The organism is Coprococcus sp. ART55/1 (assembly GCF_000210595.1).
Taxonomy (GTDB): domain Bacteria; phylum Bacillota; class Clostridia; order Lachnospirales; family Lachnospiraceae; genus Coprococcus; species Coprococcus aceti.
The window spans coordinates 2,134,877-2,192,547 of record NC_021018.1; the positions used below are offsets into that span (position 1 = coordinate 2,134,877).

A 57,671-nucleotide genomic window follows, 5' to 3' on the forward strand; every position below is an offset into this window, starting at 1 on the left:
ACGAAGATAATCGTTGATCACATCGGTGTTTCACAGGCGAGATTTGTACCTGTGCTTGCAGAGGATTTCAGCGACATAGACAGTGCTATGGACAGAGTTGAGGCTGAGCTTGATTACCCTGTATTTGTAAAGCCTTCAAAGGCCGGATCATCAAAGGGTGTAAATAAGGCGACTGACAGAGCAAGCCTTCTGTATGCGCTGAATGAGGCCGTAAAGCACGACAACAAGATCCTCGTTGAGGAGACGATAGTTGGACGTGAGCTTGAGTGCGGAGTCCTCGGTTACAAGGACAATACCAAGGCTTCGGGAGTTGGCGAGATACTTGCCGCTGCTGAGTTCTACGATTTCGATGCAAAGTACAACAATGCTGAGTCGAGAACGGTTATCGGCGCCGACATCCCTAAGGAAGCAGAGAACGAGATAAGGGAAGACGCTGTGAAGATATTCAAAGCACTTGACGGCTTCGGACTCTCCAGAGTGGATTTCTTCCTTGAGAATGGAACAAACAGAGTTGTATTCAATGAGATCAACACACTTCCTGGATTTACAGGAATAAGCATGTATCCAATGCTGTGGAATGCTCAGGGATACGATATAAAGACTCTCGTCACAACGCTTATTGAGATGGCAAAAGAGAGATAATTTTATAAAATTACATAGATTGGAAGTTTATATGGTAAAGAATGTTACTGTGACAGTAGTTGGAGAGCAGAGGACGAGCAGGGAAGAGAACAATGTTGAACCCATAGAGCTTGTTACCAGGGGAAGCCTTCATGAGAAGGACGGGGTATTTTACCTGAAATACGATGAGTATTATGAGGATCTTGAGAAACCGGCGAGAAATCTGCTGAAGTTTGACAAATTAGGACTTGACCTGACAAAGAAGGGCGAAGTCAGTGCTGCCATGTCGTTCAGATCGGGAGAGACCAGAGAGGCATTTTATTCTACTCCGGTTGGTATGATGAATATAAGCATACTCACTGAAGGCTATCAGCTCGTGGAGACGGAAAAGGGGCTTGGTCTGGTCGTGGTGTATGTGATGGATTATGGCAATGAATGTGTATCGTTTAACGTACTCAGGATAACCGTGGAGTGAGGATAGCTATATGGATGACGAGAAGGCGTTTGATGATTTTTTGTCTATAGATACGACGCTGTGTATAGGTGCGGAGCAGCCCACCGAGGAGAATAATATATATCAGGCGACTTACTACAGGGATCTTGTGACCCTGTTCAATGCCGTGTCCATGGAGCCGGAGGATACACTTGTTGATTTTGGCTGCGGACTGGGGCGTGTGTTGTTTTATGGCAACTCAAGGCATTACTGCCGCGCCACGGGTATAGAGGCAGATGCTGACATATACGAGAAGCTTCTGGAAAATGCCGCGGGTTATCAGAGCAGATTTTATGATCAGGAAGACAGGATGAACTTCTATAACATTCCGGCGCAGGAGTATGAGGTTGCAGATGAAGATAATTATTTCTATTTCTTCAATCCATTTTCCCCGGAGGTGTTCAAGAAGGTCATAGACAATATAATAGATTCCGTGCGCAGGGCACCGAGAAATATATATCTGATGCTGTACTACCCGACATTTGAATATCAGAGAGTCATGAGGGACAGCAGGTATTTTGTGTTGAAGAATATCATCAAGTTGTCAGGATACGAAGAGGATCCCGATGAAAAAGTGTATGTGTATCACATGTCAAGATACTTTGTGTGATTTGCCACTTCGGCGCAGCAGCAGATATAGGGCGATGAAACCTGCGGTTGACGTGATACCAGTTGCAAGTATACAGCCTGTATGTGGCAGTGCAAATGGCAGCATCCCGGTGAAATAAGAAGATACGTTGATCGTTATGTGAAGAAGGATCGATGGCAGCAGGGAAGACGTCCATGTGGCGAGCAGCGCGAGAAGGATTCCCATGGGAAGGGCGTAGCAGAACTGGACTAAATTGCCGTGATAAAGGGCGAACAGCAGCGCTGACAGCAGGATGGCGATGGCATCTGAATGTCTGCATGTAAATGCACGTCTGGAAGAACTCAGAGAGATCCCTCTGAACACAAGCTCCTCACAGACCGGTGCAAGCAGCATGACTGTTGTAACTCTGAAGATACCGTTGTTTAGAGAGAATGATGAACGAACCATGTCTCTGTAACTGCCGAGAAGCTCTGGACGATGGAGCTCAATGGCGTTCAGTATTCCGGTCGAAAATAACTGCAGGCTGAGGCCTGTTATGACAATAAGTATAAAAATACAAAAATAGAACAGGAATGAGAGTGATCTCGTTCCTGTTCTGTTTTTATTGTTACGGTTATCTCCTGTGGTGAATACCCAAGGATATACATGGTGTATACATCCGCAGAGAATAATTATTATAACACATGATACCAGAGATGATGGAATAAGCCCATGGACAAAAGTTATGCATATCGGTGCGAGTAAAGCTATTCCAAGTTCGCGGAGGTTAATATGACATTTCTTCATATTGGGAATCTCCTTTCAAGCTGTTACATCTTCTGGATCTTTTTAGCTCTCTCTTTTTCTTCCTTGGCCTTAGCCTTGGCTGCGGCCTTCTGCTCCTTGCTGAGCTTTGACTCGGCTACATCCTTATCGTACATATCCTGATACTTTCTCTGCTTTGCACGAAGCTTCTCACCAAAGGTCTTCTTGCCCTTCTTCTCCTCGATCTTACCACGAACATTCTTGACGCTCATGATATAGATACCGCTGACCATAGCCTTTACCTCTCCGCGGACAGGCATCTGATCATATATACCGTCATCACAGATAAGATTCATGATCTGAGGTCCGATCTTGGCCTTTACTATAGGCATCTTGGCCTTCTGGTAACGCTTTGGTGTCTGTTCCATTACCATCTTAGGCAATCCGGCATCCTTCATAGGGAGCATCTTCTTGTCGATGACAAGCATCGTCACAGGCTGTGCCTGTTCCTTCATCATTTCCTTCTGTGCAGACTGCTTTTTCTGAAGCTTATTGCCCACTATGTATAATGCAATAAGACCTCCGATAAGTATAACTGCAACTATTATCAACCATACCCACCATGCCATGTTTAGTTCCTCCTGATTATATTTAGTTATTGGTGTTTTGTCTTGTCGTGATCAGATTATTATAGTCTGATCACTTTTTTGTTGCAAGGGGAAGATTCTTAACCCTTGCTTTCTGAATGAGTGCCGGAATGGTTTCAAGAACCTCCTTGCGCTCCTTTGGCTTCAAGCCATTTATGTCGATAGGGTCAAGAAATTCGATGACCACCTTGTGACTTCTGATAAAGTTGTGCTTGTTGGCCTCCATGATATTGTCTGTTCCGCATATGGATACAGGTACGATAGGACATCCGGCCTTCTGTGCGATCTTGTATGCTCCGTCCTTGAAAGGAAGAAGTTCTTCGCCGTCATTTCTGTGTCCTTCAGGAAATACCATCATGGAATGTCCGGATTTTACGATATCAGCCGACTGCATGATAGTCTCCAGTCCCTTCTTCAGGTCGGACCTGTCAAGGAATGTACATCCTATGTCCTTCATATACCATGGAAGGATAGGAACCTTCAGGATTCCGTCCTTGGACATAAATCCCAGAGGCCTGTCCAGTGCGTTGTGACAGCACAGTATATCGAAGAAGCTTCTGTGGTTGCCGACAAACAGAATAGGCTGATCTTTGGGCACCCGTTCCAGACCTATGACAGTGCACTTGGCACCGCATATGAACATGACTATTCCAAAGAAGCCTTTGACCAGCTTCTGGGCATGGCGGTACGCCTTTTCCTGATCCTTCTTAGCCAGAAGGTACAGATACAGGTGATACGGAGTACACAGGATGATGCCCAGAAAGGCAAATAAATATGCAAATATTGTTCTCAATATTATAATTCTCCTTATGCTATTTTAAATGTTCCAGCATTGATTTGACTCGTCGTATGATTACTTCTCCTCAGAATCCTTCTTCTCCGGTATTGGAGTATATCTTCCATAGAGCTTTGATGTCTCAAGAAGCCTGTCTGACAACTGCTTGCCCAGGTCTGAGGCTTTGAATCTCCATGCCCAGTTGCCCTCTCCAACGCCTGGCGTGTTCATACGTGCCCATGAGTCGAGCTTTAGCACGTCCTGCATAGGAACGATGGCCATGTTGGCAACAGAAGAGAAGCATGCTCTTATCATAACCCAGCAGATATCACTTGCATCAGTGCTGTAGTATCTTCTGAGCTTATCCTTTGAAGCCTCATAAGCCTGCGTATACCATCCAAGGGTGGTGTCGTTGTCGTGTGTTCCTGTATAGCATACACAATTAGGTGTATAGTTATGTGGAAGGAAGTCGTTCTCGTTTGGATTTTCAAATGCAAACTGAAGGATCTTCATTCCAGGAAGTCCGAATTTGTCTCTGAGTTCTATGACTGAATCATCTATCTCGCCGAGATCCTCGGCGATGATAGGAAGATGGTAGCCGAGATTAGCTTCGAGCTGTGTGAAGAAGTTCAGCCCTGGAGCTGGCTTCCACTCGCCGTTGATGGCGGTCTCCTCACCGTAAGGCACTGCCCAGTAACGGTCAAATCCTCTGAAGTGATCTATCCTGAGGAAATCTGTTACTGTGAGCTGATATTTGATTCTCTCTATCCACCATGCATAGCCTGTCTCGGTATGCTTTTTCCAGTTGTACAGAGGGTTGCCCCAGAGCTGACCGGTAGCTGAGAAATAATCTGGTGGAACACCTGCAACCTCGATAGGGTATCCCTTTGAATCCAGCAGAAACAGTTCCTGATTGGACCATACGTCTGCGCTGTCCCATGCGAGGAATATAGGTGTGTCACCTACTATACTGATTCCGAGATCATTTGCATATGTCTTGAGGGCCTGCCACTGCTCTGTAAAAAGGAACTGGAGGAAGTTGTAGTAGCCGATGCCGTCTGCAAGCTTCTTCTTCCATGCGGTCTTCTGCCTTGCGGTCGGCTTCTTCAGTGAATCATCCCACATGTACCAAGGCATTCCCTCGTGCGCATCCTTGCCTGCCATGAACAGAGAGTAGTCAGCAAGCCATGATGTATTCTTGACAAATGCATCGAACTTTGCCATGAGATCCTCGTCTCCTGACATATCATCTGCATAGTCAGCGTCGATAAATCTCTCGTACGCTTTCTTCAGAAGGCCAGTCTTGAATTCTATAAGTGTTCCATAGTCGATCTTCTCAGGATCCCAGTCAGGCATAGCTGAGAAGTCCTCGTCCAGAAGTAACTTCTTCTTTCTGAGGTAGTCGATATCGATGATAAGTGGTTGTCCTGCAAATGCTGAAAATGGCTGATAAGGTGAATCGCCAAAGCCCGTGTGACCGAGTGGAAGCACCTGCCACAGATTTAATCCTGAAGCTGCAAGAAAGTCGATAAACTGATAAGCGCCCGGACCCAGATCTCCGATTCCATAAGGACTTGGGAATGATGTCGGGTGAGCCAGAATACCAGCGTACTTCTTAGGCTTTTTTCCGTTGTTCTGCTCTAACATAATCTATCCTCTTTTCATAATGTATACACAGAGCCATGCCACCTCACAGTCTCTTCGAGCCTGTTCAAAGTGTACGACTCTGCCGTGTTCAGAGCCATGCCACCTCACAGTCTCTTACGAGCCTGTTCGGCTGGTGTACGACTCTGCCGTGTTCAGAACCATGCCACCTCACAGTCTCTTACGAGCCTGTTCGGTGCGGCGTATCCGCCGTATAGCACAATATAAGAAACGCCTTGTTCATGCAAGCATGACAAGCCACTTCTTATATTGTGCTGCATGGCTCTGAACGGTAACATTATACAATACTATGTGTGATAGTTGCAAGGTAATAGTGCTTGACAGCGGGCTGTGTGCTAACTTATTATAAGTGGAAGTATTTGAACTTGCGTATACTTCCGTATTTCCGTGATATATGGCGGTTAAGTCGTATGTGTGGAGCGGATAAAAAGAGAAAGAAGAGTATAAAAATGGAAAGAATAATCACAAGCCTGCTTGAAACGGATATGTACAAGTTTAGTATGGGACAGGCGATTTACCATCAGTTCAGTGACTATAAGACAACATGGTCATTCAAGTGCAGGAATACTGACGTGTTCTTCACAAAGGAGATGGTTGATGAGATCAAGAGACAGATACAGCTCTACTGTGATCTGAGATTTACAGAGGAGGAGCTTGAGTATCTGCACAATATCAAGTGGATAAAGGGTTCTTATGTTGATTTTCTGAGACTCTGGAAGGCAAGATATGAGGACTTTGAGATATCAGATGACGCTGAGTGTGGACTGAAGATAGAGGCGAGAGGCACTTGGCTCAATACTTCCATGTATGAGATACCTACTCTGGCTATAGTGAATGAGGTCTACTTCAGAATGAACGATGACTATGATAAGCTGCTTGCATCATTCAGGGAGAAGCTTGATGAGAAGGTCCGAAAAGTCGAGACTGGAGAGTATAACCTTGGAGCTTTCAGTGAGTTTGGACTCAGAAGAAGACTTTCGGCTGAAGCTCAGGAGCTTGCAGTCAAGGAACTCAGCAAGCGCAAGTATCCGGGTTCAACATTTGTCGGAACAAGTAATGTATATCTGGCAAGGAAGTATAATCTGGTTCCGGTTGGAACTATGGCGCATGAGTGGATCATGTGTGTTGGACAGGGTAATCATAAGCACAATCCTGCATATTCCAACTGGTATGCATTGGATGCATGGGTTAAGGAGTATGGAGTGCTGAACGGAACAGCTCTCACTGATGCCATCACAACAGATTGCTTCCTAAAGGATTTCCAGCTCACATATGCGACACTTTTCAGTGGGGTGAGACACGACAGTGGCGATCCTTATGAGTGGGGCGACAAGATGGTTCATCATTATGAGAAGCTTGGACTTGATCCAAAGACCAAGACACTTCTGTTCAGCGACAGCCTTGATTTCGAGAAAGCGGACAAACTCAACAGCTATTTTAAGGACAAGATCAAGGTTGCATTTGGAATAGGAACATATATATCCAACGATACGTGCGATGAACCGCTCAACATAGTTATGAAGACTACAGCATGTAACGGCATGGATGTTGCCAAGATATCTGATGATAAGGGCAAGGGTATGTGCAAGAACCCTGATTATGTTCATTATCTCAACAGATGTATCAAGTGGCGTATGGAGAATGATAAGTAAATTTTCGTAAGGAGGTGGCGCACTGGGTGCGCCGTCACTAAGCTGGGCTTAGTGACATCTTATGAAGCACGCAGACGCCGCGCGCAGCGCATTTTCATGCGTCTGCTCATTAGCAAAAAATGGAGTTTTGTGAATTATGGGAAAAATAATTATAATGACAGATTCTGCCAGTGATATTTCGGAGAAGGAGGAGAAGGAGCTTGGAATCAGGATCCTTCCTTTCCCGGTCGTGATAGGCGGCAAATCTTATCTGAGCAGGGTTGATTTTGACAATGAGGGCTTCTACAAGCTCATGGCAGAGAATGATGATCTTCCAAAGACATCACAGATCACAGCGTACCAGTTCGGCGAGGTGTATAAGGAGCTGGTGGAGCAGGGTTACACGGATATTATATATGTAAGCATCAACAAGGATGGTTCTGCCTCATATGCAAATGCGCAGATGGCCGCAGATCAGTTCGAGGAGGAATATCCTGAGTGCGCCGGAAAGTGCAATATATATATATTTGACGGAATAGGCTACAGTGGACAGTATGGCTATCCGGTGGTTGTGGCAGCTAGAATGGTTCAGGAGGGCAGGGATGCCAAGGATATCGTGTGGTATCTGAAGGAAGAGCTTCCAAAGAGAAGGATATACTTCGGAATATATGGCCTCAAGTATGCAGCCAAGTCAGGAAGAATCCCAAGTGCGGCAGCTCTGGTTGGTGACGCACTCGGCGTGAAGCCTATCATGAAGATCTGGGCAAATGAGATCGTGACAGCAATCAAGTGCCGCGGCGAGAAGAAGCTCATGGCAAAGATGGTGGATGTCACAGTGGAAGAGATGGAGCCGGGTTCAGAGTACCAGATAGTATATGGAAACGATGAGACCGTAAGAGACGAGCTGACAGCCCGTATGACGGAGAAGGTTGGCTATGGCCCTTCAGATTACTTCCAGATCGGGGCAGCAGTTGCATCAAATGCGGGCCCGAAGGTCGTTGGAACTATCTTCAATGTGAAGAAAGAGCTTATGTAAGGATTCGTGTAGGAATTATTTCTTATGGCACGATGGCGGATAAAAGTCTTCGTGCTGTTTATCGTGGAATTTAATAATATGTGCATAAAATTATCCCTTTTCAAGGAAATTTAGTTGAAAAGATACAAAATCTCAGATTTTGTGCCTTTTTCAAGATCTTTTCCTCAAAAAGGGATAATTTAGTGTCGTAAAATAAATATAATTGCCATTTAGAGAAAATATTTCCAAACCATTCAAGAAATCAAATCATCAAGCTCGTGATACACCCTTGCGAGTGGCAGCCCGACAACATTGTTGTAGTCGCCCTCAATTCCCTTGACGAACAGACCGCCCTTGCCCTGAATTCCATAGCTTCCGGCTTTGTCAAACGGCTCATTTGTGGCGAGGTACTGGATTATCTCGTCGTGGGATACAGGATAGAAGGTGACATCCGTCTTCTCATAGAATGAGCTGGATGACTTGGCTCTTCCGTTCACATATATCAGACACACGCCGGTGTACACCTGATGCGTCTGGTCGGACAGACTGTTCAAGGTGTTGTATGCATCGTCGTAGTCGTAAGGCTTACCAAGAATCCTTCCGTTCAGCGATACAACAGTGTCTGCGCCGAGGACAACGAAGCGTTCAGGAAGCTTTTTAACCCGTCTTACAACATCCTGGGCGATGATCCTGTTGCACACTTCATCTGCCTTCTTCTTAGCCAGAAGCATTACATATTCAGATGGAGCCATCGGTTCAAGATCTTCATCAGAAAGACTTGGACACACATCGAAGTCGTATCCCGCCTGGGCCAGAAGTTCCTTTCTTCTAGGCGATCCCGAGGCGAGAATTATCTTTATGTTAGTCATATGCTATATCTCTATACTTTCCTAAAATAATTTTGTACAAACAAGATCTGTTATTGTCGTACACACAGATCATTATTTACACATCTTAATAGCCTTCTCAAACAGTGGCAGAGAGCGCTCAACCATATCTGTTGTAGTACAGTAAGCCAGTCTCATATGTCCCGGACACATAAAGCTGTCGCCAGGAACAAGGATCAGATCAAGCTCATGGGCAGTCATGTTACAGAACTCATTTGCATCTGCGATAGGAGTCTTAGGGAACATATAGAAGGTTCCGCCTGGCTCAACACACTCATATCCCATAGCTGTGAGCTCCTTGTACAGGATGTTCTTGTTCTTCTCGTAGATAGACAGATCAGAGGTCTCGTCAAGAACCCTTGCAACTCCGAGCTGTATCAGAGATGAAGGACAGTTGTGTCCTGTGAAACGTGATACCTGTCCGCACATGTTGATGATGAGTTCAGCGTCCTTGCACTTAGGATTTACAGCCACATATCCGATACGCTCTCCAGGCAGTGACAGTGACTTGCTGAATGAGTAGCAGCAGATGGTGTTGTCGTAGAACTTAGAGATGAACGGCGAATCAGTTCCCTCAAATACGATCTCTCTGTAAGGCTCATCTGATATAAGGTAAATGTCATGTCCGTACTCCTCCTGTTTCTCTGTGAGGATCTGGGCAAGACGTGTTATGGTTTCTGTTGAGTAGACGATTCCGGATGGGTTGTTAGGCGAGTTGATGAGGATTGCCTGAACATTTGGGTTCATCATCTCGAGGAATGCGTCAAAGTTGATCTGGAATGAAGTTATGTCCGCGGGAACGACCTTGAGAACAGCACCGGTTCCGTCAACGTATGGTACATACTCAGGGAAGTAAGGCGCAAATGTGATGACCTCGTCACCCGGTTCTGTGACACATCTGATGGCGTGAGCCAGGGCTCCGGCAGCACCTGATGTCATGAAAATGTCCTCAGGAACATACTCCATGCCGAAACGGCGGTTCAGAGAATCTGCGACAGCCTTTCTTACAGAATAAATAGTGAGTGTTGGGCTGTAACCATGGAGTGTCAGTGAATCCTCATTCTGGATAAGGTCGATAAGTCCTTTGTTGAAGTCGTCTGTGGTAGGCACAGATGGATTGCCTATAGTATAGTTGAACACATTCTCAGCACCGATCTCAGCGGCACGCTTTGAAGCATACTGTGCAAATTCCCTGATGATGGAAGTGTTGTTTAACATTGATGAATATTTCTTTGAAATCATGAAAGTCCTCCTGTTATGTAAAATGTTATGATAAATATACATATAAAATCAATGCAATATGACACATGTAATGTGGACACATATTATACGTTGATGTAATCTATGTGTACATATATACATCTATACATCACAATAAATATACAGTTTTGGACACAAAAAAACAAGAGGTAACAGAACGGGGAAGATCTGCTGCCTCTTGCAAAAAAATGAGGGGAGAGAGGATTCAAATAAATGAAAAACTCTTTACGATTGTTAGTATATCCAGGATTTGTGAAAAAAATGTGTTTAAAGATTAATCTATTTATAAAGATTAATAACTAATCATAAACAAATAATTAAACGTTCACAAAGTGCGGGTATTTCTGTATAATACAGCGTGACGGATACGATATTGCGGTACTATAAACAATGCATTAGTACCATAAGAGAGGTTTGAGATATGATATTTGAGACACATGGTCATTATGACGATACTCAGTTTGATGAGGACAGAGAACAGTTAATTGCAGAATTCCTTGAGAAGGATATAGACAAGGTCATGAACGTCGGAGCGGATATGCAGTCGTCGAGGAATTCGGTGGAGCTTGCCGCAAAATATCCGCAATTTTATGCGGCAGTCGGCGTACATCCGAGTGAGGTCGGTGAGCTGACGGAGACGGATATACAGGAGCTTAAGAGCATGGTGCTGGATAATCCAAAGGTGAGAGCCATAGGAGAGATAGGTCTTGATTATCATTTCGACGATGATCCTCCGAGGGATGTGCAGAAGAAATGGTTTATCAGACAATTGGAACTTGCGCAAGAACTAGGCATGCCTATAATCATACACAGTAGGGACGCTGCGTCAGACACCATGGAGATACTGAAAGATATGGATGGCGGCAGAAATGGCGGTGTGATACACTGTTATTCATACAACGTAGAACAGGCAAGAGAATATATTAAGATGGGATTTAACATAGGGGTTGGCGGAGTAGTCACCTTCAAGAACAGCCGGAAGCTTCAGGAGGTCGTGGAGGATATCCCTCTTGAGAAGATCGTCCTTGAGACCGATTCCCCATACATGGCCCCGGTTCCGTTCAGAGGAACAAGGAACTCTGCCCTCAACATACCTTATATAGCTGAGAAGATAGCCGAGATCAAGGGTGTTCCGGTTCAGAAAGTGTATTACCAGACATACGCGAATGCCCTGAAAATGTACAAGATGTAATAAAAACGTAGATTACAGGCAATGGAGGTTTCGTAATGTGAATTGAGACCAGGACTTTGTGGTATTCCCCAGACAGGCATACCACAAAGTCCTGGTCGTGACACAAATCTTGATGAAACCGCCATTGTCTGGACGCAGGAAAGGACAAAGCATGGAGAAGTTAAGCAATCCACAGGTCACGATAGAGACGATAAAGAAATACGAATTTGCATTTCAGAAGAAGTTCGGTCAGAATTTCCTCATAGATGCCCATGTCATAAATAAGATAATCAGCGCAGCGGACATCACGAAGGACGACTGCGTGCTGGAGATAGGTCCGGGAATAGGAACCATGACCCAGTATCTTGCGGAGAGTGCCGGACAGGTTGTGGCGGTGGAGATAGACAAGAATCTTCTCCCTATTCTGGACGAGACCCTTGCGGAGTACGACAATGTGACCATCATCAACGACGACATACTGAAGGTAGACATCAATAAGATAGTTGAAGAGAGAAATGGCGGCAGGCCTATCAAGGTGGTTGCGAATCTTCCATACTATATAACCACACCGATCATCATGGGACTTTTCGAGAAGCATGTGCCGCTTCTCTCGGTGACGGTCATGGTGCAGAAGGAGGTTGCGGACCGCATGCAGGTGGGCCCGGGAACCAAGGATTACGGAGCACTGTCCCTGGCAGTTCAGTATTATGCCGAGCCGTATATAGTGGCAAATGTTCCGCCAAACTGTTTTATACCGAGGCCGGGAGTGGGCTCAGCGGTCATCAGACTGAACAGATACCAGGAGCCGCCGGTCAAGGTGAAGGACGAGCAGCTCATGTTCCGGCTGATAAGAGCATCATTTAACCAGAGAAGAAAGACTCTCCAGAATGGTATAGCCAACAGCGGAGAACTGTCATTTACCAAGGAGCAGATCGCAAAGGCTTTGGAATCCCTTGGAATATCAGCAAATATCCGTGGAGAAAGTTTGAGCCTGGCGGAATTTGCAGCTTTGAGCGACATTCTCACGGACAAATAATGTCATAGGTGGTGAGACAGAATCATAGATAATTGATAAAGCCCCCGGAAAAGGACGCAGAATTCCGGAAGGGAGAGGAGGATTATCTATGGTGTACTGGAACCGATTTATATCGTATATTTACAGGTATCACGACGGGCACAAATGTGAAAATTCAGGATTTGCCAAGGTGGCAAAGGTGGGGAGAACGGGAAGACTCACGGTTGGACTGAGAAACGGAATGAACAGCAGAGAGGAAATCTATGGCGTGTTCATTTACAGGGAGACGCTGGCCGACGAAGGCGCAGTGGGCGGTGAACAGACAAATGAACCCGTGATGATCCCTCTGCCGATGCTCGTCGGTAAGATGAGACTCAGAAATGGACACGGTGAGGAGTGCTTCTCATTCTGCTGGGATGATGTCATGGAGAGCGGACGGCCTGTGACTGCATTTGCCGGTATCGTCATAAGGCGTATACAGCCGGATGGAAATATGGGGCAGGAGTATTACGACAGCGATATATTCTGTTCGTCCTGGACGGACAGTGTGATAGATTATTCCAGAATGTGGGATGCGAAACGTGCGGTCCGCGATGCTGAGGAACTGAGCGAGGCGGTGAGAGAGGCCTCCATAACAGATACGGTCACGGCAGAGTTGGAGCTTGAGAGCTGTGCTGCACCGGCGGAGCCTGTATGTTCTGATGAGGTCGAGACCTCCGAGACCGGAACGGCGATAGACAAAATGTTTGAGAACTATGAACGTCTGCCACTTCTTCCGGGAAGCTCCCCTGGATGACGGGCTGGACAGCGTCAATAGAGAGCGTGAAGATATCCCCGAATGACATAGGTCTGCTGGACATGTGCAACTGGAAGCTCGGGGTGAACAGCTTCCTGACACACGGGTATTACAGCTACAAATACCTGATGTTTGGCAAAGTCATATTTTCCCCAGATGATGACCGCGTCAGTTACATACTTGGAGTTCCGGGGGTGTATTCCTCGAGGGAGAAATACCTTGCCGGGATATTTGGATTTGACAGATTCGTGCCGGAGAAGGAGACACATATCAAGACCGGCAGCTTCGGCTACTGGATAGTGGATATAAGATAGGAAGAAGAGGATAAAGAGAATGGAAGATACCAATATAGATGAGCTGACGCCGGAGGAGCGGCGTATCCATGAGAAGTATATGGATAAAGCCATAGCCCAGGCAAAGAGGGCTTATGCAAATGGCGATGTTCCGATAGGCTGTGTTATAGTCCACGATGACAGGATAATCGCAAGGGGCTTCAACAAGAGAAATCTGAAAAAGACCACACTTGCACATGCGGAGATACTGGCCATAGAACAGGCGTCAAAGAAGCTCGGCGACTGGCGGCTGGAGGAGTGCACAATGTATGTGACCCTTGAACCGTGCCAGATGTGTGCCGGGGCCATAGTGCAGGCCCGTATCCCAAATGTGGTGATAGGATGTATGAATCCCAAGGCCGGATGTGCGGGCTCCATAATAAACCTGCTGGACATGAAACAGTTCAATCATCAGGTTGAGGTTATACGTGGTGTGCGGCAGGATGAATGCAGTGAGATGATGAAGAGCTTTTTTCGCGACCTGAGACAGGGAAAAGCGAAGAATGCTTGACGGCGGGCGGCATGTCAGATATAATGTAGCCTGCGGTGCATCTTGTGCACAGCCAATTAAATATGTTTTAAAGTTTCCATGCAACCGGGGAGGTAGCGGCGCCCTGTACCTGCAATCCGCTATAGCAGGGGTGATGGTCTTCCTGAGGGGTGGCCGCTGTAGGGCTGCCCTCAGTAAGTGATGTTGATGTCTGGGTCTCGCGCAACAGGAATCTTCGAACCGTGTCAGGTCGGAGACGAAGCAGCACTAAGGGGAATCTCCTGTGTGCCGTGAGGGTGCCTGGGCTGAGTTAACTGCTGAGGTAACGTCTATGGTGACGCTTCGAAGGAAGATCGCATGGATTTTTTTATTTTTAACATTATTTATTAAAAATTTAAAAAAATATAGCAAAATCCCACAAAAGATGTTATCATCAAGTATGATACTTTTGCAGTGTTATTATGCGCTGCAGAATAGTGATTTCCAAGGGGCGAAACGGATATGAATTACGCTGAAGTAATTGATTTTGTAAAGGAACAGACAGCCGTTAATGGTAGGCCGCCTAATTATCCATTCAGGAGCAGATTTGAACATACTATGCGGGTGTATAGATGGGCGATAAAGCTTCAGTCGAAGTTAGGTGGAGATCTGGATATAATAGTTCTCGCGGCACTTCTTCATGATGTGGGCTGGGATGACGAGAGACCACATGGGGAGGTCGGAGCAGAGATAGCTGTCAATTATCTTGACAGTCTGGGAGTCGATCCACAGAAGATAGCCAAGATAGGCGAGATAATCATGATCCATGAGGAGAAGGATACTGATGCAGATCTGTCACTTGAGTGCAGGATAGTTATGGATGCAGACCTGCTGGATGAAGTGGGAGCGATCAGTGTTCTGTGGGATTCCATGGCTACGGCTATAGAGGACGAGGCAAGCTATAAGCGCGCATATTACAGAATCAAGAATTTTTATAAGATCAATAAACCAAAGATCAAGAGATGTAAGACGGAGGCTGGACGACTTGAGTACAGCAAACGCATGCAGCTCCTTGAGGATTTCATATTCCAGCTTGAGAAAGAACTGTTCTAGTATCGATTGATGAATTTGATTGTGGATAGGAGAGATAATTATGAAGACATTTGTTAAGATCCTTGTAGCCATTATTGTGGTAGCAGCTATCTGTGGCGGTGTGTATCTGGTTCTTCCTGAGACAGCTCAGATATTTGTAAAGGGTAATATTCAGTATCGTACTAACGATGAGGCAAAGGACAAGATAGACAGCCTTAAGAAGAATGAGATCGTCTATACAGATGTACAGAGCAACGGAACAGAGAAGAAGGTTCCTACAGGTGTTACATATGGAGACGCTCTTGATAAGAAGGCCAAGACAACAGTATGGTATTATGAGGACACAACAAACGGTGGATTCAGAATCACATATTATGGAACAAAGGTCAGCATGGATCTTGCAAAGTATGGTTCAGATGGAACATATATAGACAAGACACTGAAGGCAGTATTTGATTTCCCTGCAGGCGGAAAGAGTACAGTTACATTGTACATAGGAGATGAGCAGTGTGACGATGCGATGAAGGCTGCTGTACTTCAGGCTCTGGCTAACTAATAATAGTTAATATACAATAAAACTCCACACCGACTATGATTTAGACGGTGTGGAGTTTTATTTTGCCTTTTTATAATTGCTTTTGCAGATCTTATGCAGATCAGTCGTGGCTGTTTACGAGATCCTCTATCATGTTGATGATGATTCCCGTTGAGTCGGTCAGGTTGCTGGACTCCATAGCCTGGATATATTTCTCTTTGTTGTTGTACACTTCATTTATTCCGGCGAACAGGGAATCTGTGTTCAGCTCTTCCTCCTGGATCACATAGCTGTATCCGCTCTTCTCAAATGACTGGGCGTTGAGAATCTGATCACCTCTTGATGCAGCCTTTGACAGTGGTATGAGGATGTTTGGCTTTCTGAGTGCGAGAAGCTCACATATGGCATTTGCACCGGCTCTGGAGATTATGATATCGCAGAGTGCCAGCATGCTTGCCAGTTCCTTTTTGACATATTCATACTGAACATAGCCCTTCTTATCCTTGAGGGATTCATCCAGATTGTCCTTGCCGCACAGGTGGATGACGTTGAAGGTCTCCAGAAGACGGTCGATATTGTCTCTTATTGCGTTGTTGATTATGACGCTTCCTGAACTTCCGCCCACGATAAGGAGAACAGGCTTGTTGTCAGTGAAACCGCAGTAGTTATATGCAAATGCGGAATCGCCGCGGAAAAGTTCCTCTCTGATAGGGGTTCCGGTTACGACTGCCTTGCCCTCAGGGAAGAGATCCTTTGTCTCAGGGAAGTTACAGCATACCTTTGTCGCCTTTGGAAGGGCGAGCTTATTTGCAAGGCCGGGAGTCATATCTGATTCGTGTATCACCACAGGGATACCTGCTGAGTGTGCGGCAAATACCACAGGGACTGTGACAAATCCTCCCTTTGAGAATACTACATCAGGCTTGAGCTCTTTCATGAGCTTCTTTGCTTCAGATATTCCTTTAAGTACCTTGAACGGATCTGAGAAGTTCTTCATTGAGAAGTATCTTCTGAGCTTTCCTGAAGCTATGCCGTGATAAGGGATGCCCATATCTTCTATAAGCTTTTTTTCCATGCCGTCATATGAACCGATGTACTGGATGTCATATCCGTGCTTCTTCAGCTCCGGCATAAGTGCCATGTTTGGTGTGACATGACCTGCTGTACCGCCGCCTGTCAATATAATTCTCTTCATAATGATTGTTAATCCTCCTGTTACTGTGCTGAAGCCAGATACTGCTTGAGTGCCTGAGCCAGTTGATCCGGGCATGAAGTCGGCTTGAAACCGCAGGTTGTGCCCTCGAGTCTGGCGATGACGTCCTCTGGCTTCATGCCTTCTACGAGAGCTCCGATACCCTTGAGGTTACCATTGCATCCTCCGGTGAACTTTACATCATGCAGCCTGCCATCGATGACGTCAAAGTTGATCTCGACAGAGCAGGTTCCTTTAGTCTTATAAACCATAACAATACCTCTTTTCTATTGTACTTAACCAATCATTTTAATATTCGCTGATACATTCTAAGATGTATGTATCCTGCTTTTTTCATCTTGAAGTATATCAAAAGAGCATGCAAAAGACAAACATTTGTCGAGCGAAAATAATTGTATACCCCGGAATGTCGCTCATATAATACTACCATCCGGACCGGCCAAACGGATGTGGGGTTAAGCCCTGACAGGATATGATCGAATAATTGAAAAGAGAGGGAAAACTATGTTTGAAATTTTGTTGAATCAGAATGTGTGTATGTATGTGATGATAGTGTGTGGGTGTATAGGGCTGATAGGACGGGCTGTGATGAGCAGTTATCTTGCAAGACTGGCAAAGGCGGCTGAGCGCATGGGAACGACGCGGAAAAAACAATTGATGGAGATGCGCAGGCGGTATGAGGATATAACATCGCTGGATGTGAACATACATGACACTGCCGCATTTGTGGACAAGTACATAGACAGGCTGAAGATAGGTTTTATACCGATAAATGTGTGGAATGGATTTGTGAAAAATATGGGAGTGGCCGCAGCTGGGACAGGCATATTTGCAGCGGCGTATCAATATTATGTAGTAGGCGATGGCGTGGAGACATTGAAGATGCTGGGGTGTGGACTGGCAGCCTGCATAGTGCTGGTGGCTGCTCATAACCAGTGGAATTGTGAATGGCATATGAGGACTCTGCGTGACAGCGCCAGAAATTATCTGGGCAACAGCCTGGCAAACAGATTGAAAAAGGAAGAAGAGAAACAGACAACGAAGCAGGATACTGTTGAGGCCATGGCAGCATGCAGTGAGACAGATGAAAATGACAGGATAAAAAGAAAGGCGAAGCCTGCGCGGAAAGCACAGCGGAGTGATAAGTCAGATTATGATGCTCTGCTTGACGGGATCATGAAGAAGATGCTGGCGGATGGATAACCGGCGAGTGGACATGTGCAGGTGGGCTGCAGATGAAATGCGGGTGAAAACAGCCTGTATGAGCCAATAAATTCAGGATGGTAGATAGTGAGAAAGCTGTACTTGATAGCAGGACTGTATGCTGCCTGCGTGATCGGAGCCGTGCTCAGCGGATGCTCCATATATGACAAGGAGGATCTGTCCAAGATGGTGGCGACTCCGGGGGACGCAGAGTGTCAGGCAGACGGTGCGAAGAATGGGGAAGGTGATGCGGAAGGAAAAGAAAAATCGGGAGACAAGACGGAAGATGCGGAGAGTAACACGGACACAGACGGGGAGAGTCAGGGTGAGGATATGACCAGACTCAGGGATTACAGCCAGATATCGACAAAGAAATATTCATGGTACATAGTGCGGGACAAAAATCATGGAATGAGTGGCTGTGACAACAGCTTTCCGCTGGAGCAGTACGATGCGTTCTACGTGGACAGAGTGTGTGCTGAGAAGAATGAAAAGGTGATGTATCTGACATTTGACTGTGGGTACGAGAACGGATATACAGAGCAGATGCTGGATGTGCTCAAAAAGCACAATGCAAAGGGCTGCTTCTTCGTGACGATGACTTACATAAGGGACAATCCGGATATAGTAAAGAGGATGAAGGAGGAGGGACATCAGGTGGGAAACCACACGGTGCATCATCCGTGCATGCCGGAGAAGAGTGTGGAGGAGCAGAAAAGTGAGTTAAAGGAGTGCTCAGACTTTATGAGGAATGAAACTGGGTATGAAATGGATATGTATTTCAGACCGCCGAGCGGTGAGTACAGTGAACAGGTTCTGCAGCTGGCTAAGGATATGGGGTATAAGACCATATTCTGGAGTATGGCTTACCTTGATTATGATGTGAACAATCAGCCGGGGACGGACTATGTCATTGATCATTTTGCGAAATATCATCATCCGGGAGCCATTCCTCTAATACACAATGTGTCGTCGTCCAATGCGCAGGCACTTGATACGGTTCTCACAAACCTGGAGAAGGAGGGATATGAATTCAGGTCTTTGAATGAGATGAAAATTGAATAGTGGTATCAGAAACAGAAGCTCTCTGTGCGGATCATGCCGATCCGAACGGAGAGCTTTTGTGTATTGGCAGTGCGATCTGTGTGATATAAGCATCTTTATTTGCTCCGTGGGTTGGAGGACCCTCCATAAATGAATTGCGAAAATAACCACAAGTAGCAAGATTGTTTTCTTTTGCATAGTCCAATAGTTTCTTCTGGACAGTATCGAAATTTTCATATGGACCACGGTGGTATATACAGATAGCTGCAGTCTGTGGAAGTTTTTTTATGTGTTCGTCATTGGTGTCAGGATCTGCTGCGACAGGTATGACATATCTTCCTTCGGATGTTGATTCGACAAAAACCTCTGTACACATTTTGCCTGTGGTGTCCAGTTGATATTTTTTTGTTGCCTCGATAAAGGTCTTGCGCAGATCTTCAGTTTTTCTGGCCAGATCAGAGTCTTTGAACTCCTGACAAAATGCAGTGAATGAGGGAAGAGTGGTAAAATGGATCTCCGGTTCTGATGTCTGGGACTGACGCAGCTGAAGCTGGGCTATGCACAGATCCAGCTGGGAACGGAGCGCAGTCATACGTTCAATGACATCCTCAAGCTTTTCGGTATTATTGAAGTACTTGTTAATCTCGGATAACGATAATCCTAGTCCCTGAAGAACTTTTATAATTCGTATATGTACGATGTTATCGGCAGAGTAGTAGCGGAAACCGCTGCTCTCATTTTTGTATGCGGGTGTCAGAAGCCCCAGGTCTTCGTAGTTTAACAGCATTCTTCTTGTCACTCCAAGCATTTTAGTGACTTCCCCAATTTGATATAGATTTTTATTTGCGTGATTCATATGATTTCCCTCCCCTTAAAAATAGACAAAAAAAATTGTGAATATTGCATAAATACCGCAAAAATATTGTTGACTTGAACATTGATGTACGAATTATAATTATCATAAATTGTTAAAGGGAAAGAGTCAAGAATTAACAGGAGGTAATGGTTGCAGAGAGAAAACATTAACGGACACACGAAAAAGAGGTTTTATTGAGAAAGAGAGGGAAGTGTATGAAAGAAAGAATTCTATGCAGAAAAGTTATGGCATGGCTCATGACAGCTTTCATGGTCATAACGTGTTTGATTTCGATAGGTGGTAAGAATACTGCCTACGCAGCGGCTATGGAGAATATCAAGGTAACAGACGTGGATATAAGCACAGATGGACATATGAGAGGTCTCAAGTGGGGGTGGACAACCAGCGGTTATGCCAGCGCGAGCTGCAAGCTTGGCATTCAGTCTGAGAAGTTCACGACTGGAGATCTCACAAACTTTGGTGATTATCTGAGCAGCCATAGGTACAGTGGATGGGCGAGTGCCGAGTCACCTGAAGGCTGCGGATTTAAAGGCTGGATAACAGAGAACTCGTTCTCAAGGAGTTCAGGTACATATGACAGAACGGATACCATTTCCGGAGAGGGAATAGATATGGGTACCACGGGTGTGTATTATCTGTATACGTGGACATATTACAATGGTTATGTATTCCCTGATATTTACATAGGAAGTATTGATCTGAATGCTGGCAAGATCGTGGACGCCAGCGGCAATGAAATAACATTTCAGATCGGTGGCTTTTCAGGCGGAGGCAATACAGATCCTTCGGAGGAAGAAGTTGTATTCATGAACAATGGATATCCATATGGCAAGAATATGACGAATAGTTCAATCACTCTCGTTATGGACGTGACAGGGGAAGCTGCAACATATCAGTGGCAGAGCGCAACCAGTAAGCGTGGACCATTTACAGATATTGAAGGTGCAAATGGAAGTACATATACGTTCACCCCGACTCATGGATACTGGTACAGGTGCGTGGTGGATGGTACAGCCAGCAGAGCGGTAAAGGCAGTTATCCCTACCAGTGACAATGGAAATACGTGGACAAAGCCAAATACTTGCTGGTATATAAGCAATGGAGTTATGGCTTACATGGCCAATGACAAAGGGGTTGATATTGTTGGCTTGTATACCAAGGACGGAAAGAACTATATGCTTGGAACAAGCTACGACAAAGTATGGAGATTGTACAGCAGAAGCGATTCAGAGCCTTCAGCTGAAACGGCTACATCACAAGTATCTGTGGCTTCGCTTGCAGCTCTAAGATTGTCGTTTGATCCTATGAATACTCACGATCTGATTTTTGATGCTGAACTTGGTGAGGGACAGCATTCATTTGCAATAGGAGCGGATGCGAACATTGGAAATAGTATTACAAGCTCTGACAGTGCAGATGAAGCGGTGCTTGCTGCCACTGTCAAGAATGGTGAATTACAGCAGATAGCGATGATGGGAGTTGCTAAAGCGGCGGATGCGGCAGATGATACTCCATCATTTGTTCTTGCCCCTATAACACAGGCAAGTAATTACTGGATCGGGGGCTATGATTCCAGAAGAATATTTGAGTACAATACAGGTTCATCAAGCTACATAAAGGAAACTGCTGAAATAAATGGTCAGAATGCTGCATCCCTGGTTGAAGGAATAGATTCGGGATTGACAATGTCATGGACAAATGTTGAAGATGGCGGACATATAGGTTTCAAATTCAGCGTTGGAGCGGTGGCTGATGTAGGAGCAGTTACAGGACAGGTTGATTATATAACAGAAAATCTGACAGAGCTTGATGGCGATACATCATATATCATCACTGTTGATGGCGAGTCATATGACATTGTGAGTGATATGTATGGTGATATAGCTCTTGAGGGAACAGATGATAACGACGTATCATATAGTTTGTTTGGTAAAAATATAAGTATCCGCAAGAAAGACAGTCAGGATACACCTGCTGATATAACTGTTGCAGCAAGACCGGAGGCACCATCTGCACCGAAGACTCTTGCAGACATACAGAATCCAACACCAGCCGATATGGAAAGTGCTGCAGACGGCGAAGGCGTTGAGATAGTAAGCGTGACTGGCGATTCTGTGACTGTAAGCCCGCTTGGCGGACAGCAGTATCAGTATTCGACGGATGGAGCGACCTGGACAGTTCTCGATGATCTGAATGTGTCAGATAATTATGTTATCTCAGGACTTGAAGAGAATCAGAGGGTATATGTTCGCACAAGATACGTGGCTAATACGACAAAACCAGCTTCATTGTGGTCAGATGCCAAGGCAGTCTCACGTGACCTGATCGCCGGAGTAACTGCAGAAGATACAACCTGCACTTACGATGGATTGGTACATAGCCCATCTGTTACAATTGCAGATGGCCTGGATGGAGCTTCTATCCGTTATTCGCTGGCTGCAGATGAGCCGTACACACAGGCGGTTCCTGAGCTTAAAAATGCAGGAACATATAAGGTGTATTACCTTGTTACAGCAGATGAGTGTTCACCGGTATTTGGCGATGTGACTGTGACTATCGAAAAGAAAACGATCACAGCGGATAAGGTAATCGTTGATGAAAATGCAGATATACAGGGAATCCAGTTCTCAGGATTGCTGGATGGAGAAGAACTGGTATATGACGAGGATTATACTGTAGTACTGTGGGACGTTACACCAGGAATAGAGAAGGTTGTAACTACATACAGATTTGGGCTTGCAACTACGGGAAATGCAGCCAATTACATGCTTCAGAACAAGTCATGGGATATGGTTCATTATCATGACTGGACATATGAGATAAAAGAAGGCCACAGTAACAAGATAATTGCATATTGCAATGAAACTGAGAATTCGGCACACTGCGCATATCAGGGCAGAAACGAGGCGGTCAGTTGTACTGTGACAGCAGAAAGCAGAGCGTATGACGGCACAGAATATGCAGGTGCAGTTGTTAATAACTGGATAACAGAGAAGACCGGAGATGCAGCTGTTACATATTATGAGGGAACAGGTGACACCGATTATCCGGAAAATGAGAATGCGCCGGTAAATGCAGGTACTTATAAGTTTGTTGTGAAGATAGCTGATGTTACGGCATATGCAGAATTTGAAATACAGGGACTTGACCAGAATGTTGAATTTGATGTATGCAATTACACATTTGGCGACAGTGTAGAGGCTCCAGAGGTTACAGGAGCACAGGAGGATCCTGTTATAGAGTATTACTACACAACAGAGAACAGCAACACGGATGGAACATTGTGGGAGAACTCCAGATCGGCAGATCCGGGCACATATTATATGTATGCCAAGGTTTGTGCTACAACCAATTACAATGAGTATGTAACACAACCGGTTCAGTTCACAGTTGCAAAGAGAGAAGCTCCGACAGACATAACAGCGGCAGATATTGTAAAGACATATGACGGCAAGTCATATGGAATAACAGTTACAGGTGATATTCCAGAGGATGCGGTTGTGACGTATGGAACTTCTGAGGATGCATGCGATAAGACTGTAAGTCCGAAGTACAGCCAGGCTTCAGATGAACCATACACTGTATATTATAAGGTTGCAGCAAGGGGATATGACACGATATCCGGACATGCAACTATCACCATCAACAGAAGACCACTTGCTGTATCGGGAATCAAAGCTACATCAAAGGCTTACGATGGACAGACAGAGGCAAAGCTTGACTATTCAGGCGTTGTTCTGAATGGTAAGGTCAGCGCAGATGTGATTGCAGTTACAGCTACAGGAACATTTGACAGTGCAGATGTGGGAACAGGCAAAACTGTAAGCATCACAGATATAAAGATCAGCGGAAAGACCGCTTCAAACTATGTACTTACAGAAGATGCCCAGCAGCAGACAGCAAAGGCAGATATCACTCCTGCGGGAACAACTCTTACTGTAGAAAAGGTTGGAGCTAAGACATATGGAGGTGCAAAGTTTGCCCTCAATGTGAAGTGCAGTAGAAATGACAAGAAAACATTTACAAGCAGCAATACAAAGGTTGTCAAGGTGGATGGCACAGGCAAGGTAACTATAGTTGGTGCAGGCAAGGCGGTTGTGACAGTATCCGTTGCGGCAAATCAGAACTATAAGGCAGCAGCTGCAAAGGTTGCGATCACGGTAAACAAAAAAGCCATCAGAGTAACTGCAAATGACGCATCTAAGTATGAAGGCAAGGCGGATCCGAAGTTTACATTTACAGCGGAGGGACTTGTTGGCAAGGATAAGCTTACAGGAATTGTTCTCAAGAGAGCTGCTGGTGAGAAGTCCGGAACATACACGATCACAGCAAGCCAGAAGAAGGGTGCAAATCCAAACTACAATATAACATTTGCCATTGGCCGTCTTGTTATAAAGAAATCTCCAAATGTTGAACCTAGTGGAACAGAACTCTATAAGAAGACACTTCCGTTCTTCCTTATGAAAGGAAAGGGAACAGGAACAAGAATAGATCTGACATGGGATAAGGTCAAAGGTGCAACAGGATATGATGTATACTGGTCATACTGTAATGGAAAGAACAACTTCAATAAGCTTGCTAATGTACCGAAGTCCCAGAAATATGCCGATAAGAACCTCAATAATAAGAGAGAATACAAGTATTTTACAGTCGCATACAAGATGTCGGGTGGCAAGAAGGTATATCTCGGCAGGACAAATACAGTCCATGTTGCAATGCCTTATGCAGCAAAGACAAATGTCCTGAAAGTTACTGTGAACAAGACCAAGGCTAACCTTGCAAAAGGTAAAACATTTAAGATCACCAAGAAGGTTAAGCTTGAGAATCCAAAGAAGAAGGCGTTAAACCATCTTACGAAGAAGGAAAGGTTCATAACATCCAATGCAAAGGTGGCAACTGTTTCATCTGCAGGAGTTATAAAGGCAGTGCGTAAGGGCACATGTACGGTTTATGTAATGTCTGAAAATGGTGTTTGTGCAAAGATCAAAGTGACGGTTAAGTAGTGCTTTAGACATGGTTATAATTGAAAACTCCTCCAAACCGGTTGTGGCTTTGGGGGAGTTTTTTGAGATTAATAGTTGATTATGGTATACCTATTTGCTAAAATTGATTCAATGTGAAAAATTTAATACAAGTAAGGAGAGAAAACAAATGGCACAGACAGTAAGTTTCGATTTTAAGAATGCAAAAGCCATGGCTACAGACGCTGATATCGCAGCAATCAAGGATCAGGTAGTAGCTGCAAAGGCAACACTTGTAAACAAGACCGGTGAGGGAAATGATTTCCTTGGATGGATCGACCTTCCAGTAGACTATGACAAGGAAGAGTTTGCGAGAATCAAGAAGGCAGCAGCTAAGATCCAGGCAGATTCAGACGTGCTTGTAGTAATCGGTATCGGTGGTTCTTACCTGGGTGCAAGAGCAGCCATCGAAGCTTTAAGACACAGCTTTTATAATTCAGTTGACAAGTCAATCCGTAAGACTCCTGAGATCTACTATGCAGGATCAAACATCAGCAGCACATACATGGCTCATCTGCTTCAGGTGATCGGTGACAGAGATTTCTCTATCAACATCATCTCCAAGTCGGGTACAACAACAGAGCCTGGTATCGCTTCAAGAATCTTCAAGAAGAAGCTTGTTGAGAAGTATGGCAAGGAGGGCGCAGCAAAGAGAATCTACGCCACAACGGACAAGGCAAAGGGAGCTCTCAAGACACTTGCAACAGAGGAAGGCTATGAGACATTTGTAGTTCCTGATGATGTAGGAGGACGTTTCTCAGTTCTCACAGCAGTTGGTCTTCTGCCAATAGCAGTAAGCGGTGCTGATATAGATAAGCTTATGGAAGGCGCAGCTTCAGCAAGAAAGGATTGTCTTGCACAGGACTTCGACGATTCAGATGCTATGAAGTACGCAGCAGTAAGAAATGTACTGTACAACAAGGGTAAGTCAATCGAGATCCTTGCTAACTTTGAGCCAGCACTTCACTATGTATCAGAGTGGTGGAAGCAGCTCTACGGCGAGAGCGAGGGTAAGGATGGCAAGGGACTTTTCCCAACAGCTACGGACTTTACAACAGACCTTCATTCACTTGGACAGTTCATCCAGCAGGGTTCACAGAACCATTTCGAGACAGTTATCAATGTTGTTAACCCAACATGTGAGATTGTTATGGAGGAAGAGGACTCAGATCTTGATGGACTTAACTATCTTGCAGGCAAGACAGTTGATTTTGCAAATAAGAGTGCTATGAACGGAACTATCCTTGCACACGCAGATGGTGGAATTCCTATCATCCAGATCAACATCGACAAGATTGATGAGTTCACTCTCGGTGAGCTGTTCTACACATTTGAGTTTGCATGTGGTGTGAGTGGATACACACTTGGTGTAAATCCATTCAATCAGCCAGGTGTTGAGAGCTACAAGAAGAACATGTTCGCTCTTCTCGGCAAGCCGGGCAACGAGGAGCTTGGCAAGAAGCTTCTTGCAAGAATCAACGGTTAATAGATCTTTACAGATTAATATATAAGAGATGCAGGTGTGTTTTGCCACACCTGCATTTTTTTGCAATTCTATATTTCTTGTAATCAGAATCGCACAATGTTATACTTATGAAGTGTATAGGCTCAGAATTGAGCCTGATCATTTGCATTGTGAATGGAAGGATAAGAAGGGCAGTGACATATGAATGAAAAGAGAGATGTAGAGGGGCTGTACAACCGATATAGACAGGTTCCATTGTATCTGATAGGAATGTTTTGTCTGATGACAGTGTTCATGTATTTTGTCGGAATAGGAGCCGGCGTTATAGCCACCATTTTTACGGCAGTATACGGAGCGGTGAGCATTGTTGTTTTCCTGAGGATGAATGCTTTGTCCCGCGACAGATATGTGGAATTTGCCATGGAGCACGGCAAGATGCAGAAGGAGCTCATAAAGGAGTTCCCGGTTCCGTACGCATTGCTTGACGAGGATGGAAAAGTTGTGTGGGTGAACGACGAGTTCTCAGGTATAACGGAGACCAGTAAGAGAAAGCTCATGAAGCTGAATATAGTTCAGGTATTTGAGGAGGTTACCGAGGAGAGTCTTCCTTATCAGGAGGATGTCACCGAGGGAGAGATAGCATTTAACGGAAGAGAATACCGTTATGAGATCAGACGTGTACAGGTGAATAAGGTTGAGCCTGCTATGGAAGAGACGGATGCCCAGCCGGGTGAGGCCGGCACAGACGGAGATGGGGCTGATGAGCAGAAGAAAGAGACGAAGTCTTCGCACGGTGGTTCAAGACACCACGGCAAGACGGACACCTTCCTTGCGTTCTACATGTTTGATGTGACAGTGGTGAATCAGCTCGCTCAGGAGAACCATGACCAGAAGCTGGTTGCGGGTCTCATATATATTGATAACTACGATGAGATATTTGAGTCGCTTGAGGAAGTACGACACTCTCTTCTTGTTGCCCTGGTCGACAGAAAGATTAACAAATACATGGCAAATGTCGACGCCATAGTCAAGAGCCTTGAGAAGGACAAGTACATGTTCGTGATGCCACAGAAGTATCTGGATCAGCTCAAGGAGAACAAATTTGCCCTGCTCGATGAGGTCAAGGCTATAAATATCGGAAATGATCTTCCGCTTACACTCAGTATAAGTCTTGGTACTGATTACAAGAGCTTTATAGAAAACTTTGAGGCAGCGCGTTCCGCCATGGAGCTTGCTCTGGGCCGAGGCGGCGATCAGGCGGTTATCAAGTCCGCCGACAGGATCACCTACTTTGGTGGTAAGAGTCAGGGAACGGAGAAGTCCACGAGAGTTAAGGCGAGGGTTAAGACTCTTGCGTTCAAGGAGCTTCTTGAGACCAAGGAGAAGGTTATAATCATGGCCCACAAGAATCCAGACATGGATGCTTTTGGTTCAGGTATAGGAATATACAAGATGGTGACTGCGCTGGGCAAGACGGCGCATATAGTTGTAAATGAGGTGTCATCGGCCATAAGTCCGATATACGGCAATTTCACTTCGAGCAATTCCTACCCGGCAGATATGATAATCAACAACGATCAGGCGCTCAGTCTGGTCGATGACGACACGGTCGTAGTTGTGACGGATGTGAATAATCCTACGCTCACGGAGTGTGAGGAACTGCTGGCATATGCGAAGAGCATAGTGGTATTCGATCACCACAGGCAGACAAAGGATGTCATTGCAAATGCGACACTGTCGTATATAGAGCCATTTGCGTCATCTGCATGTGAGATGATCGCAGAGATGCTCCAGTACATGGATGAGAAGATAAAGCTCAGGCCTACAGAGGCGGACGCCATGTATGCCGGAATACTCATTGACACCGACAACTTCCTGAGCAAGACCGGTGTCAGAACCTTTGAGGCAGCCGCGTTCCTGAAGAGAAGCGGTGCGGATGTCATGCGAGTAAGGAAGATGTTCAGAACTGACATAGAGACCTACAGACAGAAGGCGGAGGGTGTCAGCCACGCAGAGATGGTGCTTGATGCATTTGCCATATCAATCATTACACCTGGGGATGGCCCTGAGTCGCCGGTGGTACTCACCGCCAAGATTGCAAATGAGATGCTGAACATCGCAGGTGTCAGAGCTTCATTTGTAATAGCGCAGATGGGTGCGGATGTCAAGATAAGTGCAAGAGCCATTGACGATGTCAATGTCCAGATAATCATGGAGAGAATGGGTGGCGGCGGTCATGCAAATATCGCGGCAGCTCAGTTTGAAAATGCGAAAGCAGAGGATATAAAGAAGGAGCTTGTTGGGCTCCTGAATGAGATGTATAAGGAAGGAGATATTTAGGATATGAAGGTCATATTATTACAGGATGTTAAAAGCCTTGGAAAGAAAGGCGCAATGGTAGAGGTAAATGAGGGTTACGCAAGAAATTTCATCATTCCTAAGAAGCTCGGCATGGAGGCAACTCCAAAGAATATGAATGATTTCAAGCTCCGCAAGGCTCATGAGGAAAAGGTGGCAGCAGAGAATCTTGCTGATGCCAAGGCACTTGCGGCAGAGCTTGAGAAGGCTTCAGTAACTGTTAAGATTAAGGTTGGAGAGGGCGGAAGAACATTTGGCTCAGTATCCACAAAGGAGATCTCAGATGCCATCAAGAGCCAGCTCGGCAAGGATATAGACAAGAAGAAGATCGTTATGAAGGACTCCATCAAGGCGTTAGGAAGCTTTTCAGTGAAGGTCAAGCTTCACCCTGAGGTTCAGGCAGAGCTTGCTGTAAAGGTCGAGGAAGCATAAGGAGTATAGATAAAACATGGAAGATGCATTTGCAAGAAAAAAGCTTCCCTACAATCTGGATGCCGAGAAGTCTGTTATTGGTTCCATGCTCATGGACAGAGACGCCATAGTGGAGGCGTCCGATATGCTGACCAAGGAGGATTTCTACTACGGTCAGTATGGAATATTGTTCGAGAATATGGTAGAGCTGTTCAAGGAGGGTAAGGCGGTCGATTTGGTAACCCTGAAGAACAAGCTTGAGGAGAACAATGTACCTGATGAGGTCATAAGCACCAAATCCATAGCGGAGATATTGGAGACGGTTCCGACATCGGTGAATGCCAAGCATTACGCAGAGATCGTGGCGGACAAATCCATACTCAGGAAGATGATAAAGCTGTGCGAGGAAGTGGAGAAGGACTGTTATCTGGATTCTGAGGGAGTTGAACAGCTTCTTGAACAGGCCGAGAGCGGTGTGTTCAATCTGATAAAGGAGAGGAACGGCTCCAGCAAATTTGTGGGGATCGACAGGATCGTCATGAACGTTATCGAGCAGATAGAGGAGGCTTCCAGAAAGAACACAAGAGTAACAGGTATCCCTACGGGATTCATAGATCTGGACAATATGCTCACCGGTCTCCATGGATCGGAGTTTATACTGGTGGCTGCTAGACCTGCCATGGGTAAGACGGCATTTGTCCTTAATATTGCCCACCATGTTGCCGTGCGCAAGGGAATTGCCACTGCGATATTCAACCTGGAGATGAGCAAGGAGCAGCTTGTAACGCGTATGATAGCCATGGATTCCCTGGTTGATTCCCAGAAGGTACAGACGGGACAGTTGGCTGAGGACGACTGGGATCAGGTGCTTGCCAGTGCGGAGAGTATAGCTGCCGCACCGCTGTACATAGAGGATAGTTCAGCACTCACCATATCCGAGCTGAGATCAAAATGCAGACAGCTCAAGAGCAAGAACAATCTTGGACTCATCATCATCGACTACCTGCAGCTTATGAGCACGACGGGACGAGTTGAGTCGCGACAGCAGTTCGTATCTGATATGTCGAGATCGTTGAAGATGCTTGCCAGGGAGCTGGATGTGCCTATCATAGCGCTGTCACAGCTTAACCGAGAGGTTGATAAGAGACCGGATCACAAGCCTGTGCTTGCGGATCTCCGAGAGTCGGGATCTATCGAGCAGGATGCCGATGTGGTTATGTTCATATACAGAGATGATTATTACAATCCTGATACCGACAAGAAGGGTATCTCGGAGATAATCATAGCTAAACAGAGAAAAGGTGCCACCGGATCTGTGGATCTGGTATGGCTGCAGGAATACACGAAGTTTGCCAACAAAGAGCACTAAATATATTATGTTTTATAAGGAGAATTGAAAATGGTAGTTGAACCAAGAGTTAAAGATTTTATTTGTACAACAGCTCACCCGGTGGGATGCGCACAGAATGTAAAGAATCAGATCGAGTATGTCAAGTCAAAGGGAACAGTTAAGAGCGATAACGCACCTAAGAAGGTTCTGGTGATCGGAGCGTCAACAGGATACGGACTTGCATCACGTATCGCAGTTGCATTTGGCTATGGCGCAGATACCCTCGGCGTTATGTTTGAGAAGGAGTCAAATGGACGCCGTACAGCAACCGCTGGCTTCTACAACAACAGAGCATTTGAGGAGGAGGCTCACAAGGCCGGACTCTATGCAAAGTCCATCAATGGCGACGCGTTCTCAGTCGAGATCAAGGAGCAGGTCATCGAGACCATCAAGGCAGACATGGGCAAGATAGACATGATCGTATACAGCCTGGCAGCGCCTAGAAGAACAACTCCAGATGGAACAAAGTACACATCAGTACTCAAGACGGTTGGTGAGGAGTACACCAACAAGACACTTGTACTCAAGGACAACACCATCACAGATGCACATATAACAGCGGCAAATGATGACGAGATCAATGCCACCATCAAGGTAATGGGCGGTGAGGACTGGATCGACTGGATGCAGGCACTCTCAGATGCCGGAGTTCTGGCAGATAACGTGATCACAGTTGCATACTCATACATAGGACCAAAGATCACATTCCCTATCTACGCTGAGGGATCGATCGGACAGGCAAAGAAGGATCTGTACAAGTCAGCAGACATTATAAATGAAAAGTTCCCTAACATAAAGGCGAAGATAGCCATCAACAAGGCTCTTGTCACACAGTCAAGTGCAGCTATCCCTATCGTACCTCTGTATATCACACTTCTCTACAAAGTTATGAAAGAGAAGGGACTCCACGAGGGATGCATAGAGCAGATGCAGAGACTGTTCATGGATAAGATCCTGGATGACACCCAGGTGGACGACAACGGATTCATCCGTATGGACGACTGGGAGATGAGAGATGATGTTCAGGAAGTTGTTGCTGAGCACTGGGATACAGTCAACAATGACAATGTCAAGGATATAGCAGACATCGATGGATACTGGGAGGATTTCTACAACATGTTCGGTTTCAAGATCGACGGTGTGGATTACTCAGCAGATGTTGATATCATGTAATATTCATGGGTAGTTTCAATATATAAATACTACAAATGCCCCACAGATTCATAGAATTTGCGGGGCATTTCGGTAAGCGCTTTTTTGGTGTGCCTGACCCATTATTTTCGCAAGGAGGAAGACGGTATATGTACAAATATTTATTATTTGATCTTGATGGAACCATCACCAAGTCTGAGGAAGGAATATTCAACTGTATAAAATACGCTCTTGACTGGGCTGGAATTCCATATCCTGAATACAGAGTATTCAGAAGCTTTATAGGACCATCACTTTATGATTCTTTCGTGAGGGAATTCGGCATGGACGACGCAAAAGCGAAAGAGATGGTGGCCAAGTACAGAGAGAGATACAACGTGGTAGGTCTCTTCGAGGCTGAGGTGTACGACGGAGTGGCAGACACCCTGCGTGCCCTTAAGGAGAAGGGCTGCATACTCTCAGTTGCAACCAGCAAGCCGACAGAGCCGACACTCCGTATCCTTGAGAAGTTCGGTGTGGGAAAATATTTTGACGTTGTAGTTGGAAGTAATCCCGACGGAACAGGATCAGACAAGAAGCACATCATATCCCAGGTCCTTGAAAGCCTCAAGAAAGATCACGGACTGACAGAAGATATGATAAAATCAAACCAGGTTGTGATGATAGGCGACAGACGCTACGACATAGAAGGTGGCAAAGCCTGCGGCCTCCAGACCATAGGAGTCCTCTACGGCTACGGCAGCAGAGAAGAATTCGAGGCAGCCGGCGCCGACAACATAGTAGAGACACCGGAGGAAATCCTGAATCTGTAGATAGAAAGGTAGCTTATAGTTTATAGATGTCTGTGTTGATATATATTTTTTATTAAATATCTATGATTATTTTTGTGGGATGACACTCTGGGGAACTGAATAAAAGAAAAACAGGTAAGAGTCGATAGCTATAATATTGAGCGGTATATGTCATCCGTCCGTTCGTCATATCATCTCCTGACATTTGAGATATACCCGAAGAACGCTCCGATGATCCCCCCGATAATGTGGGTGAGATTCGACACATTGTCCTTCACAAACACTCCGTCAGCCACCTGTCCGCCGATATAAAGCACTGCAACAAGTATGAAGGTGAGCGGTATGGAGCCGTCCTTTATACATGCAAAAGAAGACAGAAGAATGTATGCGAATACCACTCCGCTGGCGCCGAGCAATGCTGTACCAGGGAAGAATATAAAATGCACGATTCCTGTCACCAGTGCGGTGGTGATGGTTACGATGAGCAGATCCTTTGAGCCGTATTTTTCCTCAAGTAGTGGGCCGATCACAAGCAGCAGCGTCATGTTGTTGATAAGATGACTCCAGCTTGCGTGACCAAACACATGGGCAAACATGCGGATGTAGGTTAAAGGATCGGTGAGAGGGGCTCTGTATACTTCAAATAGAAGAAAGTTACTTTTGCCGCCTGTGAGGATATTCAGGAGATAAGCTCCCAGACAAATGAGTGCAAATGTAAGTACCACAGGTGAGTTAAAGGATATTCTTAATATGGTTTTGGATTTTGTCTTTGACATGGATCGGTTCCCCTCTTATTCATATAGTATAGAAAAATATTACCAGCGGTCATCCGCTGGTAATATTTTTTAAGCGTCATAATCTGGCATATCGTTAAAGTACATCTTGTAGAAGTTGGTACTCTGTTCGAGAACCCTCATGGTTGATGGAAGCGGTACGGCGATGAGGTCGTTGAACTCATACTCTCCGGCTGCTGAATCAATCACATGTCCCATCTGAGTCTCATTATGTGTGTAATCGGCGTTGAAACCGCCGTATTTATTGCCACGGGCATCAAGACGTATCCACTTCTTGAGATCCGGGTGATATACCGCATTAAGTGCATGCATAGCCATAAGTCCGCCCTTGTGCTTGATACGGATATAGCAGAATCCTGTATATAAGTTGTTGGCACGAAGCAGTGCTGCCAGCAAATTGGCCTTTGAATAGCTGATGCCCGTGCTGGCTTCCAGTACATCGGAAGCGCTGATAGTTATTACTGAAAAGTTGCTGTCATATGTGTGAGAAATCCTATCCCGGACAAAATAGTAACATGCCTGTATGATCTCATCACTGCTCTTGCAATCTGCAGCAAGTTCCTTTGCCTTTGCAGCGACGATAGGATTGTCATAATTTACATACTTGTCGTATTGCAAATATGCTGAATCCTTATTTCTCTGAATTAGTTGCATTGTGTCATCTCTCCTTTATTACTTGGAATATGTAGAACTTCAGATAATAAGATTCATCTGCAGCCCATAATATTGGGTGATCAGGAGCCTGTGTGCGGAACTCTACCTGGCGAAGTCTTACATGTGAATTCATGGCGGCCTGTTTTATGGTCTTGGTAAATAACTCGAAATCCATAAAATGTGAACATGAACAAGTTGCAAGGAATCCACCATCCCTTACGAGTTTCATAGCACGCAGATTAATCTCGCGATAGCCTTTGACTGCGTTCTTTATTGAATTTCTTGATTTTGTGAATGCCGGCGGGTCAAGTATGACAACGTCAAACTGTTCGCCTTTTGATTCCAGTTCAGGAAGAAGATCAAATACATCTCTGCACTCAAAAGAGACAGTGCTCTCCAATCCGTTGAGCGCTGCATTCTCTCTGGCCTGGGCAATAGCAAGTTCTGAAGCGTCTACTCCCAAAACGCTGGAAGCACCGGCTATGCCTGCATTGAGAGCAAAGGAGCCTGTGTGTGTAAAGCAATCAAGAACCTTTGCATCTTTACATATTCTCTGAATAGCAAGACGATTATACTTCTGATCCAGAAAGAATCCGGTCTTCTGACCGTCTTTCACATCAACAATATATCGAACGCCATTTTCATTTATATGAACCTTTGTGTTAAATTCGTCACCAATAAACCCTTTATAGGTATCCATCCCCTCGTGTTTTCTGACTTTTGCATCGCTTCGTTCATAAACACCCTCGATTATTATACCATCATTTTTAAGTATATTTTTTAAAATATTTATTAACAAATTTTTAACTTTGTCGATGCCGAGTGCCAGTGATTCGACAACAAGCACGTTTTCAAACTTGTCAATGACGATTCCCGGCAGAAAATCAGCCTCGCCAAATACGACACGGCAGCTACTGGTGTCGACGGTTTTCTTGCGGTAATCCCATGCATCCTGAAGTCTCTTTGTGAAGAATGCCTCGTCGATCTCGGTGTCCACATGTCTTGTGAGCATGCGGATGAGGATCTTGGAGTTGGTATTTATGAATCCTTTGCCGAGTGGATAACCGTCGAAGTCCTTTACTATGACGATGTCGCCGTTCTCAAAGCTGCCGACTATGGTGTCGACCTCATTGTCAAATATCCATGCTCCGCCGGACTTCAGAAGTCGTCCCTCTCCCTTTTTTAATGTAACAATAGCTCCCATAATATATGTATCCTTTCTCTGTACTGCCGTTGGCAGACATTTTTCGTTGTCTGTTTTTGAATTTTGCGGATTTATTTTACCATATGTAGACAAATAATCCAAGATGGGGCGGCTTAACACATTTGTAACAAAAAACTTGTAAAAAGTTATACTTGTAAAAAATATGTAACACGTGTATACTACGAGCGTAGCAGAATGCACACAAACGTCAGATTCCATGCGGAAACTGATGCTTAATAAAAAGGAGGACAGTAAAGATGTCTACAATGAAGACTAATATTGCAAAGAGAGAAAAGAGCCTGATGGCGGCAAAAGCTATAGGCAGTCTTATGGCGATTGCTGTATTGGCTATTGTGATTTTTTCTACAAATGTGGTGACACAGGCAGATGAGATGGGAGCTGACGGCACGGCAGTTCTGGCCACAGCATCAGATGCAGTTCAGAGTGGAGTGATACAGGATGAGGATGGTTACTTCAGATATTATGTTAATGGTGAAGTGCAGAAAACTGCAGGCTGGATAGATGCCGATGATGGCACCAGATATCTTATAGATGAAAATGGCGTGGCAGCTATGAAGTTTACACGTTCTGGCGATACCATCAAGATATACAGATTCAGCGCTGATTCAAAGGACTGGACGATCTGCAAGAACGAGTGGCAGACAGTGGATAACGTTCTCTATTATCTGAACAATTCCGGACTGTGTGAAAAGATATACGATAATAGCAGCAAGAAGGCAAAGTCACTGAGCAGCGGCAAGCTTGTCCAGGTGAAGAACCAGATGCTTATTCTCAACGATGGCAGAACATATTATTTCAATTCAAATGGTGACAAGGTCACAAAGGGCGGTTGGTATCATATAAATTATGACAATATGGTATTTGTAACAGGCGGTGGATCCCACTATGTAAAGGAGAGGATCTACAAGGCATCAGGCATTTTCAGAAAGTATTCATTTAACGATTCAAAGAAGAGCTGGGATATGAACAAGAACCTGTGGAAGAATACAGGCAGAAAGCTGATGTATTTTGATGGATCAGGCACATGTACCATTCTGTATGATCAGGCATCGAATATATTGTACAGATACATATCAAGCAGCAAGTCATACAAGAGAGTCTCAAATGTGATCGACAAGCTCAACGGAAGCAGATACTACTTCTATGATGCAAATGGAAACAGACGTACATCATCAGGATGGAAGAAGGTAAATGGAAGTACCGCTTACTACGTATGTGACGGCGGATATGTTACCTCAAGATATACAGATCAGAAGGGGACAAAGAAGGTATACGACTTTGATTACTCGAAGAACACATGGGTGCAGAAGAAAAATATGTGGAAGACTGTCTACCGCAGCAGATATTATTTCGGCTCTAAAGGCGTAGCCACAATGAGCTATAACAACAGCACCAAGAAGGCATACAAGTTTACAGGCAGAAAGTGGAAGCCTGCAAAGAAGCTCATAATGAAGATCGGAAATGCCAATTACTATTTCAACAGCGCTGCAAAGCGAGTTGTAAAGGCTGGAAAGTATAAGACAGCCGATGGCTACATAGCATATGTCAACAGAAGAGGCGTTGTATATAAGAGAGAGTACGATCTCTCGGTCAAGAGATATTACACTATCGATCTTGGTAAGGGCAGAAAGACAAGAGTATATGGATATTATGATATAGGCGCGGCAAACAGACTGAGTAAGATGGTCAACCAGCATCGTGCAGAAAATGGACTTTCAAGCCTTAAGGTGTCAACATCTCTGACAGAGACCGCTACCACAAGAGCAAAGGAGATAAGCAACAAGTACAGCCATTACAGACCAAATGGAACACTGTGTCTCAACTCCATGTACGAGTTGTACGGAGAGAATCTTGCATGTGGTTTCAGTGGTGGAGATCTCGTATTCAGAGCATGGTCCAAGTCGACCGCACATGACAGCAATATGCTGAATACTACATACAAGACCATGGGCGTTGCAGTATTTGTGGCTCTCAAAAATGATAAACAGGGATATAAGAGATATTATGTCCTTACATTTGGTAAGTAATTTTAATTAGGAAATTAGTGGAAAATAAGACTGTTAAATCCCTCAAATTAAATTGAATTATATGGAGAAATAGAGTACCATACATAGTATAAGGCAAATAGTCGGATATAGAATTTGGCTAGTTTGGGAATGGAGATTGTGTGTGGGTTTCATATATTCGTCTTTAAATAGAGGTGCCGGCGAGAGTGTGGCACTATTTGACAATAGAATAGCCAGGATGCTTCCTTTTGTCACGGGAAAGGCATATTTTGACCTCAGGAATTATGATGCCCAGACTGGAGAATTCGGAGTATATATTGAATGGGATGGTGAGCTTGAGGCAGTGCTTGGATATTCACTGCCGGCGGGAGGATATTTCGTCAAAGCAACCACACTGCAGGCGTACAGATTCCACAGGCTCGACAGTGGATTGCCGGTATATATGAAGTTGATAGCGCAGAATGGCAGACTGTATCCTTACAGGACATATGTCATGATGGACGGCAGACCTTTCAGTGTGGAATTCGGCGGTGGAGTTCTGATCCCTTTTGAGGACAGATACGAAGAGCTTGGATGCGAAGCTGCGAAACAGACTGTGGATACTGGAAGCCGGAAGCTTTTGATGGGAAGTCAGAGTGGAATGACAGGAAGCCAGCGTTTTCAGTGGAATGGCAGCCGGATGAGACAGTTATTCGGTAGTCAGGGAGGCTTCAGATACCTGGCGGGAAGCCAGTATAGAATGATAGGAAGTCAGCGGTTCCGGTGGAATGGCAGTCAGATGAGACTGCTGTTTGGAAGTCAGGGAGGCTTCAGATACCTGGCGGGAAGCCAGTACAGAGTGTTTGGCAGCCAGCGTATGTTGTTGGGTAGCCAGAGAATATTGTCAGGCAGCCAATATAGAATATTTGGAAGTCAGCGGATAAAAAATATGCCGATGGTGCTTGAAAGTGACACACAGCAGCCACAGGACAGTATGGATTCAATCAGAACAAGCCAGGAGCTGATGGTTGAGTTCCCTCAGGAGTGGCAGCTTATCAACAGAAGCAGAAGACCGACCAGCCGGATTGGTGGCAATGCTAAGTTTGGATATGGACTGGATCTGATCTAGTACATGACCGGATCTTGGAGGATATATGAAGGATATAGAGGGATTCCACATATTGTGGACTGCTCCTTATTTTGAGAAAAGTAAAGATGACACTTACAGCATGCAGGATTATGAGCTTTTGACCATGATCCTGTCTGCTCTTATGTGGAGAAAAATGAATGGCCCTATCACACTTTACGGTGATGCAAGGGCCATTGATTATGTTGAGGGACAGGGATTGTCGCATATATGGAATGGCGGTATAAAAGAGATACAGGTTCCTGACAGCATATCCCCGGGAGTGTTCTGGGCTGCGGGCAAGCTGTATGCGCTTAAGGCGGCGCATATGCCGGCGGTCATGGTGGATCTGGACCTTATAGTGTGGAAGAATATAGGGGAATACATAGCGGGGACGGATATTTGTGCAATACACAGAGAAGGAATATATCCGGATGTATATCCCGGCAGGGACTTCTTCAATATGGACAGTTCGTACAGCTTTGATCCCCTGTGGAGCTGGGATGTTCCGCCGGTAAATACCTGTATGCTATATATGGCTAAGGAGCAATTTAAGAACTATTATGTGGACAGCTCCATACAATTTATGGAGAATTGTAGGGAGACTGAGGAAAATCTGTGCCACATGGTATTTGCGGAGCAGAGACTGCTTGCGATGTGTGCTGCGAGAAAGGGAAAGATCATTGCTTCATTTTTTCCTGAGGCGGCGGATATAGAGAGACAGGATGTGTTCACACATTTGTGGGGATATAAGAATATTCTGAAGTTTAACTATGGGAAAAGGGTTGAGTTTAACGGACGTCTCTGCGAGCGGATAGAGCGGGAGTTTCCGGAAGAGGCGGATGTTATAAGGGAGTTACATGTTTGTAGATAAAGTGCTGAAGAAGATACCCAGGGAGATATACATATATATACTGTGGGGAATTGTCGTGGGAGCGGTAAATCTTGGCTCCGCCTGGATATTTATGTACAAATGCGGGATAGAACCTGTCAGGGCCAACTTCCTGGCATGGATACTGTACAATTTTGTGTCATTCATAACAAATAGAAAATCGGTGTTCCACACTGTCGCAGAGACTGCGTGGGAGTTCATAAAAGAACTGGTGTCATTCTACGTGAGCAGGGTGTTCACACTGGTGGTGGAGGAGGGCCTGATTTATATACTGGTTGACAGGCTTCACCTGTGGGCGATGGGCATAAAGACGTTCACATCAGTGCTGGTGATATTCCTCAATTATTATATAAGCAAGAAGTTTATATTCAGAAAGATAAAGGAAAAACTGTAAGAGATATGTATAAATGCGAATGTTTATCGAAATTTTATAGAAAAACATGGACACAATTACTTCCAAACATTTGACAGTTGGAGTATAATTGAATGGTTAAATATGTATAAAAAGCAGAATAAGTAATGCAAGGAGATAAGTATGAAGAAGAGAGTAGTAATAACAGGCATAGGAGCCATAACTCCAGTCGGCAATACAGTTGACGAGTATTGGGATTCACTTAAGGAAGGAAAGCATGGCTTCGGACCTATTACACAGTTTGACGCTTCAGCATACAAGTGCAAGCTTGTCGGCGAGGTTAAGAACTTTGTAGCAAAGGACTACATTGATCCAAAGTCTGCAAGACGTATGGCTAGATTCACACAGTTTGCTGTGAAGGCAACCCAGGAGGCTATGGCAGATTCAGGACTTGATATGACAAAGGAAGATGCTTACAGAGTTGGTACATGTATTGGTTCAGGTGTTGGTTCACTTCAGGAGCTTGAGAACGCATATGGAACCATACTTACAAAGGGACCACTTCGTGTAAGTCCATTCGTAGTTCCTATGATGATCAGCAACATCGCAGCAGGTAACGTTGCGATCCAGTTTGGTCTCAAGGGCAAGAGTATAGATGTTGTAACAGCATGTGCTTCAGGAACAAACAGTATCGGTGAGGCATTCAGAACGATCCAGTACGGAGACGCTGATGTCATGGTAGCCGGCGGATGTGAGGCAGCAGTTACACCTATCGGTATATCAACATTTGATTCACTTACAGCACTTACATCATCAACAGATCCAGACAGATGTTCTATTCCATTTGATAAGGACAGAAGCGGATTCGTTCTCGGTGAGGGTGCAGGTATTGTTATTCTTGAGGAGCTTGAGCACGCAAAGGCAAGAGGTGCAAAGATCTACGCAGAGCTTTCAGGTTACGGATGTTCAAGTGATGCACACCACATCACAGCACCTGAGGAGTCAGGTGAGGGACCAGCAGTTGCCATGACCAATGCGGTTAAGGATGCAGGACTTCCACTTGATGCGGTTCAGTACATCAATGCTCATGGTACAAGCACACATCTGAACGATCTTGTTGAGACACGTGCTATCAAGAAGGCATTTGGCGATCACGCAAAGGACATCAAGATCAATTCAACAAAGTCTATGACAGGACATCTTCTCGGTGCAGCAGGAGCCATCGAGTGTATTGCCTGTGTCAAGAGTATAGAGGAAGGTTATATCCACAGAACAAGAGGCCTTGTGGAGAGCGAGGAGGAGCTTGATCTGGATTATTGTAAGGAGCCATGCGAGATGGACGTTGATGTTGCGATCAGCAACTCACTTGGATTTGGCGGACACAATGCATGTATCGTCTTACAGAAGTATAAGGAGCAGTAAATATCATGTTATTTATCAAAAAAAAGGCAAAGGATGCCGAGATAATTGCAGCAAAGGCTGCAGAGGAGGCAAAGGCTGCTGAGGGAATTCAGGAAGCACCAAAGGTGGAGCTTGTAAAGTGCCCTAAGTGCGGAAGAGAAGTTGAGAAGGAAAGAGTGAAGAACGCAAAGTACATTTGTTATGAGTGCGGTTCTTACTTCAGAGTTAAGACCAAGAACAGAATAAGAATGGTCACAGATCCAAAGTCATTTGAGCCATGGTTTGAGGATATGCCAAGCTCAAATCCTCTTGGAACAGAGGGATATGAGGATAAGGTTGCGGCTGCACAGGCCAAGACAAACCTCAAGGAGGCTGTTACTATAGGAAAGGCAACCATCAATGGTGAGCCTGCTGTAGTTGGTGTATGTGATGCAAGATTCCTCATGAGCAGTATGGGATATGTTGTGGGTGAGAAGATTGCCAGAGCTGTCGAGAAGGCTACAGAGGAGAAGCTTCCGGTATTCATGTTCTGCTGTTCAGGCGGTGCACGTATGCAGGAGGGAATCATTTCTCTGATGCAGATGGCCAAGACATCCGCTGCATTCAAGAAACATTCTGATGCAGGACTTCTGTATGTATCTATTCTTACAGATCCTACAACAGGTGGTGTTACAGCCAGCTTTGCAATGCTTGGAGATATTATCCTTGGAGAGCCAGGTGCGCTCGTAGGATTTGCAGGACCACGAGTTATCAAGCAGACTATTGGTCAGGAGCTTCCAGAGGGCTTCCAGAGATCAGAGTTCCTTGTTGAGCATGGTATCATAGATGGCATAATCACAAGAGACAAGATGAAGGACACAATGTATGATCTCATCGTCACACATAAGCAGAGACAGGGCTATGCTAACTTTGACAGTGCTGTTGAAGATGAGAAATTTGACATAAGCGAGATTCTCAAGGAGAGACTCAAGGATGACGAGCCTAAGACTCCGTGGGAGAAGCTCAGAGGTGCTCGTCAGATGAGCAGACCTTCAGGTTTCGACTATGTGAAGTATATATGCGATGATTTCCGTGAGATCCACGGAGATAGAACCATGAATGATGACAGAGCCATTGTGGGTGGTATCGGTCATATAGATGGACAGCCTGTAACAGTTATATCACAGGTCAAGGGAGCTTCCATGGCAGAGTGCATGGAGAGAAACTTTGGTATGCCTCTTCCTGATGGCTACAGAAAGGCTCTTCGTCTGATGAAGCAGGCTGAGAAGTTCGGCAGACCTATCATTACATTTGTAAATACACCGGGTGCGTTCTGTGGACTTGAGGCTGAGGAGCGAGGAATGGGTGAAGCCATAGCGAGAAATCTCTATGAGATGTCATCACTCAAGGTTCCTGTACTCTGTATCCTTATCGGAGAAGGCGGAAGCGGTGGAGCACTTGCCCTTGCAGTTGGCAATGAGGTATGGATGCTTGAGAATGCGACATACTCAATCCTTTCACCTGAGGGATATGCGTCTATCCTCTGGAAGGACAGCAACAGAGCTGAGGAGGCTGCAGAAGTTATGCAGATTACAGCACAGGATCTCAAGAGACTGAACGTTATCGAGCAGGTCGTACCTGAGTACGGCGGAGCAGATGAGCAGTCAGTTCCATATATAGGCAAGTACCTTAAGATGAACATTAAGGAATTCCTCAAGAAGTATTCAGACAAGACTCCTGAGGAGATCGCACAGGACAGATACGACAGATTCAGAAATTTGTAGATCACAGATATACTATAGATGAAAGGCATTTCTCAAGTGAGAAATTTATCTCACGGGGAATGCCTTTTATTCATGCATATGTTGAAGTGATGGTGTTTTTTTGGTAAACTTTATGTATATGGCTGAAGATACAGCTTGAATTGGAGGAGCGTTTATGAAGAAACAGATAAAGGTTACTTTGATAGTTATCGTGGCCGCCATCATTGCGGCAGCAATCATATGGTACGTGATGTACCTGCGGGGCAAGGAGCAGGATCTGCTGACACCTGTGGGAACACGTGCAGAATTTATCGGTGATACAGACAAATATCCTACCATGCTTACAGCGAAGGGGACTCAGATCCTGAATGCAGACGGAGAACAGGTTGTTCTCAAGGGTGTGATGGTTCCAGAGTCGCGCAGTCTGTATGAGGAGAAGAAGTTTAATGAGGATTTCTACAAGGATGTATTTGCCAAGGGTGGTAATGCCATAAGGGTGCCAATAAGCCCTGTGGAGTACAAGAATGACGATTACTATATGTGGAGATATCTTGACCGCATAGTTACCTGGGCCGGAGAGAACGATAACTATGTTATTCTCGACTGGGATTATACAGGTAACCCGATAGATGGTTCCGGGGATGAGATGCCGGATCTCGACGAGAATCCGCTGGATTATTCTGCTGAATTCTGGAAGAACATTGCGGATTATTTCAAGAACACTCCAAATGTTATATTTGAGATATACAATGAGCCGGTTGGCATGAGTGATTCAGAGTGGAAGAGATGCGCGGAGAGCCTTATAGGAGTTATAAGGGATGCCGGCGCAAAGCAGCTTATAATCGTTGGAAGTCCGGATTACTGTTATGATCTCGGATGGCTTGACGAGCTTGGCGTGAAGAATGACAATACTGCGTTCTCTGTTCATGTTTACCCAGACAAGGTGTTCTGGCAGAAGTTCCTGTCGGGCTATGTGACAAGTTATCCTCTTATAGTGACAGAGTGGGGATATGCAGACGATGATGTCGAGGTCAAGAATGAGAAGCTGAAGGGCACCAGAAATGTATTTGGAATAAAATTTACCAGATATCTGGAAAAGCATAATATAGGATGGATCGCAGTTGGATATGACGATACGGTGGAGCCATCCATGTTTACTAAGGGATATAAGAAACTCACAAAATGGGGTGAGTATGTGACTGAGCTGCTTGGAGACAAGGAAGAATAAAGAGAATAACGGATAAAAGGGAGAAAATATATAATGGCAATCAGAATATTAGGAACAGGAAGCTGCCTTGCGGAGAAAGAGGTATCAAATGATGAGCTTGCAAAGTATGTTGATACATCTGATGAGTGGATATCTTCAAGAACAGGTATAAAGAACAGAAGAATAGCTGTTAAGGAGACGACGACGAGCATGGCTGTTGAGGCTGCTGAGAGGGCACTTGAGATGGCAGGGAAGTCCGCAGAGAATGTGGAGCTTATAGTGCTTGCCACAGTCACCCCGGATTATTACACACCAAGCGGGCGTGTCAGGTTCAGGCGGCTATAGGTGCGGATAAGGCGATTGCGTTTGATGTGAATGCGGCATGCTCGGGCTTTGTATTTGCCCTCAATGTTGCAAAGATGTATATAGAGACAGGCTTTGTGAAGAATGCTCTTGTAATAGGTTCGGAGACGCTGTCAAAGATACTTGACTGGAATGACAGAGGTACATGCGTATTGTTTGGAGATGGCGCAGGTGCCGCTTATATAGAGGAGTCTGACAAGGGAATAATAAGCATTGTCCAGGGTTCAATCGGCAAGAAGGGTATGGTGCTCAACTGCGAGAGCAGAAAGACCAACAATATATTTGTAAAAGATGAGATCAATCATGACTATCTGTATATGGATGGACAGGAGGTGTACAAGTTTGCGGTGAGACAGTGTCCTAAGTGCCTCCAGGAGGCTCTTGACAAGGCTGGAATGACCGTTGATGATGTGGATTACTTCGTACTCCACCAGGCAAATGTAAGAATTATTGAATCTGTTGCCAAGAGACTTAAGGCACCGCTTGAGAAGTTCCCTACGACTCTCGACTACACAGGAAATATGTCTGCGGCGAGTGTACCTGTACTTCTCGACCAGCTCGTGAGGGAGCACGGCCTGAAGCGCGGCGACAAGATCGCCATGTCGGCATTCGGCGCAGGGCTCACATACGGCGCTGTGGTTATGGAGTGGTAGAGGCTTTAACACCTGTAATTTTTGAGGGCGGAACGAAGCTCCTTGTAGTTTGGGAGTGCTTTTTCGACCTCGGCCCAGAAAAGTGCGGAGTGGTTCATCTGCTTTCTGTGACACAGCTCGTGGACTACCACGTAGTCTATGATTTTGGGAGTGGTGTTCATCAGTGCACAGTTGAAATTCAGGTTACCGGAGGAGCTGCAGCTTCCCCAGCGGGTCTTCTGATGTCTGATGGTGATCCTTCCGTAGGTCACGCCTATTATCTGAGCAAAATGTTCTACACGTGAAGGAATATATATCCGAGCCTGTTCTGACAGTGCCTTTATATCGGCATCTGTCAGGGCAGTGCTTGGATTTTTTTCGTCTGACATATTGGAAATTCTTTTCTGCATGATTTCCAGATGGCTGCGGATCCAGTTTTGTCTGGAATCCACAAAGCTTTGGATCTGACTGTCGGTCATTCTGAGGGGCGCACGAACCTTTATGTTGAGGTCTCTGTCTATCTCGATACAGATAGATTTGCGCCTGCTCCTGACGACTGAATATTCGAATTTATCAGAATTGTTCATGGCATATTACCTGTCTTTGATAGGTACGTAGTCCTTAGGCTCTACAAGACTTGGATAGGCCGGACGCATTATCTTGTAGCTGTTGATCAGCTCCTCCATACGATGCGCACTCCATCCAACCACTCGGCCAATGGCAAATAGTGGTGTGTAGAGGGCGTAAGGGATCTTGAGCATCTTGTATAACAATCCGCAATAGTAATCTATGTTGATGCACACACCCTTGTAGATCTTGCGCTCCTCGGCAATGACCTCAGGTGCGATGCGCTCTATGAGCTCGTATAATTTGAATTCGTCCTTCTCGTGCTTCTCCTCGGCGAGCTTTTCTACATACTCCTTGATAATGACAGCTCTTGGATCTGACAGAGAGTATACAGGCTGGCCCATTCCGTATACCACGCCCGATTTGTCAAATGCTTCGCCGCGCACGATCTTCCTGATATACTCACGGATCTGCTCCTCGTCCGTAACATCCTCGACATTGCAGTGTATGTTCTTCATCATCTCCATGACCTTGAGGTCTCCACCGCCGTTGAGCGGTCCCTTGAGTGAGCAGAGTGCTGCTGCGACTGTGGCGTATGTATCTGAGCCGGATGATGTGACAACACGTGTTGTAAACGTAGAGTTGCTTCCGCCTCCGTGTTCCATGTGGAGAACAAGGGCAAGATCGAGGACCTTTGCCTCAAGCTGTGTGTACTTTCTGTCTGAACGGAGCATGCTCAGGATATTCTCCGCAAATGAAAGCTCAGGATCCGGCTTGTGTATATAACAGCTCTTGCCAAGCTCATAATGTCTGTATCCCTGGAAAGAATATACAGCGAGTCTTGGGAATACACTTATTATCATAAGACACTGCTGAAGAACGTTGTCCAGAGATATATCCGTCTCAGACTTATCGTATGATCCGAGGGCAAGGATACTCTTGGTCATATTTGAAATGATATCCTTGGTAGGGTTCTTCATTATGACATCTTGTATAAAGTTGTGTGGAAGGTCGTATGCAAGGTTGAGGACCTGTTTGAACTTGGCAAGCTCATTCTCGTCCGGAAGCTTTCCAAACAGTAACAGATATGTACACTCCTCGAAACCGAATCGTCCTTCCTTTGTAAATCCGTCTATCAACTGGCGGATCTCGTAACCTCTGTAATATAATTCACCGTCAGCAGGAGTATGCTTTCCGTCCTCCATTGTATACGCCCGGCTTAGTGAAATGTTGGTGATGCCGGCATTTATTCCTATTCCATTCAGATCACGAAGTCCACGCTTTACGCCGTATTCCTCGTAGAGGTTGTTATCTATGGTATCGTTCTCAATACAGAGACCAAGACGCTCCTTCGTAAATGAACTAAGATTATTGATTGACATATATAATACTCCTTTCAGGTAAGTCTTCATTGAATTATCTCACTTATTTACAACTATTGCAATCCGAAATGATTGTATGGGTGTAAAATATTATGTATAATGTACTGAGAATAAAGTTAAGACAAATGTTTTAGGAGGTAATATAAATTGGCAGACAGACAGGATATGGGGCAGAATAAAGGGAGCGCAGGAGCTCATAAGGGAAATGTGAGCCGTGCAACAACGAGCAGTGTGAAAAAGACACAGCCGGGCAAGGGAGTAGCGTCAGGCAGTCGGTCAGCATCAGGCAGCCGTCCTGTGTCGGGAAATCGTCCGGCATCGGGCAGCCACTTATCATCGGCGAGTCGTCCGAAAAGTGCAACTGCGCAGGACAAAAGGCGCACAAGTACGGGACGTCCACTTGAAAAGTCGGTGAAGTCCGTGTCTTCAGGAAGCAAGACCAGGAGACCGGCGAATAGCAGATCGTCAACAGGTTCCGGTAAAAAATCCGCGCAGAGCAGAAATAAAAAGAAGCGATATGAGCTGAATACGAAAATGATGGTCGTGGCGGCTCTGGTGGTTGGAATAGTGCTTGCACTTGTGATCACGATGATCATGAGATCCAGCATGCTCAGGGTCAAGCAGATCCAGACGGATTATAATATGGGTGATATATTTGATATAACAAACTATATTGAGCCGGACAGCAATGATGCCAGGCTGGAATATGACAACTCAGAATTTGTACCGGATAAGCTTGGTAAGTACACCATCAAATATAAGATCAGACGTGGAAAGTTAAGCAAGACAAAAAAGGCTGTGATAAATGTTGTTGACGAGGTAAATCCATACATAGACGGCCCGGACGAGATAGACGTTTCTATGGGAACGGATATAAACTGGAGTGATTATTACAATGTCACAGATGAGGATCCGGATGTGCAGGATTCGCTTAAAGCTTCTCAGGATGTGGACACAAGCAAGGAGAGAACCGTAACAGTGACTCTCACAGCGGAGGACTGGGCAGGCAACAAGGCGTCCAGACAGATCACCGTAAATGTACTCAAGAGTAACTTTGATGAGTAGGGTGTGAACGAAATAAAATATCTTGAAAAACGACAGAAAAAAGCTCAATGCTGACGGGGATGAAATCCGAAAGCATTGAGCCTTTTGATTTTAGTATTTTATGAGATAGGCGGCTTTCTCAGCTCTGCATCCAGCTCTGAGTTGTCAACCACTGTTGTCTTGGTCTTTTTAACCTTTTCCTTTTTCTTCTTCGATCTGCTCTTGTGTATGTTCTTGATGAGCATTACCACCAGAAGCAGGATGAGACCTATGCTTATGAGGACTACGGATAAACCGTATTTGTCCAGTATCTTGTCGATTATGTTGTAGCTTGACTTCTCCCACAGTCCATCCGCTTCAAGATCTGCCTGAACCTTTGAGAGGCAGTACTTTGTTCCGGTACACTTTGGTATACCCGGAAGTCTTGATGTGATGGCTGTAAGGTTGCTTGCCTGTTCGTCGGTTACATTGAAGTATGTATATGACAATGCCTCCTTACCTGTTGTGGTTATAGGATCGTCCAGACCGAGATTGATGAGATACCACTCTCCGCCGAGATAAACGGCATTCCATGCACAGTTGTTGATGTAACTCTCTTCTTTGAGCTGCTTCTGTGTGTCCATCGAGTCGTCCAGAAGATCTGAATTCTGTCCCTCAATGTACAGACATGGCACACCGACGTAATCCATAATGGCCTTGAAAGCCTTTGCATATCCGTAGGTGACTGCCGACTGATACTTGGAGTTGAACACGCCGTCTGCGGTGTATGCGTATATGTTGTCCTTGCTCTTAGATGTTGCATCTGAGGCATAATAAACTTTGTTGATGATCGAATTATGTATGAGATATACCTTCTCGTAATCCTTTGCGCTCTCATCCAGAGAAGCTGCATAATTCTTGACGGTCAGGTCAAAGTTGTTCTTGTATATGGAACGTGTATCTCCGTTGGCATACAGTGAATAGCACTCGATGGTGAGAGCTGTATATCTGAGTTCTCCCGAGGATTCCTGCTTGCACTGATAGCTGTCGGACATCCAGAAATACTCAGGATGATCGGCGAGTACAGCGTTGACGATCTGATCCATTCCATCGTTTCCGATAACTTCCCAGTCTTTGTTGCTGACCGACAATGTAAATGCTGTGTAATATCCGCCGTCCTGATAAGAAGCATTGGATGTCGACTCGTTGAATTTCTGAGCTGCATCGTTGATCTGTTTGTAGACGGTTCTGTACGCACTGTTGTCAAACTGGTCATAGAAATAAGTTCTGCCATCTATGGTATCGGTTTTGTTACTGCTGTCCGTATCATCTGTATCCGCCGCCTTTGCGACATATGGAGAAAATGATAATATCATGGTAAGCGTAAGCAGCAGTACAAGAAATTTTTTCTTCATAACTGGAACACACTCCTTCTTTTGCTTATGCAAAGCCCCTTTATATACTTCCTTCAATAATAACACATTATGGTTATTATTGCCAGAGAAAATGGGTTAAAGCGGTTGGATTTTGCTTCGCATATGTGTATAATAGTAAAAACCTGATGGTTAACGGATGGAAGGAGGAAACACATGGCTTCCAGTTGCGATATGTGTGCACACTATGTGTACGATGAAGAAGATGATTTTTATGAGTGCCTGGTGAATATGGATGAGGATGACTTTGCCAGATTTGTGGCAAGAGGTTACGACAATTGTCCGTATTTCAGTTGGATGATGAATACAGGATAGTGAGACATCAGATGTGACGATTGAAGAAAAACGGGAGATGTGCAGCAGCGCGTCTCCCGTTTTTCTGGCAAATGATCAATGTGATCAGTTCTTTTCAAATGACTCCGCCAGCTCCGTGAGATACACATACCTCTCCAGAAGCTGATCCAGCTCTGATTCAAGCTGTTCCTTTTTCTGTGTGAGTTCGTTAAGCTTCACGAAATCTGACACAGAGTTGTTGATATCGGTCTCCGTCTGCTCTATCTCAGCTTCTTTCCGGGCGATGGTGTCCTCTATGGTGTCATATTCCCTCTGCTCATTGAAGGAGAATTTTTTCTTCATGGATGGATTCTGCGTTTTCTTTTTCTGGGCGGGTTCCTTGTCCGCTGTGCTGACACGCTCCGGCTTTGTCTGGGTATTTGCCCCTGCCGATGCGCTGTTGGCAAATGAACCGTGGGTCAGATAATAATCGGTATAACCGCCCTCAAACTGTGAGATACCGCCGCAGCCGTCAAACACCAGAAGCTTTCTTATGACTCTGTCCAGAAAATATCTGTCGTGTGATACGACTATCAATATGCCCTGGAAGGAATCGAGATAGTCCTCAAGTATACACAGTGTGGAAATGTCCAGATCGTTGGTTGGCTCGTCAAGGATCAGTACATTTGGCGATGATACGAGAACCTTCAACAAATACAGTCTTCGCTTCTCGCCTCCTGAGAGCTTCTCTATGCGCTGGTGCTGCAGAGTGCCGTCAAATAAAAATCTCTCACACATGGTGGATGCTGACATGAGACCTTCGGTGGTCTGGATATACTCTGCGGTTTCTTTGACGTAGTCGAGTACCTTCATGTTGGGATCCAAGGCTTCATTTTCCTGAGAGAAATATCCTATCCTTACGGTGTCTCCGATCTCTATGGTTCCGCTGTCCGGCTTGGTGACACCGGTTATGAGCTTCATGAGCGTTGTCTTGCCACAGCCGTTTGGGCCAACAACACCTATCCTGTCAGTCCTCAGGAAGTTGTATGAGAAGTCCGTTATGACCGGACTTGGTCTGCCCGGCCAGGTCTTGGCTATATGGGAGAGCTCTATTGTTTTGTTTCCCAGCCGGCTCGCGATTGAGCTCATGGTAACCGACTGAGTTTCCTTTATAAGCTCCTCACTTGCAAGCTTCTCATATCTCTGGATATGGGCTTTCTGCTTTGTGCTTCTGGCTCTAGCACCTCTCTGCATCCATGCAATCTCCTTGCGCAGGATATTCTGATGTTTGTTCTGAGTGGCAAGTGCGATGCTCTCACGCTCTGCCTTCAGCATGAGATAGCCTTCGTAGTTGGTATTGTAGCTGTAGGTTTTGCCTTTGTCGATCTCTACTATGCGGTTGCACACCTTGTCAAGAAAGTATCTGTCGTGGGTGACCATGACCAGAGCGCCCTTGTAGTTGTTAAGGTAATCCTCCAGATATTCTGTCATATCGTTGTCGAGGTGGTTGGTGGGCTCGTCCAGAACAAGAATGTCACATCTTGACAGCAGTGCCGCAGCCAGAGCGACCTTTTTTCGCTGACCTCCTGAAAGTGTGCTCACCATGAGGCTGGTGTCGTCAAATCCGAGACGGTGAAGAAATGCCTTGGCATCACCCTCTATGCTCCATTTGTTCTCCTCGTCGACATTTGCAGTGATGACATAGTCGTATATGCTGACCTTCTCTGCGAAGTCGGGGGTTTGTGGAAGATATTTTATGACCACGTTGTTTCCCTTTGACAACTGTCCTGAATCACATTCGTCTATGCCGGCTATGATCTTGAGGAGTGTTGATTTACCAGTGCCGTTTACGCCTATGACACCGATCTTTTCTCCTGAATTTACTGAAAAGTCTGCGTCATCGAACAGAATCTTGTCAGTGTATGCTTTTGAAAATCCTTTTATTGTAAGTAGGTTCATATATGTTCTTATGGGGCTTTGTGCCCGCCCTTTCGTCAAAATGAGCCGTGAAAACGGCTTTGCATGTAAGTATTATTGTAATTGGGGAGAATTGACGAGTCAAGAAGCATATCATAATAGAAATACCATTTGAGAATAATTAAAAATAGACGAAAATATATAAGACCATGATCTCCACCCGACAGTATATTTGTAAAAAAACATTCCTGAATTTATACAACATGACTAAAAAATAACCTGAAAAGGCGCTTTAGGTTAATAAAAACAAGCCATTTGCACAAATTGGTTTACAAAATTACAATTTTGTAATTTGCAAATTATTCCAAAAAGTAGTATAAATTGAACATTGATTACGGACAGGAATGGAGGTAATTATCATGGAATCAACAAATATCAGGGTTAAGCTCAATTCGGTAGAGCAGGTAAGACAGTTTGTAGAGACAATGAGAAAATATGATGGAGACGTTGATGTATATTCATCCAACAGGAATTATCTTGTAGATGGCAAATCAATACTGGGAGTTTTTAGTCTTGGACTTGATCAGGAACTCACAGTAAAGTTCTATAACGGAGCGACAGAGTCGTTTATAAATACATTACAGCCATTTATGCTGGCTGCATAAGGAGTATTTATTACAATAATTTTCATAGCTAATTCGTGGTCTGTATGCATTGACACATTCGTTGATGGAGTGTTAGAATGTCCTTATAAATATTAAGAGATATTAGGGGGCGCAGCCAATGCAGATTACAGAGATGAAAGCTAAAGTTAACACTATGGATGACATCAAGAAGTTTGTTGCATACCTGAATCAGTTTCCAAATGATGTTGACGTTTCATCAGCTCAGTACGTCGTAGATGGAAAGTCAATCTTAGGTGTGTTCAGTTTAAATCTTGAGAAGCCACTTACAGTGAAATTTCATGGAGAAGTTGCACCAGAGCTTCAGGCAAAGCTTGATGAGTTTAAGTGCTAATTCTATAGGATACATAAGAAAGCTTAGAAAAGCAGGCTGCAGATTTTCTGCAAGCCTGCTTTTCCTATGCTGTGAGACAAGTGTCAGGAGGGATGATTATGATATACGAAGCGGATCAGGGGTTGGAATACCATATAAAGGTAAATGAGGATATGATAGGCCAGTATGTTATCATGCCGGGGGATCCTAAGAGATGTAAGGCGATAGCAGCGTGTCTCGAAGATGCGGAGCTGGTGGCGGACAGCAGGGAATTTGTCACGTATACAGGCTATCTGGATGGAGAGAAGGTCAGTGTCACGTCCACAGGTATAGGCGGCCCGTCGGCGGCCATAGCCATGCAGGAGCTGGTGCACGCCGGTGCCCACACTTTTATCAGGGTTGGAACCTGTGGCGGTATGCAGACTGAGATCGTCGGCGGAGACGTGGTGATCGCCACGGGAGCTGTCAGGATGGAGGGCACGTCAAGAGAGTATGCGCCTATAGAGTACCCTGCGGTTGCGGATATAGATGTGGTGAATGCGCTCAGAGAGTCAGCAGGAGCACTTGGAGTGACGGCACACACAGGTGTGGTTCAGAGCAAGGATTCATTTTATGGACAGCATTCGCCGGGAATCATGCCGGTTGGATATGAGCTTATGAACAAATGGGAAGCGTGGAAGAAGATGGGCTGCAAGGCCTCTGAGATGGAATCTGCTGCATTGTTCATAGTTGGAGCGTTCCTGCGGGTCAGGGTCGGTGCGTGCTTCCTTGTGGTGGCGAATCAGGAGAGGGCTGCAGCCGGTCTCCCGAATCCTGAGGTACACGACACCGATAAAGCCATACGTGTGGCTATTGAAGCTGTGAAGAAGCTTATCAGAACTTGAATACACGACCTATGTCTGTCTTGTAGCTTTCAAGATAGTCAAGGATCTCATCTGAATTATCCATGACGGTATATATCTCGTTGGTCGCAGGCGTCATAAAGCCTTTGTCCGACGTCTCTTTGAGCATGGACAGAAGATGATCGTAGAATCCGTTCTGATTGAAAATTACGATTGCTTTGCCGTGACGTCCGAGCTGCTTGAGCGTGAGGATCTCAAAGAATTCCTCGAGAGTGCCAATTCCGCCGGGCGTTACGATGAAAGCGTCTGCCTTATCTTCCATGATCTGTTTGCGCTCTCTCATGGTCTCAGTGGTTATCAGCTCGGAGACATTCTCAAACAGTATTCCGTCAACATTAAAGAATGAAGGAGTGACGCCTATTATGGTGCCATTTTCCTCGTATACACCCCTTGCCACTGCGCCCATGAGCCCATTTGCTCCAGCGCCGTACACAAGAGTGTGGCCTCTTTTGGCGATTTCCCTTCCTAAATATTCTGTTTCTTCTATATAAGATCTGTCAATGTCGTTGCTTGACGCGCCGTATACACATATATTCATAAAAACCTCCAATGTGACAATGCCAGGTATTCCTGAACTGCCGAAAAACCATTTATTAAACAGTATATAGAAGTAAATGATAATTTGGAAGAAATTATTTATAAAATAATGTAAAATCGCAAAAAAATGCGGAGCAGCCATAGGACTGCCCCGCAAAGGGAAAACATGAAAAGAATGATATGAGATTACAGAAGCTCAACAACTTTGCCCAGAACTGCGATCTCTTTTTCTTTTGCACCCATAAGGTACTTCTCAAATCTGTCCATACAGTCAACCTTGCCTGTGATGGAAGTCTTGATGAGAAGGTTTCTGGCGGTGAGCATGGTGTTCTCAACCTCCATATAATCATTCAGGATATCACCGTTGAATTCGATATATCCGTGATCCATCATGTACTTGAGTCTCTCCATCATGAGAACCTTGTGGTCATACAGGATGTGAAGAGCACGTATATCAAAGTCTGGATCCTCTGCTGAAAGCTGCTTGCCGATCTGCTTCAGAACCGCATCGTAGACATCAACCCCAAATACTGTGTCCTTAAAACGATTCCTCATCATACGGAAGTGATTCTTGGTATCCTTTGACTCAAGGTACTCGATGATGGTATCCTTGATATACTGTGTGTCGAGTTCGTAGTATGTATCAGCCAGATTCTTCTGGATCACGTATATTCCACGGCGTCCCTTGTAGTCGTCCTTGAAAATATGATCCTCCTGGGCTGTGATTGTGTCGTAGCCGTTTCTCACATCTGAGTATGATACTTTTGAGTAGGAATAATGCTCGCCAAATGTGAAATCTCCAACATAGAACTGCTGCTCCTCGTCGTCATATCCGTAGATGAAGAGCTCGTGTGGGAATTTGTAGTCGGCACCGGAATCGCAGAGGATCTTAGCCTCGTCAAATACTCCGTATACATATCCGCCCAGATTGATGGTCTTCTTGATGAAAGTGAGAATATCTCCGCAGTAGCTCTCCACCTGCTCCTTTGTCATGAGAGAGAAGAGAAGATAAGGACATTCCTTAAGTGAACTGCTTCCCGGCATCATATCTGCAAGAAGCATCTCATCTCCTGTGAAGATCTCTTCGATGTTGTAACATCTTAACTGTATATAATTGCTGAATATCCAATTCTTGGCTTTCTCGTCGTCCCCTATGATCGAGAAAAGTGTGGCATGCCACTGCCAGGATGTTATCATTGGATAGCTTATTGGCAAAATCTTTTTGCTCATGTGCTTATTACCTCCATTTCATATTAAGATTACGTGATGTTAGCTGACCTTGGCTGCTACAGCCTTGACTACATCGTTCATGTCATAGTAGAGGCCAAGTGCAAGCTCAGAATCATCAAATTCAATGTTAAAAGCCTGCTCAAGTCCGACGATGAACTGAATGATGGAAACGGAATTCACGCCATATTCGGTGGTGAGTTCTGCAGTCATGTCCAGCTTGCCCGCATCTATGTCTGGAAGAATATCAGAAAAAACCTCCAATACTTTTTTTGTTAATGTGTCTTTGTCCATTTCAAACCTCCCATTCGTTTTGATATGTTACCAATGCACGTTACTTATATTTTAATGTGTTTGACAGTATTTTTCAATAAAATTATTCAATCCGTACAGAAATATTTGTGCATTTTTGTGTTAAATGTTAAAATTACCGTGAAGTATATGGTGTAAAATATGGTATAGTTGAATAAAATATTATAATTTTTTTAAAAAAATCAGACAGTTGATGTAAAATATAGAACAACAATATACGATAAGGCAGGGTGATGGACATGAAGATAGTTGTTCTGGATGGATGTGCGGCGAATTCCGGCGATATTAGCTGGGACAGTATTGGCAAGTATGGCGAGCTGACGGTGTATGACAGAACCGACAGGTCAGAGGTGGTCTCAAGGATAGGCGATGCGGAGATCATAACAACGAACAAGACGGTGATAGACAGGGCTGTGATCGAGGCCTGTCCGAACCTCAGATATATAGGTGTGCTTGCCACCGGCTACAATGTGGTCGATGTGGAGGCGGCACATGAGCACGGCATAGTGGTTACAAATGTTCCGGCATACAGTACGGATGCTGTGGCGCAGTTTACATTTGCACTGCTTCTGGAACTGGCAAACAGGGTCGGGGCGCATGATGCGTCAGTGAAGGACGGTGGCTGGGTTAGAAGTAAGGATTTCTCCTACAGTGTGATGCCGACCATGGAGCTTGCGGGCAAGACTATGGGTATCATAGGCTATGGCAGTATAGGTATGAAGGTGGCAGAGATCGCACATGCATTTGGCATGAGGGTGCTGGTGAACAGCCGGACGAGGAAAGCCCTGCCGGATGGCGATTGGATAAGCTGGGCTGAGAGGGATGAACTGTTCGCACAGTCGGATGTGATAAGCATACACTGTCCTCTGTTCCCTGAGACGGAGGGAATGATAGACAGGAGTGCGATAGGCCGGATGAAGAAGACTACATTCATCATAAACACTGCCAGAGGCGGCTGCATAGTGGAGAAGGATCTGGCAGATGCACTGAACGAGAAACGTATAGCTGGAGCCGCGGTGGATGTCATAGCACAGGAGCCTATGGCGGCGGACAATCCGCTTCTCACGGCAAAGAATGTGATCATAACACCACATATCGCCTGGGCACCGAAGGAGGTCAGGGAGAGACTTCTCAATATAGCGGGTGGCAATATAGAGGCGTTTCTCAATGGAAAGCCTGTAAATACAGTATAAAAAGAATAAGATTAGCCATAGAGCAGAAATTTAGCTGTAAGAAGAAAGGATAGATCAGGAAGATGGAGAGCAGTTCTTTTGAGGATGTGAACAGACTGGTTAGGTCTGAACTGTATGAGCACATGGATCCGGAATTTGGCAAATATCTGGCCATGAACCTTCCGGGCTGTGGCAATATAATAGGTGTGAGGCTGGATGACCTGAAGGAGATAGCCAGACAAATAGCCGACATAAACTGGAAGGAGTATCTGAAGCATGCGCCGGATGATACGCTGGAGGATGTGGTCATTCAGGGGCTTGTCCTTGGATTCGCACAGGGCAAGCTGGAGGAGATACTTGCATATGCCGATGAATTTGTTCCCAAGATAGACAACTGGTGGGTGTGTGACTCGTTCTGCAGTACATTTGTGGCGGCATCCATGTACCCGGAGATAGTGTGGGAATTCATCATGAAGTATATGGGAGATTCCGAGCTGAATCCTGCGTGGAGAAAGAAGGAGGAGGCAGAGATTCCAGAGGGACAGGGAGGCATCGCAGTAGGAACCTGGCAGGATATGTCCGATGACTTCAGACTCAGGTTCGTGGCTATCATGCTGAAGTGCTACTTTGTGAATGACAAGTATATCGACAAATGCCTTTATGCATTTGAACATATGCAGGATGGCGGCTACTATGCAAAGGACGGTGTAGCCTTTGGCCTGGCGGAGAGCTATTTCGTGTTCCCGGACAAGACGATTGAGTACATAAAAGGTGCACAGTTTGACAGGCAGATTCTGGAGATGACTAAGAACAAGATAGAGAAGATATACAGGCTGCCGGAAGCGGATGTGAACAGGTTTGCGGAAGTTATAAATGAATATTAAAATTAAGAGAA

General features: G+C 45.2%; 54 protein-coding genes, 1 other RNA gene and 1 pseudogene. 37 read left to right on the forward strand and 19 right to left on the reverse strand.

Annotation, left to right across the window (positions count from 1 at the left end; genetic code table 11):
* The 3 genes from CCU_RS09610 to CCU_RS09620 all read left to right on the forward strand — a co-directional run.
* The coding region (locus CCU_RS09610) for an ATP-grasp domain-containing protein (RefSeq protein WP_208896150.1) at positions 1 to 642 on the forward strand (642 nt) is incomplete at its 5' end.
* Between the two features lie 31 nt (positions 643 to 673).
* Complete coding sequence (locus CCU_RS09615; RefSeq protein ID WP_015534488.1) at positions 674 to 1,096, forward strand: DUF1934 domain-containing protein; 423 nt, start codon at positions 674 to 676, stop codon at positions 1,094 to 1,096.
* Positions 1,097 to 1,106: 10 nt separating this feature from the next.
* The gene (locus tag CCU_RS09620) at positions 1,107 to 1,724 is read left to right on the forward strand and encodes a histone methylation protein DOT1 (protein ID WP_015534489.1); all 618 of its coding nucleotides are present in this window, start codon (positions 1,107 to 1,109) and stop codon (positions 1,722 to 1,724) included.
* Here the strand turns inward: CCU_RS09620 and CCU_RS09625 are convergent.
* The 4 genes from CCU_RS09625 to malQ form a co-directional block, all read right to left on the reverse strand.
* Entirely contained in the window at positions 1,707 to 2,489 is a 783-nt protein-coding gene (locus CCU_RS09625) for a CPBP family intramembrane glutamic endopeptidase (RefSeq protein ID WP_015534490.1), read from the reverse strand. The genes CCU_RS09620 and CCU_RS09625 overlap by 18 nt on opposite strands.
* A gap of 23 nt (positions 2,490 to 2,512) precedes the next feature.
* Complete coding sequence (locus CCU_RS09630) at positions 2,513 to 3,076, reverse strand: hypothetical protein (RefSeq protein ID WP_015534491.1); 564 nt, start codon at positions 3,074 to 3,076, stop codon at positions 2,513 to 2,515.
* Between the two features lie 70 nt (positions 3,077 to 3,146).
* Positions 3,147 to 3,887: a lysophospholipid acyltransferase family protein gene (locus CCU_RS09635; protein ID WP_117874368.1), complete on the reverse strand. Its 741-nt coding sequence runs from the start codon at positions 3,885 to 3,887 to the stop codon at positions 3,147 to 3,149.
* Positions 3,888 to 3,947: 60 nt separating this feature from the next.
* Positions 3,948 to 5,516 carry a 4-alpha-glucanotransferase gene (malQ, locus tag CCU_RS09640; RefSeq protein ID WP_015534492.1) on the reverse strand — a complete coding sequence of 523 codons (1,569 nt, stop codon included), beginning with the start codon at positions 5,514 to 5,516 and terminating at the stop codon, positions 3,948 to 3,950.
* A 428-nt stretch (positions 5,517 to 5,944) separates the two neighbouring features.
* Here malQ and pncB point away from each other — a divergent pair, with 428 nt between their 5' ends.
* Complete coding sequence (gene pncB, locus CCU_RS09645; protein ID WP_015534493.1) at positions 5,945 to 7,186, forward strand: nicotinate phosphoribosyltransferase; 1,242 nt, start codon at positions 5,945 to 5,947, stop codon at positions 7,184 to 7,186.
* 136 nt (positions 7,187 to 7,322) lie between these two features.
* Positions 7,323 to 8,201: a DegV family protein gene (locus tag CCU_RS09650; protein ID WP_015534494.1), complete on the forward strand. Its 879-nt coding sequence runs from the start codon at positions 7,323 to 7,325 to the stop codon at positions 8,199 to 8,201.
* A gap of 233 nt (positions 8,202 to 8,434) precedes the next feature.
* On the opposite strand, the gene CCU_RS09655 is transcribed toward CCU_RS09650, so the two are convergent.
* Together CCU_RS09655 and CCU_RS09660 are read right to left on the reverse strand one after the other, a co-directional pair.
* A complete protein-coding gene (locus CCU_RS09655; protein WP_015534495.1) occupies positions 8,435 to 9,049 on the reverse strand; it encodes a Maf family protein in 615 nt (204 codons plus the stop codon).
* Between the two features lie 72 nt (positions 9,050 to 9,121).
* The gene (locus CCU_RS09660; protein WP_015534496.1) at positions 9,122 to 10,309 is read right to left on the reverse strand and encodes a pyridoxal phosphate-dependent aminotransferase; all 1,188 of its coding nucleotides are present in this window, start codon (positions 10,307 to 10,309) and stop codon (positions 9,122 to 9,124) included.
* Positions 10,310 to 10,748: 439 nt separating this feature from the next.
* On the opposite strand from CCU_RS09660, the gene CCU_RS09665 reads away from it, so the two are divergent.
* The 8 genes from CCU_RS09665 to CCU_RS09700 all read left to right on the forward strand — a co-directional run bounded on the left by CCU_RS09665 (position 10,749) and on the right by CCU_RS09700 (position 15,758).
* Positions 10,749 to 11,519 carry a TatD family hydrolase gene (locus CCU_RS09665; protein ID WP_015534497.1) on the forward strand — a complete coding sequence of 257 codons (771 nt, stop codon included), beginning with the start codon at positions 10,749 to 10,751 and terminating at the stop codon, positions 11,517 to 11,519.
* 151 nt (positions 11,520 to 11,670) lie between these two features.
* Positions 11,671 to 12,534, forward strand: a complete 864-nt coding sequence (gene rsmA, locus CCU_RS09670) for a 16S rRNA (adenine(1518)-N(6)/adenine(1519)-N(6))-dimethyltransferase RsmA (protein ID WP_015534498.1) — start codon at positions 11,671 to 11,673, stop codon at positions 12,532 to 12,534.
* Between the two features lie 88 nt (positions 12,535 to 12,622).
* Positions 12,623 to 13,309, forward strand: a complete 687-nt coding sequence (locus tag CCU_RS09675) for a hypothetical protein (RefSeq protein WP_015534499.1) — start codon at positions 12,623 to 12,625, stop codon at positions 13,307 to 13,309.
* Positions 13,306 to 13,623 carry a DUF6128 domain-containing protein gene (locus CCU_RS09680; protein WP_015534500.1) on the forward strand — a complete coding sequence of 106 codons (318 nt, stop codon included), beginning with the start codon at positions 13,306 to 13,308 and terminating at the stop codon, positions 13,621 to 13,623. The genes CCU_RS09675 and CCU_RS09680 overlap by 4 nt, the downstream gene beginning before the upstream one ends.
* 19 nt (positions 13,624 to 13,642) lie before the next feature.
* Positions 13,643 to 14,152 (forward strand): tRNA adenosine(34) deaminase TadA, encoded by a 510-nt coding sequence (gene tadA, locus CCU_RS09685; protein WP_015534501.1) that lies wholly within the window; start codon positions 13,643 to 13,645, stop codon positions 14,150 to 14,152.
* Between the two features lie 76 nt (positions 14,153 to 14,228).
* Positions 14,229 to 14,492, forward strand: an RNA gene (gene ffs / locus CCU_RS09690) — signal recognition particle sRNA large type.
* A 140-nt stretch (positions 14,493 to 14,632) separates the two neighbouring features.
* Positions 14,633 to 15,223, forward strand: a complete 591-nt coding sequence (locus CCU_RS09695; RefSeq protein ID WP_015534503.1) for an HD domain-containing protein — start codon at positions 14,633 to 14,635, stop codon at positions 15,221 to 15,223.
* 40 nt (positions 15,224 to 15,263) lie between these two features.
* Entirely contained in the window at positions 15,264 to 15,758 is a 495-nt protein-coding gene (locus tag CCU_RS09700; protein ID WP_015534504.1) for a hypothetical protein, read from the forward strand.
* Between the two features lie 100 nt (positions 15,759 to 15,858).
* Here the strand turns inward: CCU_RS09700 and CCU_RS09705 are convergent, their stop codons facing one another.
* Together CCU_RS09705 and CCU_RS09710 are read right to left on the reverse strand one after the other, a co-directional pair.
* The gene (locus tag CCU_RS09705; protein WP_015534505.1) at positions 15,859 to 16,932 is read right to left on the reverse strand and encodes an undecaprenyldiphospho-muramoylpentapeptide beta-N-acetylglucosaminyltransferase; all 1,074 of its coding nucleotides are present in this window, start codon (positions 16,930 to 16,932) and stop codon (positions 15,859 to 15,861) included.
* A gap of 20 nt (positions 16,933 to 16,952) precedes the next feature.
* Positions 16,953 to 17,201 (reverse strand): TIGR03905 family TSCPD domain-containing protein, encoded by a 249-nt coding sequence (locus CCU_RS09710; protein WP_015534506.1) that lies wholly within the window; start codon positions 17,199 to 17,201, stop codon positions 16,953 to 16,955.
* 253 nt (positions 17,202 to 17,454) lie between these two features.
* On the opposite strand from CCU_RS09710, the gene CCU_RS09715 reads away from it, so the two are divergent.
* Positions 17,455 to 18,153 (forward strand): hypothetical protein, encoded by a 699-nt coding sequence (locus CCU_RS09715; RefSeq protein WP_015534507.1) that lies wholly within the window; start codon positions 17,455 to 17,457, stop codon positions 18,151 to 18,153.
* 87 nt (positions 18,154 to 18,240) lie between these two features.
* Positions 18,241 to 19,218, forward strand: a complete 978-nt coding sequence (locus CCU_RS09720; RefSeq protein WP_243106188.1) for a polysaccharide deacetylase family protein — start codon at positions 18,241 to 18,243, stop codon at positions 19,216 to 19,218.
* A 31-nt stretch (positions 19,219 to 19,249) separates the two neighbouring features.
* On the opposite strand, the gene CCU_RS09725 is transcribed toward CCU_RS09720, so the two are convergent.
* Positions 19,250 to 20,053 (reverse strand): MerR family transcriptional regulator, encoded by an 804-nt coding sequence (locus CCU_RS09725; RefSeq protein ID WP_208896151.1) that lies wholly within the window; start codon positions 20,051 to 20,053, stop codon positions 19,250 to 19,252.
* A gap of 215 nt (positions 20,054 to 20,268) precedes the next feature.
* Between CCU_RS09725 and CCU_RS09730 the strand changes: the two genes are divergently transcribed.
* The 7 genes from CCU_RS09730 to CCU_RS09760 all read left to right on the forward strand — a co-directional run bounded on the left by CCU_RS09730 (position 20,269) and on the right by CCU_RS09760 (position 32,683).
* On the forward strand, positions 20,269 to 25,077 hold the full coding sequence (locus CCU_RS09730; RefSeq protein WP_015534509.1) for a YDG domain-containing protein: 4,809 nt from the start codon (positions 20,269 to 20,271) through the stop codon (positions 25,075 to 25,077).
* Positions 25,078 to 25,225: 148 nt separating this feature from the next.
* Positions 25,226 to 26,581, forward strand: coding sequence for a glucose-6-phosphate isomerase (locus CCU_RS09735; protein WP_015534510.1), 1,356 nt, complete (start codon positions 25,226 to 25,228; stop codon positions 26,579 to 26,581).
* A gap of 180 nt (positions 26,582 to 26,761) precedes the next feature.
* On the forward strand, positions 26,762 to 28,900 hold the full coding sequence (locus tag CCU_RS09740; RefSeq protein WP_015534511.1) for a DHH family phosphoesterase: 2,139 nt from the start codon (positions 26,762 to 26,764) through the stop codon (positions 28,898 to 28,900).
* A 3-nt stretch (positions 28,901 to 28,903) separates the two neighbouring features.
* A complete protein-coding gene (gene rplI / locus CCU_RS09745; protein WP_015534512.1) occupies positions 28,904 to 29,350 on the forward strand; it encodes a 50S ribosomal protein L9 in 447 nt (148 codons plus the stop codon).
* Between the two features lie 16 nt (positions 29,351 to 29,366).
* On the forward strand, positions 29,367 to 30,698 hold the full coding sequence (gene dnaB, locus CCU_RS09750; RefSeq protein ID WP_015534513.1) for a replicative DNA helicase: 1,332 nt from the start codon (positions 29,367 to 29,369) through the stop codon (positions 30,696 to 30,698).
* A 30-nt stretch (positions 30,699 to 30,728) separates the two neighbouring features.
* On the forward strand, positions 30,729 to 31,892 hold the full coding sequence (gene fabV / locus CCU_RS09755) for an enoyl-ACP reductase FabV (protein ID WP_015534514.1): 1,164 nt from the start codon (positions 30,729 to 30,731) through the stop codon (positions 31,890 to 31,892).
* A gap of 128 nt (positions 31,893 to 32,020) precedes the next feature.
* Positions 32,021 to 32,683 (forward strand): HAD hydrolase-like protein, encoded by a 663-nt coding sequence (locus tag CCU_RS09760; protein ID WP_015534515.1) that lies wholly within the window; start codon positions 32,021 to 32,023, stop codon positions 32,681 to 32,683.
* Between the two features lie 170 nt (positions 32,684 to 32,853).
* Here CCU_RS09760 and CCU_RS09765 read toward each other — a convergent pair whose 3' ends face one another.
* The 3 genes from CCU_RS09765 to CCU_RS09775 form a co-directional block, all read right to left on the reverse strand.
* Positions 32,854 to 33,438, reverse strand: coding sequence for a rhomboid family intramembrane serine protease (locus CCU_RS09765; protein WP_015534516.1), 585 nt, complete (start codon positions 33,436 to 33,438; stop codon positions 32,854 to 32,856).
* 69 nt (positions 33,439 to 33,507) lie between these two features.
* Entirely contained in the window at positions 33,508 to 34,110 is a 603-nt protein-coding gene (locus tag CCU_RS09770; protein ID WP_015534517.1) for a transglutaminase-like domain-containing protein, read from the reverse strand.
* Positions 34,111 to 34,114: 4 nt separating this feature from the next.
* Positions 34,115 to 35,314 carry a class I SAM-dependent rRNA methyltransferase gene (locus tag CCU_RS09775; RefSeq protein WP_015534518.1) on the reverse strand — a complete coding sequence of 400 codons (1,200 nt, stop codon included), beginning with the start codon at positions 35,312 to 35,314 and terminating at the stop codon, positions 34,115 to 34,117.
* Between the two features lie 257 nt (positions 35,315 to 35,571).
* Between CCU_RS09775 and CCU_RS09780 the strand changes: the two genes are divergently transcribed.
* From CCU_RS09780 to CCU_RS09815, 8 genes and pseudogenes are all read left to right on the forward strand, one after another.
* Positions 35,572 to 37,362, forward strand: a complete 1,791-nt coding sequence (locus tag CCU_RS09780; protein WP_015534519.1) for a CAP domain-containing protein — start codon at positions 35,572 to 35,574, stop codon at positions 37,360 to 37,362.
* A 142-nt stretch (positions 37,363 to 37,504) separates the two neighbouring features.
* Positions 37,505 to 38,449: a hypothetical protein gene (locus tag CCU_RS09785; protein WP_208896152.1), complete on the forward strand. Its 945-nt coding sequence runs from the start codon at positions 37,505 to 37,507 to the stop codon at positions 38,447 to 38,449.
* Between the two features lie 25 nt (positions 38,450 to 38,474).
* Complete coding sequence (locus CCU_RS09790; protein WP_015534520.1) at positions 38,475 to 39,320, forward strand: DUF6734 family protein; 846 nt, start codon at positions 38,475 to 38,477, stop codon at positions 39,318 to 39,320.
* Entirely contained in the window at positions 39,307 to 39,732 is a 426-nt protein-coding gene (locus CCU_RS09795) for a GtrA family protein (RefSeq protein WP_015534521.1), read from the forward strand. Before CCU_RS09790 ends, CCU_RS09795 begins: the two co-directional genes overlap by 14 nt.
* A gap of 141 nt (positions 39,733 to 39,873) precedes the next feature.
* A complete protein-coding gene (gene fabF, locus CCU_RS09800; protein ID WP_015534522.1) occupies positions 39,874 to 41,112 on the forward strand; it encodes a beta-ketoacyl-ACP synthase II in 1,239 nt (412 codons plus the stop codon).
* A gap of 5 nt (positions 41,113 to 41,117) precedes the next feature.
* Positions 41,118 to 42,854, forward strand: coding sequence for an acetyl-CoA carboxylase carboxyl transferase subunit (locus tag CCU_RS09805; RefSeq protein ID WP_015534523.1), 1,737 nt, complete (start codon positions 41,118 to 41,120; stop codon positions 42,852 to 42,854).
* A gap of 154 nt (positions 42,855 to 43,008) precedes the next feature.
* Positions 43,009 to 44,061, forward strand: a complete 1,053-nt coding sequence (locus tag CCU_RS09810; protein ID WP_015534524.1) for a glycoside hydrolase family 5 protein — start codon at positions 43,009 to 43,011, stop codon at positions 44,059 to 44,061.
* Between the two features lie 33 nt (positions 44,062 to 44,094).
* A pseudogene (locus CCU_RS09815) lies at positions 44,095 to 45,056 on the forward strand (beta-ketoacyl-ACP synthase III).
* A 5-nt stretch (positions 45,057 to 45,061) separates the two neighbouring features.
* Here the strand turns inward: CCU_RS09815 and CCU_RS09820 are convergent.
* Positions 45,062 to 45,622: a M48 family metallopeptidase gene (locus CCU_RS09820; RefSeq protein WP_015534526.1), complete on the reverse strand. Its 561-nt coding sequence runs from the start codon at positions 45,620 to 45,622 to the stop codon at positions 45,062 to 45,064.
* Positions 45,623 to 45,628: 6 nt separating this feature from the next.
* Entirely contained in the window at positions 45,629 to 46,984 is a 1,356-nt protein-coding gene (locus tag CCU_RS09825) for a citrate synthase (protein ID WP_015534527.1), read from the reverse strand.
* A gap of 147 nt (positions 46,985 to 47,131) precedes the next feature.
* Between CCU_RS09825 and CCU_RS09830 the strand changes: the two genes are divergently transcribed.
* Positions 47,132 to 48,049, forward strand: a complete 918-nt coding sequence (locus CCU_RS09830) for a hypothetical protein (RefSeq protein ID WP_208896153.1) — start codon at positions 47,132 to 47,134, stop codon at positions 48,047 to 48,049.
* Between the two features lie 98 nt (positions 48,050 to 48,147).
* Here CCU_RS09830 and CCU_RS09835 read toward each other — a convergent pair whose 3' ends face one another.
* On the reverse strand, positions 48,148 to 49,422 hold the full coding sequence (locus CCU_RS09835; RefSeq protein ID WP_015534528.1) for a transglutaminase domain-containing protein: 1,275 nt from the start codon (positions 49,420 to 49,422) through the stop codon (positions 48,148 to 48,150).
* A gap of 174 nt (positions 49,423 to 49,596) precedes the next feature.
* Here CCU_RS09835 and CCU_RS09840 point away from each other — a divergent pair, with 174 nt between their 5' ends.
* Complete coding sequence (locus tag CCU_RS09840; protein ID WP_015534529.1) at positions 49,597 to 49,755, forward strand: DUF6472 family protein; 159 nt, start codon at positions 49,597 to 49,599, stop codon at positions 49,753 to 49,755.
* An 84-nt stretch (positions 49,756 to 49,839) separates the two neighbouring features.
* On the opposite strand, the gene CCU_RS09845 is transcribed toward CCU_RS09840, so the two are convergent.
* The gene (locus CCU_RS09845) at positions 49,840 to 51,672 is read right to left on the reverse strand and encodes an ABC-F family ATP-binding cassette domain-containing protein (protein WP_015534530.1); all 1,833 of its coding nucleotides are present in this window, start codon (positions 51,670 to 51,672) and stop codon (positions 49,840 to 49,842) included.
* A gap of 377 nt (positions 51,673 to 52,049) precedes the next feature.
* On the opposite strand from CCU_RS09845, the gene CCU_RS09850 reads away from it, so the two are divergent.
* The 3 genes from CCU_RS09850 to udp all read left to right on the forward strand — a co-directional run bounded on the left by CCU_RS09850 (position 52,050) and on the right by udp (position 53,510).
* Entirely contained in the window at positions 52,050 to 52,295 is a 246-nt protein-coding gene (locus tag CCU_RS09850) for an HPr family phosphocarrier protein (protein WP_015534531.1), read from the forward strand.
* Between the two features lie 118 nt (positions 52,296 to 52,413).
* Positions 52,414 to 52,647: an HPr family phosphocarrier protein gene (locus tag CCU_RS09855; protein ID WP_015534532.1), complete on the forward strand. Its 234-nt coding sequence runs from the start codon at positions 52,414 to 52,416 to the stop codon at positions 52,645 to 52,647.
* Between the two features lie 95 nt (positions 52,648 to 52,742).
* The gene (gene udp, locus CCU_RS09860; RefSeq protein ID WP_442852324.1) at positions 52,743 to 53,510 is read left to right on the forward strand and encodes a uridine phosphorylase; all 768 of its coding nucleotides are present in this window, start codon (positions 52,743 to 52,745) and stop codon (positions 53,508 to 53,510) included.
* On the opposite strand, the gene CCU_RS09865 is transcribed toward udp, so the two are convergent.
* The 3 genes from CCU_RS09865 to CCU_RS09875 all read right to left on the reverse strand — a co-directional run bounded on the left by CCU_RS09865 (position 53,500) and on the right by CCU_RS09875 (position 55,586).
* Positions 53,500 to 54,066, reverse strand: coding sequence for a TIGR00730 family Rossman fold protein (locus tag CCU_RS09865; protein ID WP_015534534.1), 567 nt, complete (start codon positions 54,064 to 54,066; stop codon positions 53,500 to 53,502). The genes udp and CCU_RS09865 overlap by 11 nt on opposite strands.
* 185 nt (positions 54,067 to 54,251) lie before the next feature.
* Positions 54,252 to 55,295 carry a hypothetical protein gene (locus CCU_RS09870; RefSeq protein WP_015534535.1) on the reverse strand — a complete coding sequence of 348 codons (1,044 nt, stop codon included), beginning with the start codon at positions 55,293 to 55,295 and terminating at the stop codon, positions 54,252 to 54,254.
* 39 nt (positions 55,296 to 55,334) lie between these two features.
* Complete coding sequence (locus CCU_RS09875) at positions 55,335 to 55,586, reverse strand: acyl carrier protein (RefSeq protein ID WP_015534536.1); 252 nt, start codon at positions 55,584 to 55,586, stop codon at positions 55,335 to 55,337.
* 257 nt (positions 55,587 to 55,843) lie between these two features.
* Between CCU_RS09875 and CCU_RS09880 the strand changes: the two genes are divergently transcribed.
* Both CCU_RS09880 and CCU_RS09885 read left to right on the forward strand, forming a co-directional pair.
* Positions 55,844 to 56,797 carry a D-2-hydroxyacid dehydrogenase gene (locus CCU_RS09880; RefSeq protein ID WP_015534537.1) on the forward strand — a complete coding sequence of 318 codons (954 nt, stop codon included), beginning with the start codon at positions 55,844 to 55,846 and terminating at the stop codon, positions 56,795 to 56,797.
* A gap of 62 nt (positions 56,798 to 56,859) precedes the next feature.
* Positions 56,860 to 57,660: a DNA alkylation repair protein gene (locus CCU_RS09885; protein WP_015534538.1), complete on the forward strand. Its 801-nt coding sequence runs from the start codon at positions 56,860 to 56,862 to the stop codon at positions 57,658 to 57,660.
* Positions 57,661 to 57,671 lie beyond the last annotated feature (11 nt).

Excerpts from the sequence above, each read along its gene's own strand:
- CCU_RS09615 (WP_015534488.1), top strand. The coding sequence starts at position 674 with ATGGTAAAGAATGTTACTGTGACAGTAGTTGGAGAGCAGAGGACGAGC.
- CCU_RS09620 (WP_015534489.1), top strand. The coding sequence starts at position 1,107 with ATGGATGACGAGAAGGCGTTTGATGATTTTTTGTCTATAGATACGACG.
- CCU_RS09625 (WP_015534490.1), bottom strand. The coding sequence starts at position 2,489 with ATGAAGAAATGTCATATTAACCTCCGCGAACTTGGAATAGCTTTACTC.
- CCU_RS09630 (WP_015534491.1), bottom strand. The coding sequence starts at position 3,076 with ATGGCATGGTGGGTATGGTTGATAATAGTTGCAGTTATACTTATCGGA.
- malQ (WP_015534492.1), bottom strand. The coding sequence starts at position 5,516 with ATGTTAGAGCAGAACAACGGAAAAAAGCCTAAGAAGTACGCTGGTATT.
- pncB (WP_015534493.1), top strand. The coding sequence starts at position 5,945 with ATGTGTGGAGCGGATAAAAAGAGAAAGAAGAGTATAAAAATGGAAAGA.
- CCU_RS09650 (WP_015534494.1), top strand. The coding sequence starts at position 7,323 with ATGGGAAAAATAATTATAATGACAGATTCTGCCAGTGATATTTCGGAG.
- CCU_RS09655 (WP_015534495.1), bottom strand. The coding sequence starts at position 9,049 with ATGACTAACATAAAGATAATTCTCGCCTCGGGATCGCCTAGAAGAAAG.
- CCU_RS09660 (WP_015534496.1), bottom strand. The coding sequence starts at position 10,309 with ATGATTTCAAAGAAATATTCATCAATGTTAAACAACACTTCCATCATC.
- CCU_RS09665 (WP_015534497.1), top strand. The coding sequence starts at position 10,749 with ATGATATTTGAGACACATGGTCATTATGACGATACTCAGTTTGATGAG.
- rsmA (WP_015534498.1), top strand. The coding sequence starts at position 11,671 with ATGGAGAAGTTAAGCAATCCACAGGTCACGATAGAGACGATAAAGAAA.
- CCU_RS09675 (WP_015534499.1), top strand. The coding sequence starts at position 12,623 with ATGGTGTACTGGAACCGATTTATATCGTATATTTACAGGTATCACGAC.
- CCU_RS09680 (WP_015534500.1), top strand. The coding sequence starts at position 13,306 with ATGACGGGCTGGACAGCGTCAATAGAGAGCGTGAAGATATCCCCGAAT.
- tadA (WP_015534501.1), top strand. The coding sequence starts at position 13,643 with ATGGAAGATACCAATATAGATGAGCTGACGCCGGAGGAGCGGCGTATC.
- CCU_RS09695 (WP_015534503.1), top strand. The coding sequence starts at position 14,633 with ATGAATTACGCTGAAGTAATTGATTTTGTAAAGGAACAGACAGCCGTT.
- CCU_RS09700 (WP_015534504.1), top strand. The coding sequence starts at position 15,264 with ATGAAGACATTTGTTAAGATCCTTGTAGCCATTATTGTGGTAGCAGCT.
- CCU_RS09705 (WP_015534505.1), bottom strand. The coding sequence starts at position 16,932 with ATGAAGAGAATTATATTGACAGGCGGCGGTACAGCAGGTCATGTCACA.
- CCU_RS09710 (WP_015534506.1), bottom strand. The coding sequence starts at position 17,201 with ATGGTTTATAAGACTAAAGGAACCTGCTCTGTCGAGATCAACTTTGAC.
- CCU_RS09715 (WP_015534507.1), top strand. The coding sequence starts at position 17,455 with ATGTTTGAAATTTTGTTGAATCAGAATGTGTGTATGTATGTGATGATA.
- CCU_RS09725 (WP_208896151.1), bottom strand. The coding sequence starts at position 20,053 with ATGAATCACGCAAATAAAAATCTATATCAAATTGGGGAAGTCACTAAA.
- CCU_RS09730 (WP_015534509.1), top strand. The coding sequence starts at position 20,269 with ATGAAAGAAAGAATTCTATGCAGAAAAGTTATGGCATGGCTCATGACA.
- CCU_RS09735 (WP_015534510.1), top strand. The coding sequence starts at position 25,226 with ATGGCACAGACAGTAAGTTTCGATTTTAAGAATGCAAAAGCCATGGCT.
- CCU_RS09740 (WP_015534511.1), top strand. The coding sequence starts at position 26,762 with ATGAATGAAAAGAGAGATGTAGAGGGGCTGTACAACCGATATAGACAG.
- rplI (WP_015534512.1), top strand. The coding sequence starts at position 28,904 with ATGAAGGTCATATTATTACAGGATGTTAAAAGCCTTGGAAAGAAAGGC.
- dnaB (WP_015534513.1), top strand. The coding sequence starts at position 29,367 with ATGGAAGATGCATTTGCAAGAAAAAAGCTTCCCTACAATCTGGATGCC.
- fabV (WP_015534514.1), top strand. The coding sequence starts at position 30,729 with ATGGTAGTTGAACCAAGAGTTAAAGATTTTATTTGTACAACAGCTCAC.
- CCU_RS09760 (WP_015534515.1), top strand. The coding sequence starts at position 32,021 with ATGTACAAATATTTATTATTTGATCTTGATGGAACCATCACCAAGTCT.
- CCU_RS09765 (WP_015534516.1), bottom strand. The coding sequence starts at position 33,438 with ATGTCAAAGACAAAATCCAAAACCATATTAAGAATATCCTTTAACTCA.
- CCU_RS09770 (WP_015534517.1), bottom strand. The coding sequence starts at position 34,110 with ATGCAACTAATTCAGAGAAATAAGGATTCAGCATATTTGCAATACGAC.
- CCU_RS09775 (WP_015534518.1), bottom strand. The coding sequence starts at position 35,314 with ATGGGAGCTATTGTTACATTAAAAAAGGGAGAGGGACGACTTCTGAAG.
- CCU_RS09780 (WP_015534519.1), top strand. The coding sequence starts at position 35,572 with ATGTCTACAATGAAGACTAATATTGCAAAGAGAGAAAAGAGCCTGATG.
- CCU_RS09790 (WP_015534520.1), top strand. The coding sequence starts at position 38,475 with ATGAAGGATATAGAGGGATTCCACATATTGTGGACTGCTCCTTATTTT.
- CCU_RS09795 (WP_015534521.1), top strand. The coding sequence starts at position 39,307 with ATGTTTGTAGATAAAGTGCTGAAGAAGATACCCAGGGAGATATACATA.
- fabF (WP_015534522.1), top strand. The coding sequence starts at position 39,874 with ATGAAGAAGAGAGTAGTAATAACAGGCATAGGAGCCATAACTCCAGTC.
- CCU_RS09805 (WP_015534523.1), top strand. The coding sequence starts at position 41,118 with ATGTTATTTATCAAAAAAAAGGCAAAGGATGCCGAGATAATTGCAGCA.
- CCU_RS09810 (WP_015534524.1), top strand. The coding sequence starts at position 43,009 with ATGAAGAAACAGATAAAGGTTACTTTGATAGTTATCGTGGCCGCCATC.
- CCU_RS09820 (WP_015534526.1), bottom strand. The coding sequence starts at position 45,622 with ATGAACAATTCTGATAAATTCGAATATTCAGTCGTCAGGAGCAGGCGC.
- CCU_RS09825 (WP_015534527.1), bottom strand. The coding sequence starts at position 46,984 with ATGTCAATCAATAATCTTAGTTCATTTACGAAGGAGCGTCTTGGTCTC.
- CCU_RS09835 (WP_015534528.1), bottom strand. The coding sequence starts at position 49,422 with ATGAAGAAAAAATTTCTTGTACTGCTGCTTACGCTTACCATGATATTA.
- CCU_RS09840 (WP_015534529.1), top strand. The coding sequence starts at position 49,597 with ATGGCTTCCAGTTGCGATATGTGTGCACACTATGTGTACGATGAAGAA.
- CCU_RS09845 (WP_015534530.1), bottom strand. The coding sequence starts at position 51,672 with ATGAACCTACTTACAATAAAAGGATTTTCAAAAGCATACACTGACAAG.
- CCU_RS09850 (WP_015534531.1), top strand. The coding sequence starts at position 52,050 with ATGGAATCAACAAATATCAGGGTTAAGCTCAATTCGGTAGAGCAGGTA.
- CCU_RS09855 (WP_015534532.1), top strand. The coding sequence starts at position 52,414 with ATGCAGATTACAGAGATGAAAGCTAAAGTTAACACTATGGATGACATC.
- CCU_RS09865 (WP_015534534.1), bottom strand. The coding sequence starts at position 54,066 with ATGAATATATGTGTATACGGCGCGTCAAGCAACGACATTGACAGATCT.
- CCU_RS09870 (WP_015534535.1), bottom strand. The coding sequence starts at position 55,295 with ATGAGCAAAAAGATTTTGCCAATAAGCTATCCAATGATAACATCCTGG.
- CCU_RS09875 (WP_015534536.1), bottom strand. The coding sequence starts at position 55,586 with ATGGACAAAGACACATTAACAAAAAAAGTATTGGAGGTTTTTTCTGAT.
- CCU_RS09880 (WP_015534537.1), top strand. The coding sequence starts at position 55,844 with ATGAAGATAGTTGTTCTGGATGGATGTGCGGCGAATTCCGGCGATATT.
- CCU_RS09885 (WP_015534538.1), top strand. The coding sequence starts at position 56,860 with ATGGAGAGCAGTTCTTTTGAGGATGTGAACAGACTGGTTAGGTCTGAA.